The following is a 55,496-nucleotide window of genomic DNA, read 5'->3' on the forward strand; positions in this document are numbered from 1 at the left end:
AGAATCTCGAATTCCAGCGTGTTTGGCTTAATGTCAGCCAGCGGTTTGGGCATCATATGCGTACGTCTCCGAAGATTTTGTGCGTCCCTACAACACGAATGTGTCACTTCGACAAAGAGTATGCAGGTTTCGCGCCACAGGGGAAACCTGCGAGTTTCAAGGGCGGATTCCCCCTGCCCCCGCTCAGGACTGAGTCAGGAACCGGGCGATCCAGCTTCCCAAACGCTGATTGTCGAGCGGTTGTTCCAGCGACCCGATCGCCATGTCGACAGCGTTTGCGGCCAGCGGACGACCCTTTCGGATCGTGTAGAGCGCGGCCGAATAGTCAGCATCAAACTCCGGGTGGCACTGGAAGGATATCGCAGGCGTCTTGCCATACTCTATCGCCGCAAAAGGCGTGAAATCTGACCGCGCCAGCACGCTGGCACCCGGCGGCAATTCAACGACCTGATCCTGATGGCTGACCGGCACGGAAATCGTTGCCGGGCAATCGCCCCCCATCCAGTCGGGACATGCTTTCACATCATAGGAATGCCGACCGATCCCCCAACCCTTGGGAGATTTGATGACCTTTCCGCCCAATGCTTCTGCCATGATCTGATGACCGAAACAGATACCGACCTGTGGCACGCTGGCTGAGGCCGCATCCCGGATGAACTGCATCAGCGGCGCGATCCAGTCATAGTCATCATACACGCCCGCAGGAGAGCCTGTGATGAGGATCGCCTCCAGCCCGGCGATATCAGGTAAAGGCTCTCCCTGAATGACGGACACGGTTTCGTACTCGATATCCGGGTCTGCGGCAGATATCAGGTTCCGGAACATCTCCGGATAATCCGCAAAATCCGCCCGAATGGGTTCAGGCACGAGCCCGGTCTCGATAATGGTGAGTTTCATGAAGGCTCAGTTTGGCAAGACGTTGGGAGCCGAGGGACTGATTTGTTGGGTATCAATCCAGTCATCAATGCGCACATCCAGCACATCGAGGGGTACAGCGCCTTCTGCAAGCGCCGAATCATGAAATGCGCGTAGATCGAAATCCTCACCCAGTTCAAGTTCCGCCTTGGCCCGCAGCTCCCGGAATTTGAGCTCGCCCACCTTGTAGGCAACTGCCTGCCCCGGCCAGCCGATATAGCGTGTCACCTCCGTCTGGATGTTCAGCGGGGCGAGCGCGGAATTCTCAATGAAACACGCTTCGGCTTGTGACCGTGTCCAGCCATACCAGTGCAGGCCCGTATCCGCGACAAGCCGGCAAGCCCGCCACATCTCATAGGATAGAGCGCCAAAGCGCTCATAAGGTGTGCGATAAATGCCCGCTTCACCCGCAATCCGCTCAGCGTATAGCCCCCAGCCTTCACCGAAGGCTGTCGCATAATAGTTCTTCCGGAAGTCCGGCTGGTCCGACATTTCCTGGGCCAGCGCAATCTGAAGATGATGGCCGGGAACGGCCTCGTGCGCAGACAAGGCGGGCAATTCATAAAGGGGTCTTTGGTCGAGGGCATAGGTATTCACAAGGTAAATACCGAGGCGACCCTCCTCCGGATCGCCCGATACATAACGGCCGGTCGTATAGCCCGGCGCGATCGAATCTGGCACAGGCTGGACCTCAAATTCCAGCTCCGGAAGCGTCCCGAAATAGTCCGGCAAACTGGCGCGCAAGCGTGAGGAGATTTCTTCGGCAGCCTCCATCAACTCATCGGCAGACTGGGCATAGAATTGCGGATCAGTCCTCAGATAGGTCAGGAAGTCCTCAAAGCTGCCTTCAAAGCCGATTTCTGCGATGATTTGTTCCATCTCGGACCGGATCCGCGTGACTTCCGACTGGCCAAGAAGATGGATCTCCTCCGGACTGTAGCCCGCCCCGGCCGTGTAGTGTTCAACCGCCGCAGCATAAACCTCGCGTCCATTCTCGAGATCTGCGATTCCTGCACCCTGACGCAGATACGGCCGATACTCGATTTCAAGGAAGCGCAGGACATCCAGATAGGCGGAAATGGCACGAGCGGTCGCCTGAAGGCCTTCCGCCCTGAGACGCGCAGCGATTTCGGGGTCGATGCCTTCCGGCAGAGCCTTGAACGGCGCGTAAAGGCCGCTTTCAGACGCATCGTCCATGATCTGTTCCCGGATCTGGTCGATCACGGTTTCAAGGGGATCCCGGTTGGCGGTCCACCCGGTTTCGATCCCGCGCCTCATATTCTCGATATTCTCGGCGAAATAGCGTGGCACGTCGTTCAGGCGTGCAATCCAGGCCTCGGCGGATTCCACGCTGTCGATATCTGTCCGCATCGCGGCAAAGACAGGTTCGGCCTGAAAACCCCAGTCACCCGTGAACGGGATGCGGGCCGAATCAGTCTCCGCCCAGTTGATGTCCGATTTCAACAGGCGAATCAGGATCGCCTGATCGATGACATGTTCGGTTTCAGCTTTTTGCACATCTTTCAGAAGGGCCCGCGCGGCGTCCGTTTGGGCCGCAATAGAGGCCGGCCGAACATCCGCCCAGCGATCTGGCGCGCGATTCTCTTCCCGTGCTGCATCTTCAGGACTGACGGCGTCCACATAAGACTCATAGGCTGGAATCAGCGCGTCGAGCGGATCTGCAGCAGCTCCCTGTGCCAGCACAGCTGTGAGCGCCCCTGCGGCAAGTGCAAAAAGAAAAGGTTTCATATTGTCGCTCCCTAGCCCTGTGGCGTTGACAGGACCATAGAGAAACCTAGAACCCAAGCCAAAGCGTTCATTGCAGGCAAGCAAGGTCATCCCTCATGGCAAGCACTTCCCGGGCAGATCCTCGCCCATTGTCGCCACATCTCCAGATCTGGCGTTTCCACATTACGATGGCCGCGTCCATCACCCATCGAATTACCGGCACAGCCCTGTATTTCGGAAGCTTCCTTATCACCGCCTGGATCGTCGCGCTCGCAACCAATGCCGAATGGTATAGTGTGATCGAAAGCGTCATCTCAGTCTGGTATGGTCAGGTCATCCTGTTCCTGTGGGCTGTCGCGGTACTCTATCATTTCGCGAATGGCATCCGTCACCTGCTCTGGGATGGGCCGCATATCGGATTTGACCCCAAAACAGCCAGCACCGTGTCGGTGTTTATCTATCTTTTCGCCGTTATTGGCGCTGCGGCCATCTTCGCCGCAACGACTTGGCTTTAGGGGGCGACGGACATGTCTTCACACGATTTCATTACGCCAGCCAAAATGGCTCGTGGCCTCGGCTCGGCCAAGTCCGGCACCGAAACCCATATTCGTCAGCGCGTCTCCGCGATTGCGCTGATCTTCCTCGTACCGTGGTTCGTCTACTCCATCATCAACGCGATGAGCGGCAATATCGTTGACGCTCAGGCATGGGCCGCCAAGCCCTGGAACGCCATCCTGCTGATCCTGACTGCCGGCGCGGCGTTCTTTCACATGCGCATTGGTATGCAAGTGGTGATCGAGGACTATATCGCGAAGACAGGAACCAAATCGGCCCTGCTTATCCTGAACAGCTTTGCGTGCATCGCGCTTTTCGTGACGGTGGCCCTGTCGGTTCTCAAAATCTGGATTGGCGCGGGCGTCTAGCCTCGCGGGAGAAACATAAGATGAGCAATTATACCTGGACCGACCATACATATGATGTCGTGGTTGTTGGCGCCGGCGGCTCTGGCCTCCGCGCAGCTTTGGGCGCCGCACAGGCAGGCCTGAAAACGGCCTGTATCTCCAAAGTCTTCCCGACGCGCTCCCACACGGTGGCTGCACAAGGTGGCATTGCCGCCTCGCTTGGCAATATGGGCGAGGATGACTGGCGCTGGCATATGTACGACACGGTCAAAGGGTCAGACTGGCTCGGCGATCAGGACGCCATCGAATATCTTTGCCGTGAAGCGCCTGCTGCGGTTTACGAACTTGAGCATTGGGGCATGCCCTTCTCGCGAACAGAGGAAGGTAAGATCTACCAGCGCGCATTCGGCGGCATGACACGTGATTTTGGTCAGGGCCCTGTCCAGCGGACATGTGCTGCGGCTGACCGTACCGGTCACGCCATGCTGCACACACTGTATGGTCAGTGCGTCAAGGAAGAGACCGAATTCTTCATCGAATATTTCGCGCTCGACCTCATCATGGATGAGGAAGGCGCTTGCCGCGGTGTCACCGCGTGGAAACTCGATGACGGCACGCTGCACCGCTTCCGCGCGCAGAAAGTCGTGCTTGCGACCGGCGGGTATGGCCGCGCCTTCTTCTCCTGTACCTCGGCTCACACCTGTACGGGTGACGGCAATGCCATGGTGCTCCGCGCCGGCCTGCCATTGCAGGACATGGAATTCGTCCAGTTCCACCCGACCGGTATCTACGGCTCCGGCTGCCTGATCACTGAAGGTTCGCGCGGCGAAGGCGGTTACCTGACCAATTCCGAAGGTGAGCGCTTCATGGAGCGCTATGCTCCGTCAGCAAAAGACCTCGCGTCTCGCGACGTGGTCTCCCGTGCCATGACCATGGAAATCCGCGAGGGCCGCGGTGTCGGCGCGGAGAAGGATCATATCCACCTCCATCTCGAGCATCTCGGCGCAGAAGTCCTGGCGGCCCGCCTGCCGGGCATCTCCGAGACGGCGAAAATCTTTGCTGGCGTGGACGTCACGAAAGAGCCGATCCCGGTGCTTCCGACCGTTCATTACAATATGGGCGGCATCCCGACCAATTATCATGGCGAAGTACTGACCAAGAAGAATGGAGACCCGGATTCGGTCGTGCCCGGTCTGATGGCCGTCGGCGAAGCGGCCTGTGTCTCCGTACACGGCGCCAACCGTCTCGGCTCCAACTCGCTGATCGATCTTGTCGTCTTCGGTCGCGCAGCCGGCCAGCGCTGTGGCGCCACCACGGAAGCGGGCGCAACCCAGCCGGAATTGCCGAAGGGCGCCACCGACAGCCACCTCGCGCGGCTTGACCGCCTGCGCAACGCAACGGGCGACCAACCTGTCGCTGCCCTCCGCCTCGAAATGCAAAAGGGCATGCAGAACAATTGCGCCGTCTTCCGCACCGGCGATGTCCTGAAGGACGGCGTCGATGCCATCGAGGAAGTCTACAAGAAAGCGCCCGGGATCGATGTGAAAGACCGCGGCATGGTCTGGAATACAGATCTTGTTGAAGCCCTTGAGTTCGACAATCTGATCGCGCAGGCTGCTGTCACCGTGAACTCTGCGGCCAACCGTCAGGAAAGCCGCGGCGCGCACGCCCGCGAAGACTTCTCGGAGCGTAATGACGAAACGTGGATGAAACACACGCTCGCCTGGTGCGATGAGGCCGGCAAGGTCACGATCGACTATCGCGAAGTGCACAATTACACGCTTTCGAACGAAATCAGCTACATCGAGCCCAAGGCCCGGGTTTACTAGGATATCAAGGCGAGCACGACATGGTTCAACTTACTCTCCCCAAAGGCTCCGCGCCCAAAAAGGGCAAGACCTGGCCGAAGCCGCAAGGCGCGACCAATCTCCGCCAGTTCCGGATTTATCGCTACAGCCCGGAAGAGGGCGGTAATCCACGCTGGGACACCTATTGGGTGGACATGGATCGCGCCGGCACAATGATCTTGGACGTGTTGTTCTACATCAAGAACAATGTCGACCCGACGCTGGCATTCCGCCGCTCCTGCCGTGAAGGCGTCTGCGGCTCCTGCGCCATGAATATTGCCGGCCAGAACACGATTGCCTGCACCAAGGGCTTCGACGAACTGCCGGGCGGCGTCATCACGATTGCGCCCCTGCCCTCGCAGCCGGTGGTGAAAGACCTGATCCCGGACCTGACCAGCTTCTATGCCCAGCATGCCTATGTGCAGCCATACCTGAAGACGGTTACGCCAGACCCCGAAAAGGAATGGAAGCAATCCGAGGAAGACCGTGAAGAGCTGAACGGCCTTTACGAATGTATCCTCTGTGCCTCCTGCACGACCTCCTGCCCGTCCTACTGGTGGAATGGCGACAAGTATCTGGGGCCAGCGGCCCTGCTACAGGCCTATCGCTGGCTGATCGATAGCCGCGATGAAGCAACCGGCGAGCGCCTCGATGACCTTGAGGACCCGTTCAAGCTGTATCGTTGCCACACGATCATGAACTGTGCACAGGTCTGCCCGAAAGGCCTGAATCCGGCCAAGGCGATTGCCAAGATCAAGCACATGATGGTCGAACGGGTTTCCTGATCCGCGAATCCAAATTAGCCTCCATCCCGGGTTGATCCGGATGGGGGCTTTTTTATATGTCGACTTCACCTGACATTGATGTCTTTGGCGAGGCGCCGGAGGGTGAGCGCCCCCGAATTGACTTGGCAGCCGAGCACAAACCCCGCATCTGGGCTCGCTTCCTGGCCAAATGGATCGATTTCTACCTCTGCCTGATCCCCTCTTTCGCGATCATGATGGGGCTTATCTTCATCTACGGCTTTGTGGCGACCCTGCTGGCATGGCCGATGGATGAGGCTTTCTTCGACGGCTATATCTTCGTGGGCGTCTTTCTCGTGCTTCACGCACTGACCTTCACTGTGCTTGAGGCATTCTGCGTTTCCCAATTGGGAAATACGCCCGGCAAGGCCCTGATGGGCATCAGAATACGGAACATTATTGGAAGCCGGCTGTCCTTCCGGTCCAGCCTGAAGCGTTCAGCTCTGGCGATGCTTGCCGGCATGGGGCTCGGTATTCCATTGATCAGCCTGATCACCCATATCATATGCGCCCGAACGCTGAGCGAAGATGGTCATGTATTTTGGGACCGTGTCGACAGTCTTCAATACCTGACCCAAACAGTCGGTGCCTGGCGTTGGATTTTCGCCCTCGTCATCTACATCGTCTGCCGGGCCCTCGAACTTGCCATGAACTATCTGTGAGGCAAGCACTTACCCGTTTGTGCTGAAAACAGCTCGCAAGCCTTCCGGCTTTTCCATATGCTTGAGCTGGTCGATCAGGTCATCCACTTCGAACTCCCACACCGTCGTCGGCGGCAACGGTCGAATTACCTTGCCCCCGAGCGCCTTGAAGAGGCTGTTGGCCTTTCGATTTTCTGGCAGGGTTTCAGCCTCCAGCGTGGTGATGCCCTGCGCGCGGCAGGATAGCGCCACCGACGCAATCAATAGGCGGGACAGGCCATGCGCCTGGTACTGGTCCAGTACACCAAGCGCGAGTTCGGCACGCTTGCTGTCCGGCTCTGCGCGAATGGCATGGGCCGCTGCCATGAGTGGTGTGTCGTCTTCGCTGGCGTCGAGAATGCCCCATGCAATATGAGCCTTGCCATCCGCATTTGCGAGACTGTGGACAACCGCATCGGGCACAGGATTGGCGCCGCTGAAAAAGCGCAAATAGCGCGACTCCGGCGACATGGATCGGAATATTTGCTGGAAGCGTGGCTCGTCATCCAGGCCGACGGGCCTCAACAGGATTTCGTGTCCAGTGTCGAGCGACACGTGAAGGGGCGCATTGCACATGAAGCCTGCCAGCCTCCGCTTTGTTTCTCGTCGCGCAAGGCCCGCGAAGAGGCGCGCGCAATGGCAGAACCCGTCGACAAGAAGAACGTTCCTGACTCGTTGGATAACGGTAGTGTTCAGCAGGCGAAAGGCAAGCCATTGTATAAAAGCAAAAAAAGCGCGGCCGAACTGACCGCGCTTTTCAAACTTTTTGCTGGGACCCCAGCGATCAGGCCGGATTAGGCTCCGGATCGCCAAGGCCGCCATCGCCCTTGGGCTTGCGGCGTTTGCCAATCACCGGCACCGCCGAGCCCGGCGTCGTGTCATCATCGCCCAAATCAGGACGCGATGGTGGATTGCCTTTGAGCAAAGCCGAAATCTCGTCACCCGTCAGGGTTTCATACTCCAGAAGACCGGTTGCAATCGCCTCCCAATCCTTCCGGCACTCGGTCATGATCCGGCGAGCATCATCCATGCCGGTCTGGATCAGCGTACGTACTTCTTCCTCAATCTTCCGCGAGGTCTCTTCCGAGACATGCGAGGATTGCATCAGCTGCTGGCCGAGGAAAACGTCGCCCTGGTCATCGCCATAATCAACTGGGCCGACCGCGTCGGCAAAGCCCCAGCGGGTGACCATGGCGCGTGCAAGGCGTGTCGCCTGCTGAATGTCAGAGGCTGCACCAGCGGTGACATTGTCTTCGCCGAATTTCAGCTCTTCGGCCACGCGCCCGCCCATCATGATCGCGAGACGCGAAGTCATCTCGATCTTGGACATGGACAGCTTGTCGTCTTCCGGCAACTGCATGACCATGCCCAGCGCACGACCACGCGGAATGATCGTGGCTTTGTGGACGGGATCTGCAGCCGGCACTTTCAGCGCCACGACGGCATGACCAGCTTCGTGCCAGGCTGTCAGTTCTTTTTCCTTTTCGGACATCACCATGGAGCGACGCTCTGGTCCCATCAGGACCTTGTCCTTGGCATCCTCGAATTCCTGCATGGCGACAACGCGCTTGCCGCGACGGGCGGCCAGCAGGGCCGCCTCGTTCACGAGGTTGGCAAGGTCTGCCCCGGAAAAGCCCGGCGTGCCGCGCGCAATCGTCCGCGCCTCGACATCCTTGGCCAAGGGTACATTGCGCATATGAACGCGCAGGATTTTCTCACGACCGATGATGTCAGGATTGCCGACAGTGACCTGACGGTCGAAACGACCGGGACGCAGCAATGCCGGATCCAGCACGTCAGGACGGTTGGTCGCAGCAATCAGGATAATGCCCTCATTGGCTTCAAAACCGTCCATCTCAACCAGCAACTGGTTGAGCGTCTGCTCGCGCTCATCATTGCCGCCGCCGAGGCCAGCGCCGCGTGAACGGCCGACCGCGTCGATCTCGTCAATGAAGATGATGCAAGGCGCCGAGCGCTTGGCCTGCTCGAACATGTCGCGGACGCGGCTTGCGCCAACACCGACAAACATTTCGACAAAGTCCGAACCGGAAATTGTGAAGAACGGCACGCCTGCTTCGCCTGCCACGGCCCGTGCCAGCAAAGTCTTACCCGTACCCGGAGGGCCTACCAGCAGTGCGCCTTTCGGAATTTTACCGCCAAGACGTTGGAATTTGGACGGATCCTGCAAAAACTCGACGATCTCTTGCAGTTCTTCCTTGGCTTCATCCACGCCCGCAACATCGTCAAACGTCACGCGGCCATGCTTTTCTGTCAGGAGGCGTGCGCGGCTCTTGCCGAAGCTCATCGCGCCACGACCTCCACCAGACTGCATCTGGCGCATCATGAAGAAGACAAAGCCAACGATCAGCAGGATTGGCAGGATGGAAAAGATCAGAGACGCGAACGTATTCTGGCCGCTGTCAGCATCCACCGTGAAGGGAACCTGGTTCTCTTCGAGAAACTGCTGGGTCGTCATGTCGAGTGACCGCAATTCGCTGACCATGGTCCGGCCGTCGGTGGTGGTGACGATGATGCGCTGGTCACCGAGGGTCGCATCCGCGACTTTTCCATCCTCGACCAGTTCATAAATGACAGACAGTTTGGCCTTTTCAGCACGTGCTGCCTGAGGGTTTCCACCCATGGCCACGGCCATGCCGATGACCAGGAGGGCAATTGCGCCCCAGATAGCCAAGTTTCTGACGTTCATTTTTCGTCTCGCTCCAAATTCCGGTGTTCACCCCGTAAGATAGGGGGCTTATCGCATGAAAACGACTCAAAAGCTCTTAAAATGGCTGTTTTGTCACGTATCGCCGACATAGAGCGCTCGCATTGCGTCAAAACGGGCGCGCGCCAGTGCGGGATCGGCGGCCGTACCTGCTATTCCAGGCTCTGCCGACAGGACTACATCACCCCGCTTGCGGTAGATCAGGACGCCGCCCAGCGTGGCACCTTGAAACGCCTCGTTGCCTGAAAGTCGACCCGCCAGTTGCTGCACGGCATCCCGCCGTGGAGGTGTTTCCTTGCCGCCGACGATTTGAAGCATCAGGCCGAGGGCGCGCTCCAGACGCTCTCTCGGTAGCCTGGACAGATTCAGCCGTGCGCGACCTTTTCCATCCCACACAACACAATCGGCCATCCAGCGCCCAATCAGACGCTCTTCCAGCCGCCGCACGTCCTGCAGACGCGCCTGACAGGCAAGGATGCGCGCTTTCAGGTCAGCATGGCCGTCCAGCTGCGCCCGTACGCGCACCCGCTCATAGGCCAGGTTGCGATTGGATGGGTCATCGACCCAAAGGATTCCACGCGAAGTCAGGCATGTCCGCAATTCGCTGCGGCTGTGTGAGAGAACCGGCCGGGCAATCATCACCCCCTGCCCTTCGGGCCAAACCGGCGACACGGCGCGCGGTTGCATGCCAGCAAGGCCATACCAGGTCGAACCCTGCCGGGCCCGCATCAGGAATGTTTCGCACTGATCGTCAGACGTGTGGCCTAGCAGCAGGCGCGCCCCTCCGCGCGCCCGAAGTGCCGCGGCCATCAGGCCATGCCGCGCTCGCCGGGCCAGCGCCTGTTTTGATACAGGCGTTTCCCAGACCAATGTTTCATGAGCTATGCTGATCTGCCCACAAATACTGGCCACGTGGCGGGCCTCGTCGGCGGCCTCAGGCCGCAGGCGATGATCTACGGTAAACGCCATCAGATCACGACCAGACCGCGCGGCCCAGTCATGGGCCAGCACGAGCAGGGCAAGCGAGTCGCTGCCCCCGGACACCGCAATGCCGATCGGCCCTGAAGCGGTGCCACAGAGCCGATCAAACGCATCCATCATGTGTCAGGAAGTCGTCTAGTTGTCACAGCCGGACTTGGTTCGCTCAACCGCAGCCAGATCCCGCGTCACACCCGAAGCGTTCGGATAGCGGCTCGGCAGCGTACCAAGGGCCAGACAGGCCTTTTCCTTGTCACCGATCAGACGCATTGCCCGCGCCAACTTGACCAGCGCATCCGGCGCGCGGGGATTGTCGGGATAAGACCGGATCATCGTCGTATAGGCTGCGCCGCTGTCGGCATACGCTTTTTGCTGATAGAGCGACTCTCCCAGCCAGTAGTGTGCCTCACCAGCCTGCGGGTCATCGCCGAACCGCTCAAGGAAGGCGCGAAAGGCCTCTTCCGCACCAGCATAGTCGAACTGGATCAGCTTGGATTTCGCAAGGGCGAAGAGCGGTCCCGCTTCGCCTGGCAGGGCGCTGGCAGGAATCGTGCCCAGTGAACCTTCCGGCAGAGACTCGCCGGCAGCGGCTGCGCCGCCCATGGTCAGGCGGGTCGGGCCGGAGGTATTTGAAGTCGTTTCACCCATGGAGGCGGGTGCATCAAGACGGCGTGGGCCAGAATTGAAGCTCTGGTCAGTCGCTGCGCCCATTTCCGGCATCGTCCCGAACTCTCCGCCGACATTGCCCGGCATGGGGTCGGCCTCGGGCATGATGCCCGCCGCTGAAAGATAGGATTTCAGGGAGGCAATATCTGCAGACTGATTTTCCAGCTGCGTTCGCAAATCATCGGCCTCGTCGATGAGGGCTTCATTGTCGCGTGACAGGTTCTCGTTTTGCTCGCGCAGTTGCTGGAGCTGGAATTCAAGCGTTTCCACCCGCCCGGTCAGTTGCATCACGTCCCCGGTCAATCCATTGACCTCGACCTGAACCTGCGCGCTTTGCTGGCGGGCCTGCGCCACCTGTTGCGACAGGTCGGAGCTGGTGACCCCTTGCGTTATGGGTGCAGCGCGCTGAGCGGCGGCAGGACCAACAATCAGGCAAAAGCTGGCGAGGACAAGAGCGGGCGCTTTGAACATGGGGGAAGCCTCCGGAGGATTGTGGGCGAACATACAAAAACAGCCGGGGCCAAAATAAGGCACCCGGCTGCATCTTGTGAAGCTATTCGCGGCAGAAACCTAGCTGTTTGCGCCGGAAACGATTTGCGTGAAGCCGTTGCGGTTCAGGGCCCATGCCTGCTCGTCGGAACCAGCAGCGATTGGACGCTCTTTACCGTAGGAGATCGTGTCAACGCGGGACGGGTCGACGCCGAGGCTGACCAGATAGTCCTTCACGATAGAAGCACGACGCTCACCAAGGGCAAGGTTGTACTCGCGGGTGCCGCGCTCATCACAGTTACCTGCAACGATGATGCGAACGCCCGGATAGGACGACAGCCAAGCAGCCTGACGCTTCAGGATTTCCTGGTCGTCGACATCGAGGCGGTAGCCGTTGAGGTCAAAGTAGACGCGCTCACCAACGTTGACGCGGAAGTCTTCGAGCGAGCCTGCGAGCGGACCAACCGGTGCGGCTGGCGCTGCTTCAACTGGAGCCGGAGCCGGTGCTGGCTCAGCGACTTCAACTGGTGCCTGTTCCTCGACCTGCTCAACAGGCTCTGGTTGGGATGCACACGCGCTGATCGAAAGAACAACCGCGGCTGCGGCTGCGAGTTTAAAAGTGGTATTCATTGCTATTCAGACTCCCCTGGATGTCCTGAGTGCTAATTGACGCCTTAACGGCTGGCGTTTGTCAACGTTGTGCCGGGTGTAGCGGGTATCTGTCTCCATATTCTGACAGAATTCGGGCGACAATCGGGCGGAAGCAGAGCTAACGCCCAGATTCGATACTATTTTGACGTTTTGTCTCCAAAAAGCAACGCCCCCGGACGAAAACCGGGGGCGAAAGCCATGAATTTATTGCAACAATGGCGACCAGGCCGGATCGGAGGCGTCCGTCTGGGTCATCATTCTGCGCTCATTTCGGCCTGAAAGATCTACCGACCAGAGCTGTGGCCCAGCGCCGGGGCGACTTTCGCGGAAATACACGATCACGCGCCCGTTTGGTGACCAGTCCGGGCCCTCATCGAGGTATGATTCGGTCAGCAGGCGCTCGCCTTTGCCATCTGTCCCGATCACGCCGATGTAAAATCGACCGCCGAGTTGCTTGGTGAACGCGACCAGATCACCCCGTGGGCTCCAGACCGGTGTTGAATACTGGCCCTTGTTGAAGGTGATGCGGCAAGCAACATCCCGACCACCGGAGGGGCAGGTCCGCGGACTGCCATCGGTGTTCATGATGTAGAGCTGCGGGCTGCCGCCACGGTCAGACGTGAACACAATGGCGCGTCCGTCCGGTGACATGGAGGGCGAGGTGTCAATCGCCGGGTGGTCTGTCAGGCGACGCGATTGGCGTGTCTGCAGATTCATGAGGTAGATTTCAGAGTTGCCGCCCTGGGCCTGGGTCATCAACACACTCTCCCCATCCCGCGAGAAGCGCGGCGCGAAGGTCATGCCCGGAAAATTGCCCAGCAATTCCTGACGGCCCGTCTCAATATTGAAGAGGTAGACGCGCGGACGGCCGCCCTCATACGACATGTAGGTGATTTCCTGCGCTGACGGGCTGAAGCGCGGCGTCAGCACCGTGTTCGTCCCCGCAGTCAGATATTGTTGATTGGCACCATCAGCATCCATGATCGCCAGGCGCTTCACACGCTCGGTCTTTGGGCCGGTCTCGGCAATATAGACGATCCGCGTATCGAAATATGGGTCTTCACCGGTCAGGCGGTTATAGATGGAATCCGCAATCTTGTGCGCGATGCGGCGCCAATTGTCTGGCGTCGTGGTCAGGCGACGGCCGGGCTGGCCATTGATCCGCATGACTTCCCCACCATAAACATCCCACAGGCGGAACGAGACGGCGATCTTGCCATCCGGCAATTCTTCATACGCGCCGACGACAAGGCCCTCGGTCTGGATGATCCGCCAGTCCGGGAAGCGCGGCTGGACGTCGATCGACAGATCCTTCTGGATGAAGGACGCCGGGTTCTGGATGTCGAACAGGCCAGTCGATTCCAGATCGGCCCGGACGACATCGGCGATGTCTTCGGCCATTTCGGCATTCGCGCCACGGACTTCAAAGTCCGGAATGGCCAGCGGGGTCGGCTGGAAATTACCCTCGTCGACGCGGACCTGCAGCTGCGCAGCGGCAGGCATGGCGAGACCAAAGGCGAGAAGCCCGGCCATCAACCAGAGTTTTGCTAAGCGGATCATCTCTTTCTCCTTCAGGAAACCAGATTGTTCTTGGGAGGACCTATGGTGACCTCAACGTCTTCCCAAATATGATAGTGTTCTTTTGGCAGATTGTATGGCGCACAATTCAAGATCGCATCTGTAGCCCTGGAAATCGCCACTGCGGAAACCTCGTCAGCTTCCGGGGATACAAGCGTGACGTCGCCATCCAGTTCGCCACTCGGCGTCAGTTGGAATCTCAACACAACACTCACGCGCTCGGGCTGGGAAAGGTTTTCTGCTCCCCTCCAGCAAGATCCGATCTGGCGACGCAGCTTAGCCCCGAAATCAAAGCGAGCGGCATCTTCGTCCGCATGCATCGGCAGCACTGATGGTATGAGCATGATCGCCATCATGGCCGCCAACAACCGATAGGATGGAGCGTAATTCATCAATTCCCCTTTAGCGGCCCGATTGTGACCTCGATATCTTTCCACTCGTCATAATCGTCTTCAGGCAATTGGTAGTTCGCACACTGGCGCACGGCTGTCAGGGCCCGCTGCACCACAACGCCGCGGCGGCCAATCGGCATCGAGCGCGGCGTCACCAGGCTGGCATTGCCATCCAGCGAGCCGTCCAGGTTCAGCCTCACCCGGATCACCACATTGATCTGGTCATCCTTGGGCAGATCATCGACGCCATTCCAGCAATAGCCAATCTGTCGGCGCATCGCGGCTTGCAGGGAGGCCGTGTTGCCGCGCCGCTCCCCTGCCCCCTTGCGGGGCTGCTGGACGTCTTGAAGCACCGGTTTATTGATCGGAGGCGGGGCCTGTTCTTGCGCAGCCTTGCGCTGGGTCTGGGCCTTGTCCTTCAGGATATCCTCGAAATCATTCAGAAAGTCGAGTTCGTCAGACTCCGATTTCGGCTTCTGCTTCTCGATCAGCTTCGGCTCCTTCTTCGGAGGCTCTTCCTTCTTGGGCTCAGGCTCCTTCGGGGTTTCTTCCGGCTCGGCCTTGGTGTCTTCGACAACAGGCTCTTCTTCGGCTGTTTCGGTTTCGCGCGTCTCGTTCACTTCTTCCGGTTCTTCCGGCGGATCCTCGACGATTTCGGCGTCTTCATCGACAGGGTCAGGCTGCTCTTCCGGTTCGGTCTCTTCAGGCTCCTCTTCGGCAGGCTCCTGCACTTTCTGGATCGGCGCAACGTCCGTAACCAGACCAATATCGACAATGTCGATCGGCACATCAATCGTGCTGGCGCATTGCGGCAGGCGCAGCAGGATATCGACCGGTGAAAGGCCCGGCTCCTCACGTTCCAGTCGTTCGATCTGCTTGTCGCAATCGCTCTTCTTCATCGGCCACGTCATCACCGCCGCGGCAAGCACGGAGGCATGAAGAAGGGTCGAGATGGTAAAGCCGCGAAGCATGTGGGGCTGGTCGCTCCTACTTCTTTTGTTCGGTCACAAAGGACACACGTGTATAACCTGCTGCCCGGATTTCGGCCGTCACTTCCATGATCCGGCCATAGGGCGTGTTCTCGTCACCGCGAAGATAGATCGGCTGTTCGTAGCCTTCGCCAATAATTGCCTGCAATTGCGGACCGAGCGTGGCTATATCCTCAACAAGGGTGGTCTGAATAAAGACCTCGCCATTCTCGCGGATGGAAATCGCCAGCGGGTCGTCATTCGGTTCGGTCTTGATCGGGCCGGAACTCGTCTTCGGCAAATTCACTTCCTCGCCGCGCACCAATAGCGGCGCAGTGATCATGAACACGATCAGCAGGACCAGCATGACGTCCACAAAAGGCGTCACATTGATCTCGGCATTCAGCGCGCGACGGCCGCGCCGTCCGCCCTTGCCACCCGAACCAAGGATCAATCCCATCGCCTAGTCCCTCGCGGATTCAGAGGCACGGCGCGACAAACGCACCAGAACATCCTGCGAGAACGTGTCCAGCTGGTCGCCCAGCTTGGTCAGGTCACCGGTGAACTTGTTATAGAAGATAACCGCCGGGATGGCCGCAACGAGTCCCATGCCGGTCGCGAACAGCGCCTCGGCGATCGGGCCAGCCACGGTGCCCAGGCTGGTATCTTGTTGTTCAGCGATGTTGAGGAAGGCGTTCATGATGCCCCAGACAGTCCCGAACAGGCCAATAAAGGGTGACGCAGATCCGATGGTCGCAAGAATGCCGAGACCGTTTCCGGCGCGTCCAATCTCGCGATCCACCGCAGCGCGCATTGATCGCTCGGCGCGGCTGACAAGGGCCGCCGCCTCGCCGGAACCAGATTGCAAACGCTTGGCGTCAGACCATTCGCGCGCAGCCGCTGCAAACACGCGGCTGGCAGCGTCATTGGTTGCCTGACCGGGTCGCATGTCGAAATCCTCGGTGCGTCCGCTCCAGAAGGCTTCTTCGAACTGGCGTGATTTCTTGCGTACAGCGCCCAGCGAGAAAAGCTTTTCGCCAATCACCATCCAGGACCAGATAGATGCCAGCAGCAGGAACAGGAGCACCAGCTTAACAATTGGGTCAGCCGCCATAATGAGGCTGAAGAGCGAGAAGTCGGCATGACTCGCGGCGGTGCCTATCGCTTCTGATTCCATGGGGGCTAAAGCTCCTATCTACGCGTCATGGGTGATCAGCCGCATCCCAAACGGGACCGGCACACCCCTTCATCCACACCAAATTCGGCAGAAACACGGCAGGATGGCCAGTTTCCGCAGCACAGTTAACGGCTAAGGGAGTTTTCTTAACGAAACGTGGGCAATCGGCCGATATTTGGCACCGGGCCTACGATCAATTGGACAAGTCGGGCAGGAACCATCGCGTGCCGACATAGAAGTTGTAGGCGCGGTTGATGCCATCAATTCCGCCAAGGTTCGACGCGACGGCCTGATCCGAATACGAGACGTATTCACTGCCCAGCGACAAACGGAAATTGTCCGACAGATGATAGGTCGCGCCCGCAAACAGATTCCAGTAGGCGCTGGAATTGGTGTCCTTGCCGACCACGATGAAATCCGGATTGATGTCCGCGGGGCCAGAGAAGTTGAAATCGAGCACCCCTGCCCCGCCGCCCGCGCCCAGGAATGGGCGCAGCCGCTTGCCTTCCCGGAAATCATAGAAGGCATGAACCCCGATCGAGCGACTTGTGAAATCGCCACTTGCCGTGCTCGCACCGTTCAGTCCCGCGATATTGGCCCAGCGGAATCCGTATTCGGCCTCCAGACGAACTGAGTGGTTGACCCGGTAGCCCAGGGCCCCGGCGATCTCGCGGCTGTCATCGAAAATCAGATTGTTCTGATCCCCGATCGACCCGTATCCGCGCACAGCAACATAGAAGCCGCGCTCTGCGTCAAAGTCTGCTTCTGCCTGCGCAACCGCGGGATAGCTCAGGCACGCGCCCCACAGCGCCAAGTGCATCAATTTCAAGACTCGCCCTCCCAGCGATATGCTTCCAGTTGCTTCACCAATTCGCGGATCGGACGGCGCGGGCGGCCATCGACGTGAATCATGACAGCTGTGATCTCACCCTCTGCAATGATTTCTTCTCCCCTGAAACAGGTTTGGGAAAAAAGGATGCGGGGTCCGTCGGTACCGATGTAGCGCGTCCGGATATGCAGCAGGTCGTCTACCCGTGCCGCCCTGCGATAGTCCACTTCAATTCGCGTCAGCGTGAAAGCCGCCGGGTCTTCCCGTTCCAGCAAGGATTGATGGGAGACGCCAGCGTCGCGCAGATGGTCTGATCGACCCCGCTCGAAGAAGCGGAGATAATTGGCGTGATAGACCATGCCTGTGAAGTCGGTGTCTTCATAATAGACCCGCACGGTGATCCAGTGCTGGCGCTCGGCATCGAAATTGTTGGCATCAAGATTGGGAAGGCTCATTGGGTTCGCCTACCAAAGCTCGCGAGAATCGTCACCCCTGTTCCGATTGCAGGGTCATTTCGAGCGGAGCCGTTTCGTATCCAAGCTCTTCGGCACGCGTCTTCAGACGCTCCAGGGTTTTCCCATCAAGCTGCGCCGTGCGCGAGAGGATCCACAGATACTTGCCGTCCGGACTGCCGACGAGGGCGGCTGAATAATCCGGCTCCAGCGCCAGCACCCAATAGTCCCCTTCTGCGAACGGAACCCATGCAGGCGCAAACTTCACTTTCAGCTTGCTGTTGCCTGACCCCTCCACGATGCGGGCCTTGCCTTCAGCCACCGTTTTCTCTCCGTCGAGCGATCCCTTGAAACACGTATTGGTCACCGACACGGTGCCATCGGAGTTCAGGCCATACTCAGCCGTCACACCTGTGCAATTGCGTTCAAACCCATTCGGATAGCGGGCAATTTCGTACCAGAGGCCAGCATACCGATCGAGATCGACAGACGGCACGGTCGGCGGCGTTGAATCACTGGCGCGATAATCAGGTTGGCTCGTACAGGCTGCAAGCAGGGCTGCGGCAATGGCGGAAAGGGCGAGGCGCATATGGGTTTCTCCTATGCCCCTCCTACGCGTGAACCTGCTGACTGGTTTCCCGGAGACCTATTCGCCGTTTGGCTCAACCGCCTCAGGCTCTGCGGTTTCTTCGGAATAAATGGTGGCAAGAAACGCACGGAAGTCTTCTACCGAGGCAACAGGCTGCTCCTCCTGCGGGATATGTCCGGTCTCGGGATAGATGATGAGCTTCGACCCCGGGATGGCATCGGCAAACTTTTCCGCATGTGCCACGGGAATCAGATTGTCAGTATCCCCATGCAGGATCAGCGTCGGCACGGCGATTGCGCTCAGCCTCTCCTTGGACGCAGGCACCCGCAGTGTCGTGCCGCTCATGATCTTGAGCAGCGCCTCGCGATGGCACGGCGCACGAGACATGGCCGAATACCGCTCCACCATTTCATCCGTCACCAGTTCAGGATCCGCAAAGCTGTTTTCCAGCCCCGACCGGATCAAGGCTGACATGTCGAGATCCTTCATCACATTGCGGGCAAACCCATTGCGCAGCAATTTGAAGATCACCGGGTCCTTGTCGTCCTCGCCCGGCGCACTGAGCCAACCGGCCGCATCCACCAGGACCAATCCATCCAGCCTGTCCGGATGGGCGAGTGCATAGGCCCAGGCGGTGTGCCCGCCCATGGAACTGCCGACGAGGGTGAACTGGTCGACGTCCAGTGAATGCGTCACGCGGTCGATACTGGCAATGAATTGCTCGATGCCGATCTCATCATTGTCGACGCAGCGCGACAGGCCATGGCCCGGCAGGTCCAACCGGATGACCCGGTAATCCTTACGCAGATTGCGCACCCATGCGTCCCAGGTGTTCAGAGAGGCAGAATAGCCATGCACAAGCACAAGTATTGGCGCGTCGCGCGGACCGGTATCGGTAAAATGCAGCTCGATCTGACTACCGGATTTCAGGTACCGGCTGTTCGATTTCGAGTAGACCGACTCCAATGTATTGTAGGAAATGTCCGGACGGCGCAGCATCAACCAGCCCGCCGTGAGAATGATCGCAACCGTCACCAGCACGACTAGCAATCGTTTCATCTTGTTCCCGGCTCCCGCAGTTTCAAATCAGGTGATCGGCACTAAGCCCCCCTGACGGCGCCAAGTCAAATCGCACGCTCAGTGCCACAAACACTACAGGTTGCATCGCGCCGCAACCGGACTTTCCTGACGTCGGCCATCAAACCATCGATCAGAATAAGGCTTCCAATCATCGGTTCTCCGGCGCCTGTGACCAGCTTCACGACTTCAAGCGCCATGAGCGTTGAAACCATTCCGGTCACGGGCCCGACCACGCCAACTTCATCGCAAGCCGCCGCATTCGGCGGCGTTTCGGGCACCCAGCAGCGATAGCATGGCGCGCCGTCCCGGCAGCCGGACGCAAACACGCTGGCTTGCCCGGTCCACCCTGCGGCTGCGCCGTGCACCAACAAGCGTTCGCTCAGGTGGGCCGCTGCGTTGAGGGCGTAGCGGGTCGGGAAATTGTCCGTCGCATCGACCAGAATGCTGCCGGACAGCGGGTCGGAAGGCGACCATTTCTTTCGACGCGTGCTGATCCTTGTCCCGGGATGATCCGTCGCCAGGCGCTCAGCCAGGATATCCACCTTGGCCTTGCCGAGGTCGCGTTCTCCAAACTGGATTTGTCGCTGCAGATTCGACCGCTCAATGACATCATCATCCCAGATTTCGATCTGCCCGATGCCTGCAGCCGCCAGGAACATTGCGCATGGCCCGCCGAGCGCCCCTGCCCCGACAATGGATATCGACGCCGCGCGCAGCTTCTGGACGCCGGGTCCGCCTATTTCCTTCAGCATGATGTGGCGCTTGTGCCGGGCGAGGTCTTCCGGGCTGAGGCTCATTGTCCTGCTTTCTTCTGGCGAATAGCGGTCGAGGAGATCGGGTCCAGCGGCGCAGGCAGGTAGACCCATGCAGGCGGATCACGATCCGGCAGCGAGGCGGCAGTTGAAGCCGGGACACGACTACTGGCAAAGCGACGGGCGAACGGTGAGTTGCGAGCACCCGGCCCAATCCCCGGACGCGCCACGATGGCGATCGGCATCATCTGCGCAATCCCCTGCCACGCGCCCCAGAGATGGAAATTGACCATATTGTCAGCGCCCATCAACCAGACGAATTTCGCAGCGGGCGCTGCCGCTGTCAGCGTCGACAAGGTACGATAGGAATAAGTCAGGCCGAGCCGCGTCTCGATATCTGTCACCCGCATTCGTGGATGGTCTGCGACCGCCTCGGCTGACCGGAAGCGGCCCGAAAAATCTCCGTGTCCGGTCTTCAGGGGATTCCCGCGCGCCACGATCCACCAGACCCAATCTAGCTGTAGCCGTTTCATGGCTGTGGATGCCACATGGAAATGGCCGGAATGGGCCGGATTGAAACTGCCGCCGAACAGGCCGATGCGGAGGCCAGCCGATGGTCCCGGTAAAATTGCTCGGCTCAAGGACGAACCTGCCCGGTTCCTCGCACAATGTATTTGTACGTCGTCAGCTGTTCTGCCCCCACGGGTCCGCGCGCATGGATGCGACCCGTGGCGATACCAATCTCGGCGCCCATGCCGAACTCGCCGCCATCCGCAAATTGGGTAGAGGCATTGTGCAGCAAAATCGCGCTGTCGACCGTCGCAAAGAAGCGGTCTGCTGCATCAGAGTCTTCAGTGATGATACATTCTGTGTGACCGGACGACCAGGAGCCAATATGTGCCAGCGCTGCGCTCAGATCATCGACAACCGCAACGGCCAGGATCGGCGCAAGATATTCGGTGGACCAGTCGGCCTCGGTGGCTTCGATCATCTTTGGCACGATGGCGCGGGCGCGGTCATCTCCGCGCAATTCACAGCCCGCTTCCAACAGGCCGGCCGCGATCTTTGGCAATACATCGTCCGCCACAGCCGCATCGACCAGGAGTGTTTCCGCCGAGCCACAGATTCCTGTCCGGCGCATCTTGGCATTCACGACAATGGAAACTGCCTTCTCGGGATCAGCAGCCTTGTCGACGATGACATGGCAAAGCCCTTCGAGATGACCGATCACGGGAACGCGCGCATCCTTTTGCACGCGCTCGACCAGGCTGCGCCCACCGCGCGGGACGATCACGTCCACATTGCCTTCGAGGCCGGCCAGCATGTGGCCTACTGCGGCGCGGTCGGTGGTCATGACCAGTTGCACCGCGTCTTCCGGTAATCCTTCGGCCTTCAGCGCGCCGCGCATGGCGTCAATGATTGCGCGGGACGAGTGCGTGCTTTCAGACCCGCAGCGCAGGATCGCCGCATTGCCCGAGCGCAGACAGAGCGCGCCGGCATCGGCGGTGACATTCGGGCGGCTCTCATAGATGATGCCGATCACGCCCAGCGGCACGGCGATGCGCGCAATGTCCAGCCCATTCGGCCGCTCCCACCGGGCGAGTTCCTTGCCAATGGGGTCGGGCAAGCCGGCCACGGCTTCCACACTGGAGGCAATCCCTTCAAGGCGCGCGGCATCCAGGGCCAGCCGGTCCAGCATGGCCGCGTCGAGCCCCTTGGCTTCGGCAGCGTCCATATCCTGCGCATTGGCCGCCAGGACTTTGGAGGCAGACGCACGAATCGCGGCCGCGACCGCCTGCAAACCGCGTGTTCGGTCAGCGGGCGTCATCTGGCCCAGCTTGCGAGACGCGGCACGGGCGCGGCGGCCCATGTCGAGCATGGTTTCAGCGAGGTCTACGGTGTCGGCTATCATCGTATCAGTCATGTCATGGGATGTGCCGGAAAGCCGGGCCGACCGCAAGACGGCTAAACGTCGCCTACTTCAGCTATCCCAATAGTGATTGCAGGTGGGGACGGGCTGACTCTTCGGGATTTTGCCCTAGAATAGCTTGAAAGAAACAAGAATTTCATCGGAGGAACCCATGATCGATGTAGAGGCAATGCCTCATCTAGCCGATATCCCGCGCGTCCAGGCCAGCATCCGCCCGGATGAGGAGGCTTTCTGGTTCGAAGGCGAGACAACCAGCTTCGCCGAACTGGAGACACGTTCCACCCAGATTGCCAACGGCCTGATCGGCCTGGGCGTGAAACCGGATGACCGGGTCGGCTATCTCGCCAAGAACATGGCTGTCTATTACGAGATGCTGTTCGGCGCCGCCAAGGCCCGCGCAACGATGACCGCCGTCAACACCCGACTCGCCGCACCCGAAGTGAAATTCATCCTGTCGGATGCGCGGGTGAAAGTCCTGTTCGTCGGAAAAGATTTCTACGGCCTGATTGACCAGATCCGCGCCGAATTGCCAGACCTTGAACATATCATCGCGATTGATGGCGATCGGGAGGATTGGAAAGCCTACTCGGCATGGCGCGACAGCCAGCTGACCGATCCACCGGGCCTCACGACGCGCGACGACGATGATGTCATCCAGCTCTATACATCCGGCACTACCGGCATGCCCAAGGGCGTGCAGCTGACCAATGGCAACTACCGCGCCATCTTCGAGCAGGCCGGCATGCTGGAATGGGCGAGCTATGATGTCGGCGACGCGGTCATGAACGCGATGCCCCTCTTCCATGTGGCGGGCGTAAACATCGGTATCCTGACGGCCGCACAAGGTGCCAAAGCTGTCGTGCTGCGTGAAATCGATCCGGCAGCAATCTTGAAACTGATCCCCGAGCACAAGATCGCCCATGCGTTCTGGGTCCCCGCAGTCATCCTGATGCTGACCCAGATACCGAATGTGCGCGACATCAACTGGTCGAGCCTGAAGCAGGTTTTCTATGGCGCCTCTCCGATTGCCGAGAGTTTGCTGCTTGATGCGCAGGACATCATGGGTGCGCGTTTCACCCAGCTCTACGGACTGACCGAGACGGGCGGCTGCGGAACCTATTTGCCGCCTGAAGCCCATGACCCGGCCTGGGGAAAGCTGCGCTCATGCGGCGTACCCTATCCGGCCACAATCGTGCGATGCCTCGACGCAGAAGGGAATCCCGTCCCCACCGGCGAAGTTGGCGAGATCGCCATCAAGTCCGCCTTCGTCATGAAAGGATACTGGAACCGCCCGGATGCCACAAAGGAATCGGTCGACGCGTCCGGGTTCTTCCGGACAGGAGACGCGGGCTATTTCGACGAAGACGGATTTCTCTATATCCACGACCGCGTAAAGGACATGATCGTGTCCGGCGGCGAGAACATTTATCCCGCCGAAGTCGAGAATGCGATCTTTGGCCACCCTGGCGTGGCGGACGTGGCAGTTATTGGCGTGCCCGACGAAAAATGGGGCGAGGCCGTCAAGGCCATCATCGTCGTCAAGCCGGGCGAAGCGCCGACTCAGGACAGCATAATCGCTTGGGCGCGCGAACGCATTGCCGGCTATAAATGCCCAAAGACGGTAGAGTTCATCGAGGTGCTGCCCCGTAATCCGTCCGGCAAAGTCTTGCGCAAGGATTTGCGCGAAACTTACTGGAAGGACCAGGCACGTCGCATCAGCTGATCAGAAGGCGGATGGCATGGCGTCCCCCATGCCGTCCGCTATCAATCATATTGGACTAGTTGGCGAGGCTCAGCCAGTCGCGGGCTGACGACAGCGCCACTTTGACTTCTTCCGAGCTCAGCATATCAGCCATTTCCTGACGCTGCACGCGGGCCTCTTCATGTCCCTTGGACACAGCGAGGTTGAACCATTTGTGCGCAGAGATCAGATCCATCTCCGATCCGACACCAGCGGCACAAGCAAGGCCGGCCTGATAGAACTCATCTGCATTTGCGTCGGCGCCCAACAGGCCACCTGGCTGTATTTCAATATCCGAAAAGGGCATCTTGTTTCTCCTGTCACCCTGCCTTCGCCGCCACCCTGTTTCGGGCATGTCAGCCAAGACATCCATCCGTCACCAGAGCATTCCGGCGACAGGCAAAGAGTGCCTTCTCTCCTTTGCCGTATGGTTAACAGGAACCTGCCCAAACCCCGGCTATTTTAATATTCCGGGTCCGGTTGTTCATTTTTGATGCAATTTGAGGACTTCGGACATGAAAAACCCCCGCACGGCGAGGCGGCCGTACGGGGGTTCTGCATGATCGAAAGGAGTTGGAGGCTTAAGCAGCCACTTTCTTCTTTGCGAGAGATTCTGCGAGTTTTTCCATGGCGTCGCCCTTCTCGATATTCTCGACGGCGGCGAGTTCACGAGCCATGCGGTCCAGGGCGCTCTCATAAAGCTGGCGCTCGGAATAGGACTGTTCCGGCTGATCTTCGCCACGGTGCAGGTCGCGAACGACTTCCGCAATAGAGATCAGGTCACCGGAATTGATCTTCGCTTCATATTCCTGAGCCCGGCGCGACCACATGGTCCGCTTGATGCGCGCACGACCACCCAGGGTCTTCAGCGCATCTTCGACCAGCTTGGAACCCGCCAGAGCGCGCATGCCAGAGGCTTCGGCGCGATTGGTTGGGACGCGAAGGATCATTTTGTCCTGATCAAAGGACACCACATAGACCTCCAGGTCCATGCCGGCCACAGTCTGCTTCTCAACGCTCGTGATCTTGCCCACCCCGTGTGCGGGGTAAACGACGCTTTGACCCACTTCAAACGCCAGTTCCGCAGATGCTTTTTTAGCCATGTTGGATATCGCCCTTTTCTACGCATTTAGAGCCGACAAAATCCCCCCCAGTCCGACGCATTTGACGGTCTGAGTTGAAGTTTCCGGATCTTTTCAGTTATTACTCAAGTCTGAACGATAGCATAAATGTGCAGCTTTTTCAACAGACACGCCCAGATGCTAACCAAGAGTAAAGTTCCCAAGGTCGCTGATTTTGTTAACGTTTATTGAGAAACCCAGCAAAATCAGGGTTCGGACGACCCGATTCAGGCGTCGCCTTCACCCGGTTTGGGGCTGAAATATTTCTCCAGCTTACCGGTTTCTTGCGCAAATTCTTCCCGGTCTGCCGGCGGTTCCTTCATCCGGGTGATATTTGGCCAGGTCTGCGCATACTCGGTATTCAGCTTCAGCCATTTGGCGTCCGGGTCATCCTCGGTATCGGGCTTGATGGCCTCCACAGGGCATTCCGGCTCGCACACACCGCAATCGATGCACTCATCCGGGTGGATGACCAGCATGTTCTCGCCTTCATAGAAGCAGTCGACAGGGCAAACCTCGACGCAATCCATGTATTTGCAGCGGATACAGGCATCAACGACAATATAGGTCATGGGCAGGAGGGCCTTCTGGGGTTTGTGCACCGGCGAAATGGCGCGCGCAGGCGCTCATGTCAATGAGGTGTTCTGACAGGAGTCTTCAGGAAGCGTCGGCGATCCGCTTTTCCGCCGCCTGGCGAGCCTGTGCGCGAGAAATATCGTCAATATGCAGCAGCGAGGCGACATGGCGGATATAGGCATCCTCGATATCGCTTTTTTCGCCATCAGCCAGCGCAACCCGGTACAAGCCTTCAATGATGGAAATCCGCTCCGCAATCGGCAGCTTCTTCACATGCTTGGTAAACTGGTGGGAACCGACCGCCTCTTCAGCCAAGGCTTCGCCTTCGGCCAGCACAGCATCTGCCTTGTCTGCATCGAATTTGAACGCTTCCAACAGGATTTCAGCGATCATGTCGCTTTCAATGTTCACATAGACCCCATCGGACAGGGCAGCCTCGACAAGTAGCGCCGCGGCCGCGACTTGCGGGTCCATCGGTCTCTCGGCAGGCGTTTTCTGCCGGAACAGATTTTTCAGCGTGTTCATCATGTGTCGGTCTCCAGCGTCGTGTACATTGCCGCCGCCTCTTCTGCCGGCCCTCTCCGAGTGCCCAGATCCAGCACTTCGACGGTCCTGATATGCGCGCCTCGCGCCAGCGTGACAACATCTCCAACGCAAATAGCGGCGCCCGGCTTGTTGACGCGCCGGGTCTGGCCATTGCGGGTCAATCGGACGCCCCGCTTGCGGATATACGTTCCGGACAGGGCGCGAGTCTTGAAAAACCGTGTCCGCCACAGCCACACATCAAGGCGCAGCGTTGGCGTGTCCGTCATTGAAAGGGCTTGTACTCGAAGCTCGTATCAGCTGCGCTTTCAGCGGCGGCTTCCGGCTTGGGTTTTGGCTTGCGTTTCTTTTTCTTTGGTTTGTTAGCCGCCTGCTTGGGCTCCGGCAGCAGGGCTGCGAGCGCCGCGAACGGGCTGTCCGGGTCCGGCTGGCGCGACTGCGAGGCACTGCGGGAATTGGACCGCCCGCCCCCGCCTTGCTGTTTTGGTCCGCGTGGACCTTTCGGGCCTTTGCCACCGGCATTCTGATCTCGGCCGCGCTGGGGGGGGCGCCCGCCTTCAGACCGCCCCTCGGGACGGGCGCGGGACGCATAGCGCCACAAAGTAACGGCATCCGTTTCCTTGTCCTTTTCCGCAGGCGCAAGGCCAAAGCCTTTCAACACGGCGGGCCAGTCATCGGCAGGGCAAGAGACGACGGAAGCCAGGTCGATCTCGATGGGGAATGCGTTCTTCGAGGCTTCCTTGCGGCGCTTGGCGATCTCCCAGCCGAGACGTTCGGCAAGGTCTGCGCGCACAGCCCGGCGGCCGAAACGGAGATAGCCATTGGCGGCAAGCGCCTCTTCCGGCCATGTGCCATCAAGCGCAAATGACCCGGCCCCCTCGGGTGCCAGTGGGAAAGGCTGACCTTCAAACACAGCGCGCAGAATGGCGATCATGCGCTGGCCTGCAGGCTTTTGCGCATCCGGCACATGTGCCGCGACACGGCCTGCTCTCACCCCAATGCCTTTGAGGGCTTCACGCTGGTCGCCGGTCAGACGCAGACTTGGGTCATCCTGGCGAAGATCAACCGCAGCCCCGGTTTCAAGAAGACGGAAGGCAATCCCGCGCGCGAGACCTTCCAGCGCATCGCCCGCTTTTTCAACGGCCAGCTTTGTATGAGTTGGCAGGATCTTGGCGGTCTCGGCCGCGGCCCATTGCTCCAGCCGCTGGCGCGCAGCTTCACGCTCGGCCGGGTCGACTTCGGATGCGCCGACAATCTCGACGCGCGGCGCCATCCAGCTCGATCCCTTGGCCAGATGGGCCACGGGCGAATTGATGTGTTCGATCTGGCCTTCATCATTCAGTTTGAACGCATCATCCGGCGCCGCCACGATCAGCGACAGGCGTTCCAGGATCAGCGGGCGCACAGCGGCTTGGGCTGCGCTGCGCACCGCCTTGCCTTCGAGCGTACGGGCATCAAGAACAGGTTCGAAGGTCAGGCCTTTCAGGCGTCCAACGACATGGCCTTCCACACGGACATCACCTTCCGGGGTCAATTCGGTCACGAGGGCGTCTTCCTTCTTCAGGCTGGCAAGCAAAGCGGTGGTTCGCCGGTCCACGAACCGGGCAGTCAGCGCTTCGTGTAGCGCGTCTGACAGGGAGTCTTCAATCTCTCGTGTTCGATCCTGCCATTTTTCCGGGTTTTCCAGCCAGTCAGGCCGATGGGCGGCATAGGTCCAGGTCCGTATATTGGCAAGCCGCTGCTGCAGCTTCGCAATATCGCCCTGGGTCGATGAAAGATCATCCAGACGGCGCTCCAGCCCCTTGTCGGCAAGGCGCGCATCCGGATTGGCGAGCGTTTCAGCAAGGCCCAGCACGAGCCGCGCATGGCCTTCCGGCCCGGCTTTGCGGAAGTCTGGCAGGCGGGCCAGATCCCATAGCCGCCGCACTTCGCGCGCACCCGCCACATTCGGCCCGATGGCCGCATCTTCCGCCATTCGGCGCAGCACCCATTCATCCAGTGCATGCGGATTATGGATCAGGGATGGATGCCCGGATGGGGTCTCAAGGCTCAGGATCAGGCGGCGCAGGCTGGAGAAGTCGAGTGCAGAGTTGCGCCATTGCAGATGATCCACCGGATCGAACCGATGCGCCTCGATGGCCTGCCATGTCGCTTCATCGAATGGCGGACAGGTCGCTGTCTCCCCAAATTCACCATCGGTACGGAACCGCCCGGCCCGGCCCGCGATCTGTGCGCATTCTGCTGGTGTCAGCAGGCGATGGCGCCGCCCATCGAACTTCGAGCGTGAGGCGAACACGACCCGGTCGACATCAAGGTTCAGCCCCATGCCGATCGCATCAGTTGCAACAATGTAGTCGACTTCGCCGGACTGGTAGAGCTCAACTTGCGAATTCCGCGTGCGCGGGCTCAGCGCGCCCATCACAATCGCCGCTCCCCCCTTCTGGCGCCGCAGCAATTCGCCAATCGCATAGACCTCATCCGCGCTGAATGCGACAATGGCCGTGCGCTTCGGCAGTTTGGTGATCTTGCAATGCCCGGTATAGCGCAGCTCTGAAAACCGCTCGCGAGGCTCGGTCTCGGCGCCAAGGTCCAATTTGCGCAACACACTGCGCATCGTGTCGCTGCCCAGCAGCAATGTCTCGTGATTGCCGCGCAAATTCAGGATACGGTCGGTGAAAACATGGCCCCGATCCTGGTCTTCGGCCAGCTGAATCTCGTCAATCGCGACGAAATCCACTTTCAGATCCACCGGCATGGATTCCACTGTGCACACCCAGTATCGCGCCGTACGCGGAACAATGCGCTCCTCACCAGTAATCAGCGCGACATGGGCCGCGCCCTTGCGCTCGACCACGCGATCATAAACCTCGCGCGCCAACAGGCGCAGCGGCAGGCCGATCATGCCGGTGCCAAACCCCGTCATCCGCTCGATGGCATAGTGGGTCTTGCCGGTATTGGTGGGGCCGAGAATGGCCTTCAGGGTGGAACTCATCGACGTTGCGTGGCGGGGCCGCCATTGAAAGTCAAGTTGAGCCTGCAATCGGCCCACACCCCCTGCCCCCGAACCGGTCAATCTGACAGGAAACTGCCCTTGATCCTGTCGCCCGGAAAAAACCCGCCTGTCGATCCAATTAGAAGTTGTCCGCCTCTGCGCACTCCCCTAGAGCCCTCGGAAACAATGGGGACTTCGCGTGACAATGACCGCCATGAATCAGGCTCGCTCTTCGAGCCAGAGGTTCTATGTCCTCGACGGCATGCGCGGGATCGCGGCGATCATCGTGATGCTCTACCACTATATTGGAAGCGGACAGTCCAGGCTGCTCATGAACAGCTATATTGCCGTGGACCTGTTCTTCATCCTCAGCGGCTTTGTCATCTATCATGCCTATGCCAAGGCCCTGCGGGACGGCATGCCTGCGGGCGTCTATGCCAACAAACGGATTTCCCGGCTCGCCCCGACTGTCGCGGGCGGCGTGGTACTCGGCGCCATCGCGATGCTGATCGTGTTTGCCGAGACCGGGCGGGCCTTCAACCCCCTCCAGTTCACCCTGACCCATATCGGGCATTTCGCTTTCATCCCGGCGCTCAGCGATTACGAGATCCCTGCGAACGGCACGCTGGAACTCTTCCCGTCCAATCCGCCGCTCTGGTCGATCTTCTACGAATTTGTCGCCAGCATCGCCTTCATCTGGATTGCGCGCCTGCCGAAATGGCGACTGGTCGGCACCTGCCTTGCCGCCTTCTCGCTCTACCTGTTTTGCTGTCTCGCGCTGGCCCGCTTGTCCGGCAATGGCCTGACCGCCAATGTCGGCTGGAGCCATCAGACCTTCTTCTTCGGCTTTCCGCGCGTTTTCTCGGCCTTCCTCGCCGGGATCATCATCTACCGGCTGGTCCAGAATCCTGCCGGCCCGGCGGCCCGATACTTGCCACGCTTTACAGGCCTGATGCCCACGCTGATCGTATTCGCGGTGACGCTCGGCATCCTGATGTTTCCCGTCTACGCAAAAGGCGCCTATCAGTTTATCGCCATCGGCCTGCTCTGCCCGCTGCTCATCCTGATCGGCGCGCGCGTCCAGCCGGGCAGCCTCTGGCTTACCGGGGTCTGCGAGCGTCTCGGCCTGATCTCGTTTCCGCTCTATTGTGTGCACGAGCCCGTCCGCCACCTGACTGGCGTTCTGCTGCGCCGTACCGGTCTGACGGACATCCCGACCGAGTTGCGCGTCACCCTGACCGTGATCCTCGCCCTACTGGTCTCAATCGGCTTGCTCTGGCTCCTCGGCCAATTCCAGGCCCGCCGCCGCCTCAGCGCCAGTTTGAAACCGTTTTTGGGATAGGATGGATCAGGCCATCGCCTCGGCGCGGACCAGCTCTGCGACCGGCGCTTTTTCGTTCACCACATGCGGCTGGAAGTGGAGCAGTTCCCAGCGTCCGTCATGATGCTCGACGAGGGCCGTGCAGCTCTCTACCCAGTCGCCATCATTCATGTAGGTGATGCCGTCAATGTCGCGCATTTCGGCGACATGGATGTGACCACAGATCGCGCCGTCGAATTCCTTGCGACGACAATAATCCGCCACATGGCCCTCGAAATTATGGATATGGTTCAGCGCCCGCTTGGTGCGCTTTTTCAGGGCCTGTGACAGCGACCAGTACGGCATACCGAACCAGCGACGGATCGCGTTCAGCTTCGTATTGGTCCAGAGCAGGAAATTATAGGCATGATCGCCCAGATGCATGATCCATTTGCGGTCGGCCCGCATCATGCCGTCAAACATGTCGCCATGTACGACCAGATAGCGCTTGCCATCTTCGCCCTCATGCACGGCGCGGTTCTTCACCTTGATGTCGCCAAAGGCGAGCCGGAACTGCAGGAAGGCGCGCAGGAACTCGTCATGGTTCCCGATGATATAGGTCACGTCCGTGCCGCGCTTCGCAGCCGTCAGGATACGGCGGATGACGTTCGTGTGTGATTGCGGCCAGTACCATTTCTTGCGCATCCGCCAGCCATCAATGATGTCGCCCACCAGATAGAGCTGCTCGGATGTATGCGTCTTCATGAAGGCGCACAGCGCATCGGCCTGGCATCCGGCACTGCCGAGATGCACATCGGAGATGAAGATCGAACGATAATCAGGGCGAGGATCGGCACGGGTCATGATGCCCGCCCTTAAGTGCGTTCGGTATGAGTTTTATGACAGTTTACCCCCTATTTTCGTCACAAAAATGCAATAAAAACAGGGTTAACAAAAAGACTTGTCCTCCCCCTCCGCAGGCGGAGGTATAATCAGCGCATGGATGACGCCTTCGCTACTTTGCGAAACCTGCCGCCGCACCTGCGGCCGTACCGGTTCTGGATCTGGCTACAGGTCGTGATCCTCACCTTTCACGTGCGCCATATCCAGCGGGATATGCGCGCCATGATGGTGCGCATATTACCCCGCGGAGAGGTCGATATTGTCGCTGTCGGGGACGGGCAGGGAACGATCAAACCTGATCCGCTGGCCTTTGAGCCATCGAAGGGCTTCCGACTGGCGATGGGGGAGTTGGATTTGGCTGTGCCGATGGGCGAGCGGCTTCAGTCAGCCCCTGCCGTCACAATGCCACGTCGGCCCTGTGCGACCGGCACGCGCCTGCCGCGTCCCGATACCTGACGCGAAGTGTCCCGATGAAAATCCAACTGTCTTCCAAGCGCCTTCACGGGCGTCGCATGCGCAGGAACAGGCGGTCTAACCTTCCTTCACGCCCCCACCGCGCCGGGCGAGCCAGACACCACCCAGGATCAGGGCGAACGCGATCAGCGCCTGCCAGCTCTGCGTCTCTCGGAAGAATATCCAACCGAGCACGGCGCTGACCACTGGAATCGCATAACCCGTCAGGGACAAGAATGTCGCGCTCGTCCGCGCGATCAAGTACATGTACAGCGCCTGTGCAATTGCCGTCGGGATCACGCCAAGCCCCACCACGGCGGCCCAATGCGTCCAGTCGGCATTGACCTCGGACGGGTGCACCGTGAAGGCCAGCGGCCACGAAACCACCGCCGCCAGCGTGACGAAACCGGTCGCGAACGGAATGGCCTCGATCCGGGGTGCGCCGCGCGCCATCAGGCTTGCAAGGGCGTAATTCATCGTCGCGAGGATCAGCAGCAGCTGCGCCACAACACTCGCATCGCCGAGCCCCTTCATCGCATCCGGCCCGAACAACACAGCCACACCCGCAAAACCGGTCAGCACGCCAATCGCGGTTCCGCGATTCATCCGTTCATCCGCAAACAGAAAGGTTGCCCCACTCACCACGAAGATCGGTACAGCGGCGGTATAAAGTGCGGCAAGGCTGGAATTGACCGTCTCCTGAGCGGTCGTGATCAGGAAGAAGGGAAAGACGGAGCCTGCGAGCCCCATCCCGATGATCGCCACCCAGCGCTTGCGGTCTCTCAATGGCGGCAATTTCTGCCCCCGTGCCAACATCAGCACCCACAGTACCGCCGCGCCAATCGTCAACCGCCCCGGCAGCACCCAGGCCACCGGCAGGCCCATATCCGGATTGCCCTTGTCCACCGCCACCCGGGTCAGCGCATAAGCCCCGGCCCAGAACAGGGTCAACAGAGCAAACAGCCCCCAATCAGCGGCAGAGCGGCTTTGAAGCTGGGGCCCATTCATGGCATCGCCGCGCCGCGCGACGCCTCGATTATACTGTACCAGTCCGGACGGCTGAGCTGAATTTCCAGCGCGCGCGTCGCCGCCTTCAGGCGCGCCGGAGTCTGCGTGCCCAGCAGAACAATGGGCTGCGCCGGATGCATCAGGACGAAAGCCAGCGCCACTTCGCTGCGGCTCACGCCATGCCCGGCCGCGATCCTGTCGAGCGCCTGATGCACATCCGCCAACCTTTCAGGATCATCAGGCTGCGGTCTATATCCATCGGCCAGCCGACCGCCCGCCAGCGGCGACCAAACCAGCGCCGCCGCACCGACTTCCTGGCACCAGTCCAGTGTGCCGTCTTCCAGGGGCGCCAGATGCAGGGCGGAAAATTCCGGCTGCGTGCTGACAAGCTTCGGCCCCAGATGCGCCTGCAATGCGCGGGTTTGCGCCACGGAGAAATTGGAGACTCCTGCTGCCCCGATCTTGCCGTCTGCCAGAAGCATTTCCAGCGCATCGGCAACTTCCTCCCAAGGGGTCAACAGGTCCGGCCGGTGAATTTGGTAAAGGTCGATCTGCTCAACGCCAAGCCGCGCAAGCGACGCTTCGCAGGCCTCGATCAGGTATTTACGACTCGAATTGTAGGGCGCGGGGGGAATAATCCCGCCCTTGGTCGCCAATACCATTCTCGTGCGCCGCGCAGGATCAGCCTTCAACACCTTGCCCAGCAAGACCTCGGCCGCGCCAAATCCATCCCCGCCAAATCCGTAGATGTCAGCCGTGTCGATAAGAGTCATGCCCAGATCGAGCGCGGTCTCCACAAGATTCTCCGCATGGGACAATTCATGTCCCAAAAAGCGCCAGCAACCGAAGCCCAAGGCACCCGCGCGCAGTCCGCTCGTTCCGATCCCTACCTGACGCATGAAACCGCCTCCTCGTGACTTCAGGCCATAAGAGGCCGCTGAAGCCAAGTCCACGACTGATCTCTGTTAGCGAAAACAGGCAGTAAGCGGCGCGAGGCCGCATGGGCAGCGGGTGGACGAAATTGCGCGGGCGTCGTAAAGGGCCAGCAGATTTATAGCCTGCCGCTCCAAAGGAGATTTTTCATGGCCGTTCGCGTTGCAATCAATGGTTTTGGCCGCATTGGCCGTCTCGTCCTTCGTTCGATCATCGAGCATGACCGCAAGGACATCGAAGTCGTCTCGATCAACGACCTCGGTCCCGTGGCCACCAATGCCCACCTGCTCCAGTATGATTCCGTTCATGGCCGGTTGAACCAGACGGTCGAAGTGGACGGTGACACGATCATCGTCGGCGACCGCAAATTCCTCTGCACCGCCGTACGCGACCCCGCTGACCTGCCGCATGCCGAGTTGGATATCGACATCGCAATGGAATGTACCGGCATCTTCGCCGACAAGGAAAAAGCGTCTGCTCACCTCAAGGCGGGCGCCAAACGCGTGCTGGTCTCTGCTCCGGCGACAAATGCTGACAAGACCATCGTCTTCGGTGTGAACCACGACACGCTTACCAAAGATGATCTCGTCGTCTCCAACGCATCCTGCACCACCAACTGCCTGTCGCCCGTCGCCAAAGTGCTGAACGACACGGTCGGTATCAAGCGCGGCTACATGACGACGGTCCACTCCTATACGGGTGACCAGCCAACCCTCGACCGGATGCACAAGGACCTCTATCGCGGCCGCGCGGCTGCGATGTCCATGATCCCGACCTCGACCGGCGCAGCAAAAGCCGTTGGCCTGGTCCTGCCGGAACTGAAGGGCAAGCTCGACGGTTCCGCCATCCGCGTCCCAACGCCAAACGTCTCGATGATCGACCTCGTCTTCGATGCCGGCAAGCCAACCACGGTCGAAGAAGTGAACACGGCCATCAAGGCCGCCGCTGACGGTCCAATGAAAGGCGTGCTCGGCTATACTGACAAGCCGCTCGTCTCCGCAGACTTCAACCACGATCCGCACTCGTCCACCTTTGCGCTCGACCAAACGCAGGTCATCGAAGGCACCATGGTTCGGGTCCTGTCCTGGTACGACAATGAGTGGGGCTTCGCGACCCGCATGAGCGATACTGCCCTCGCCATGTCCAAACTCATCTAAAACCCTTCTCCAGAGCGCTTCCCAACCGGGAGGCGCTCTTTTTCCATGCCGCATCGCACCCGGTTGGCCGGGCATTCTGGAGGAAATACCATGTCCAGCTTCAAACGCCTTGCCGATGCCGGCGATCTGACCGGCAAGACCGCGCTTGTCCGAGTCGACTTCAACGTGCCCATGGAAAACGGCCTCGTCACCGATGACACGCGCCTGCGGGCCGCCATTGATACGGTGCAAACCCTGCGCACCCAGGGCGCCAAGGTCGCCCTGCTCGCACATTTCGGCCGCCCCAAGGGTGAGCGCGTTGCAGACATGAGCCTTGCGCCGATTGCAGGCGCCTTCGCCAAAGTGCTCGGCTCGAATGTCAGCTTTATCGCCGACTGCAAGGGCGAGCATGTGAAGCAGGCCATTGCTGATCTCGACCCTGCCGGCGTGATCCTTCTGGAGAACACCCGCTTCTATGCAGGCGAGGAAAAAGGCGACCCGGAACTGGCGAAAGAAATCGCCGCACTCGGCGACATCTACGTCAATGATGCCTTCTCGGCCGCCCACCGCAAGCATGTCTCTACGGCTGTACTCGCGACCCTCCTGCCCGCCTATGCAGGCGTGAACATGGAAGCTGAACTCGACGCGCTCGACAAGGCGCTCGGCACGCCGGAACGTCCCGTGCTGGCTGTGGTCGGCGGCGCGAAAGTCTCTTCCAAGATCGACCTTCTGAAGAACCTTGTTACCCAGGTCGACTCGCTGGCGATCGGCGGCGGCATGGCCAACACATTCCTGGCCGCGCAGGGGATCAGTGTCGGCAAGTCCCTCTGCGAGCATGATCTCGCTGAGACCGCCCGCGAGATCATGCAGGTCGCTAAAGAAAACAATTGCAATATCCTGCTTCCGGTCGATGTTGTTGTCGCGAAGGACTTCAAGGCTCACGCCGAGAACCGCACCTGCGCAACGGATGAGGTCGCAGACGATGAGATGATCCTCGACGCTGGCGTCAGGACGATCGCACAGCTGGTTGCCGCGATGGGCAACTCAAAGACACTGGTCTGGAACGGGCCGCTCGGCGCGTTCGAACTGACCCCTTTTGACAAGGCCACCGTTGCAGCAGCCCAAGCTGCGGGTATCCGCGCAAGTGACGGCAAGCTGATCGCCGTCGCCGGAGGCGGCGATACCGTTGCCGCGCTCAATCATGCCGAGGCCGCCGACGAGTTCACCTTCGTCTCAACCGCTGGCGGCGCCTTCCTTGAATGGATGGAAGGCAAGCCCCTGCCCGGTGTGGAAGCTCTCAAAGCCTGATCCCTTTTGAGACAGCCTGCGGCAAATCGCGCAGGCGGCTGCAAATGACAACGTTCTCATCGGTTTGCTGCGCGGCGTCAGAAAAAATTGATGTTCCAGATGAAATCGATTTCAGGCCCTGAATCCCACACGTCTCTGGCAGTCCTTTCCCCCGAAACTGCCCGTACTGCCTGAGATTCGGGCGGGTGCGAGCGCGCTCACATCAATCCTTGTCAGCCTGTTGACCCAGAAGACAGGCACGGTACTTGAATGCAAAGTTTGCAAATTCCACGCATGCAAGGGACGCCCCGTTAAAATCATGACCAATCCTCAAATGGCCCGGCAGATTGCCGACAAGAATGGCTTCATCGCAGCGCTTGACCAGTCGGGTGGCTCCACCCCCAAGGCTCTGCGCCTCTACGGCGTGAACGAAGACGCCTATTCCAATGACGAAGAAATGTTCGGCCTGATCCATGAGATGCGTGCCCGCATCATCAAGGCACCAGCCTTCAATGGCGAAAAGGTCATTGGCGCGATCCTGTTTGAACGCACCATGGATGGCGAAGTCGATGGCACGCCAACCGCCGAATACCTCTGGAACGCCCATCAGGTCGTTCCCTTCCTGAAAGTCGACAAAGGCCTCGCAGACGAAGCCAATGGCGTCCAGATGATGAAGCCGATGCCGGACCTCGATCACCTGCTCGAACGCGCGGTCGGCAAGGGTATCTTCGGCACCAAGATGCGCTCGGTTATCAATGCCGCCAATCAGGAAGGCATCGCTGCCATCGTTGCACAGCAGTTTGACGTTGGCCGCCAGATCCTGGGCCACGGCCTGATGCCGATCATCGAGCCTGAGGTCACGATCACGATTGCCGACAAGGCCGAGGCCGAGGATATTCTCCTGGCCGAGATCACCAAGCAGCTCGACGCGCTGGGCGAGGACAAGCGGGTAATGCTGAAACTGTCCCTGCCGACCAAAGCAAACCAGTACAAGTCGCTGGTCGATCATCCGCGCGTGATGCGCGTTGTCGCGCTTTCCGGTGGATATTCTCGCGAAGATGCCTGCGCCAAGCTTGCCAATAACTCCGGCATGATTGCCAGCTTCTCCCGCGCCCTGACCGAAGGCCTCTCGGCCCAGCAAAGCGACGAAGAGTTCAATTCCACGCTTGCCGCCACGATTGATCGCATTTGTGCGGCATCCAGCGCCGGATAGGCCGGGTTTGTCCTAGACTCGCGCCTGACGCGAAAGCAAAGTGCCGCCCATGTTAAACATGAGGCGGCATTTTTTGTTCGCCAATCGATTGGGGACTTAAAGGCATGATTAAACACACCGTAACAGGCGCGGTATCCGCGCTGACGCTCCTGGCGGCTGCTTCTTGCATGGCAACCGTCGAGCCGACAGCGTTGGAACAGGCAGAGGCAAACACGCCTAGCCTGCAGGACGAAGCCAGCGCGATGCTGGCCGAGCTCGTCGTCAATCCGGCCTCTGCGGAAGTGTTCGAATCCCGTTGCGAGAATGCGATGCTGCTCGCCGGAAAGTTCATCACCGATCTTGAAACCCGCGACACGCCGCCCGGTGTTCAGGACATTCAGGATTTTGACCTGCTGACAAATATCGCCTTTTCGGTTGGCTATGGAGAAGCGGCTATCGTGGCCGAAGCAAACCCGGACGAAGCGTTGAGGGAAGTCGGCAGCGCATGTCAGGAAGACACAGCCAGCATCATCTCGACGCTCTCCCTGTCCGGCCCCATCTACGAACGCATGGTCGCGATTGATGCCGACGCCCTCAATGATCGCTCCGCCCTCATGTTGTCCCGCATTCTGAGAGACTATCGGCGCAGCGGTGTCGACAAGGACGAAGCGACGCGAACGCGCGTAGAGGAACTGAACGCCGAACTGGCGGAGATCAGCACTGAGTTCAGCAAAAACCTCCGCGAAATTGTCGGACAGGTCGAAGTCGATTCAGTCGACGCGCTGGAGGGACTGCCACAGGATTATATCGACGCCCACACGCCCAATGAGGATGGCAAGATCGTCATCACGACCAACTATCCGGACCTGATGCCTGTCTTCAACTACTCCCCGAACGAAGACTTGAAGAAATCCCTCTTCATTGCCTCGGCCAACCGTGCGTATCCGGAGAATGTAGAGCCACTCCGGAAACTGCTCGAGAAGCGCTACGAACTTGCACAATTGCTGGGCTATGAAAATTACGCAGCCTATATCACCGAAGACAAGATGACGGGCTCGCCAGAGGTTGCCATCGACTTCCTCGACGGTGTCGAAGCCGCCGCCCGAAACGCCGCTGAAATCGAATACGAACGCCTGCTGGCTTTTCAACAAAACAGTAATCCCGACGCGACGCAGGTCAGCCAGTGGCACAGCGGCTATCTTTCGGAACAGATTCGCCAAACCGACTATGCGCTCGACGCCCAGGAAGTGCGCCAGTACTTCGCCTACAATGACGTTCGGTCAGGCATATTTTCGTTGGTACAGGACCTGTTCGAAGTCGAGATACGTGACTGGACCGATGCTCCGATTTGGCAGGAAACCGTAACCGCTCACGAAATCTACAAGGATGGCGAACTGGTCGGCCGTTTCTTCCTCGACATGCATCCCCGCGAGGGCAAGTTCAAACACGCGGCCGCCTTCCCCATTCGGTTCGGCCCAACATCTGAAGGCGTGCCAGTTGCCTCACTGATGTGCAACTTCCCTGCGGGCGATCATACGACCGGTCTGATGGAGCATAGACAGGTCGAAACCTTCCTCCATGAATTCGGCCACCTCATCCATGCGATGTTCTCTGGCCAACCAGACTACGCCGATCTCAGCATGAGCAGCCTTGAATGGGATTTCATTGAAGCCCCGTCACAGATGCTGGAAAACTGGGTGTGGGATTATGATACGCTGGCAAAGTTCGCCGTAAACTCCGACGGCGAAATCATTCCCGTCGAACTGGTCGAGAAGATGAACGCCGCGCGTGACTTCGGCACCGGCCTCGGCACGCTCCGTCAGCTGACCTATGCCGGCGTCTCGATGAATTACTATAATCGCCCACCCTCTGAGGTCGATTTCGAGAAGATCTGGCTTGAACAGGAAGCTGGCCTCAGCCCGTTCGAGACCCTGCCGGACCTCCATCGGTATGCCAGCTTTGGGCACCTCGATGGCTATTCTGCGATCTACTACACTTATCAATGGTCACTCGCGATCGCGACAGACATGTTCAAGCAGTTCGAAGCAAACGGCTTGCGCGACGAAGTCACCGCTGAACGCTATCGGGAACTGGTCCTGAGCGCCGGATCATCAAAACCGGCCGCCGAACTCGTGCATGATTTCCTTGGGCGCGATTGGTCGCCTAAAGCGTATGAGCAGCACTTGATCGACGCCGCGGCGTCCGCACCCAGTGTGGAAGCTGAAAAGGACTAGCAGTGATGTTGGAGATGCGTCCGAACTGTGAACGCTGCGATACCGATTTGCCGCCGGATGAAGCCGGAGCGTTTATCTGCTCGTTCGAATGCACGTTCTGCTCTGATTGCATGGACGGTCCTCTCGATGGTCGCTGCCCGAACTGCGGCGGCGACCTCGAGCCCCGGCCGATGCGGCGCGGCAAGCCACTCGACGCCTACCCCGCCAGCACGCAGCGGGTTTTGAAGACTTCCGGCTAGGCACGCCCTGCGCTATAGCGCGCGCCATGAGCAAGACCGAAGACTATGTCCGCCCGCGCACGCGGCTTTACCTGATAACTCCGCCCCGCATCGAAGATGTGGAGGGCTTTGCAGCCCTATTGGAAACGGCATTGTCAGCGGGCGATGTCGCCTGTCTCCAACTGCGCCTGAAGGCTGATACCGGCGAGATCGACGTCGACGCCACCCGCGCCGTTGGCGCAGCCGTTACAGAAATGGCCCAGGCCTACGGCGTTGCCGTGCTGGTCAATGACAGCGCCGAACTTGCCGTCGAGATAGGTGCAGATGGCGTTCATGTCGGGATGGATGACATGCCGGTCAAGAAAGCCCGGGAGATCGTCGGCCCGGACATGATTGTCGGCGCAACCGCCAAGAACTCACGTCATGCTGCCATGCAGGCATGCGAGGCTGGCGCAGATTATGTCGCCTTTGGTGCGTTCTTCCCGACCCGTACCAAGACCGGTACGGTCGAGGCGAATCCGGACCTTCTGGAAATATGGCAGGAAAGCATGGAAGTGCCCTGTGTCGCGATTGGTGGCATCACAGTCGAAAACGCCGAGCCGCTCGCTGTAGCTGGCGCTGATTTTCTCGCGGTCTCATCCGGGGTCTGGGATCATCCTGAAGGCGCGCCGGTAGCGATTGCCCACTTCAATGCGCTTCTTGACCGGCTCGATGCATCGAAGGCCTGACGCTGCAAGCTCGCTGTAAAACCCTGCATGAACCGGTCCCGCATTAACACTCCGCCCGCTTGACCGTTTCGGGCCAAAGGCTTACGCCCCCGCCAAACCTTCAAAAGGACACGCCCCAATGGTCAAGATCAATGGTAATGAAATCAAGCCCGGCAACGTCATCGAGCATGACGGCACGGTCTGGCGCGCCCTGAAGACGGCGTCGGTCAAGCCCGGCAAGGGCGGCGCGTTCAATCAGGTCGAATTGCGCAACCTGCTGAATGGATCGAAATCGAACGTGCGCTTCCGTTCTTCCGAGACCGTTGAGAAGGTCCGTCTGGAGCAGAAAGACCATCAATTCCTGTTTGCGGACGATGACGCTTTCACCTTCATGGACCAGGAAAGCTTTGAACAGATCGCGATCCAGCGAGACTTTATCGGCGACCAGGGCGCTTTCTTGCAGGACGGCATGACCGTCTCCATTGAGTTTTATGGCGAGACGCCGATTGGTGTTGATCTGCCGGAACAGGTGATCCTCGAAGTTCAGGAAACCGAGCCGGTTGTGAAAGGCCAGACGGCTGCCAACAGCTTCAAACCCGCAATCTGTGACGGCGGCGTCCGGGTCATGGTTCCGCCCTTTGTCGGCACCGGCGAACGCATTGTCGTCCAGACAGCCGATTCCACTTATCTCCGTCGCTCCGACTAGGAACTCCCATGTCCAAACCCTCCCCCGTTGGCACCGTCATGATCGCCGCTGCACGTGCAGCTGGCCGTTCGCTTGCCCGTGATTTCGGCGAAGTCGAAAATCTGCAAGTGTCCAAGAAGGGCCCGGCAGACTTTGTCTCCAACGCCGATCATCGCGCCGAAGAGATCATCTACTCAGCGCTCGCGAAGGCGCGGCCCGGCTATGGCTTTGTCATGGAAGAACGGGGCATTGTCGAAGGCACAGACAAGTCGAACAGATTCATCGTGGATCCTCTCGACGGTACGCTGAACTTCCTGCACGGCCAGCCGCACTATGCTGTCTCCATTGCGCTCGAGCGCGAAGGCAAGCTGTTGACCGGAGTGGTCTATGATGTCGCGAAGAACGAGATCTTCTGGGCTGAGACCGGACGCGGCGCATGGCTGGAGAACCGCAAGCTGCGTGTTGCCGCTCGCACCCGCCTCAATGAGGCTGTGGTGGCCACCGGAACGCCGTGGCACGGCAAAGCCGAAGAAATGCACGCGAATTTTGCCCGCGAAATGCTTGCGATGACGCCCGCATGCGCTGGCATTCGCCGCTATGGCTCCGCAGCTCTGGATCTCGCTTACGTCGCCGCGGGACGGTTTGACGGATTCTGGGAGCGCGACCTGAAACCCTGGGACATTGCTGCGGGCATCGTGCTGGTGCGCGAAGCGGGCGGAACCGTTGCCGAAATCGATGGCGGCGACTTCATGAAGACCGGCTCGGTTCTGGCTGCCAATGAAGAGCTCCATCCGTTGATCGAACAGCAGCTGCGCCATGCTGCGGCGTTCGCGCGGAAAGCGGACTAAACCCTTCCCTAGCGGCAAGGCCTCCTGACACCAGAAAGATCGTGACACCCGCGTCATTTTTTGGCCTTATAGGCTGAAAAATGGGCAGGAAGCAGTCATGATACATACCGATACCGACGTTCTCATCATCGGAGCGGGCCTTTCCGGCATCGGCGCCGCGGTTCATCTCGAAAAGAAGTGTCCAGGCCTCGGCTATCAGATATTCGAGCAGCGTGGCGCAATTGGCGGCACTTGGGACCTGTTTCGCTATCCGGGCATTCGATCTGACAGCGACATGCATACGCTCGGTTACAACTTCAAACCGTGGACCGAAGCGAAGGCCATTGCCGATGGGCCTTCGATCCGGAAATATGTCGCGGACACCGCCAACGAATATGGCGTCACACCCCACATCAAATTCAACACGGCCATCGTCGCCGCCAACTGGTCCACGCCCGACCAAGCCTGGCATGTGACGCACGAGGATGAATTTGGTGCGCGTTCAATCACGACGTGTCGTTTCCTGTTCATGTGCGGCGGCTACTACCGCTATGATGAGGGCTATCGGCCGGACTTCCCGGGCGAAGACGCCTTCAAGGGCCAATTCATTCATCCGCAGCATTGGCCGGAAGATCTCAACTATTCCGGCAAGAAAGTCGTCATCATCGGATCTGGCGCGACCGCCATGACACTGGTGCCTGCCATGACCGACAAGGCTGCGCACGTCACCATGCTCCAGCGCTCGCCAACCTATGTTGTTTCGCGCCCGTCGGTAGACAAGTTCGCCAATTTCCTGCGCAAGATACTGCCTGACAGCTGGGCCTACTCCTTCATCCGCTGGCGGAATGTCCTGCTGCAGCAATTTTTCTTCAAACAGACCCGTTCAAATCCCGACAAGGCCCGCGAGCGGCTAATCGGCATGGTGAAAGAAGAACTCGGCCCGGACTATCCAGTCGAGACCCATTTCAATCCGTCCTATAACCCGTGGGAACAGCGGTTATGCCTCGTGCCGGATTCCGATCTTTTCAATGCGCTGAAGTCTGGCAAGGCGAGCGTCGAGACCGATCACATCGAGACGTTCACCCCCAACGGGATAAAGCTGAAATCCGGCAAGGAGATCGAGGCCGACATCGTCGTCACCGCGACCGGTCTGCAATTGCAGTTCATGAATGGCGTGGACGTGTCCGTTGATGGCACCCGCACCGATGCTGGACGGCTCTTGAACTATAAGGGCGTGATGCTCTCCAACATGCCAAATCTGGCGGTCACCTTCGGCTACACCAACGCCTCATGGACCCTGAAGGCCGACCTGACATCTGAATATGTCTGCCGCCTTCTGAACTACATGGACCAGCATGGCTACACGTCGGCCATGCCGAAACTCGAACAATATCCCAACCAGACCGAACCGTTTGTGGACTTCTCATCCGGGTATTTCCAACGCGTCATGGACCAGTTCCCCCGCCAGCACACGGAAAAACCGTGGAAGCTGCACCAGAACTACAGCGCTGACGTCAAGAACCTGCGCCGCGGGCCAATCGCCGATGGCGTGATGGATTTCACAAAGGCCGAAGAGGCCGCCAGCAAGCCGCCCGTCTTGCAAGCCGCAGAATAGCGTTTTGCTATATTTCTTTTGTCGAGCTCCCTATATTGAAAATACAGGGTCTTGATGAAGGGAACAAAGATATGTGGCTATGGCTGTTATGGTGGTGCGTAGACGATCATCTCGCGGCGGCGCTGGATGCGCCGGGGCTGGGAGAACTGCCCATCTGGGTGCCGCTGGTTCTGTCACTTGCCTTCGCGTTCACGATTGATGGCAAGGTCAAGAAACTCCGCAAGAAATAGGTGGGTCAACCCTCTGCAAACTGCAATTCGGCAAGGCGGGCATACAGGCCGCCCCTGGACACGAGTTCCTCGTGACTACCTTCCTCGACGATGCGTCCATGTTCCATCACGATGATCCGGTCAGCCCGGCGCACCGTGGAGAGCCTGTGTGCGATCACCAGCGTGGTGCGGCCCTCGGCGGCGTTGGAAATGGCCCGGCGCACAGCCGCTTCGCTTTCGGAATCGAGCGCTGAGGTGGCTTCATCCAGCAGGAGCACCGGCGCATCGCGCACAAGCGCCCTGGCGAGCGCAATACGCTGACGCTGGCCGCCTGACAGACTCCTCCCCTTCTGGCCAAGATCCGTCGCAAGCCCGTCTTTTTCAGCCAGGAAGTCGAACGCTTCAGCCATGCGAGCAGCCTGCTCAAGCAGGGCCTCGTCAGGCGTGTCGGTACCAAAGCCGATATTCTGCGCTGCAGTGCCTGTGAACAACGCCGATTCCTGTGGCGCATAGGCAAATTGCTGACGCCAGTCACGCGGATCAGCCTGCATGGCAGATACGCCGTCAAGCGTGACCGTGCCTGATGGCACATCGAATAGGCGCAATGCCAGGCGAAAGACCGTAGTCTTGCCTGCGCCGCTCGGCCCGACAAGCGCCACAAACTCGCCCGGCTTTACCGACAGGGAGAAATGATCAAGCGCCGAGACAGCTTCATCGCCATAGCGGAAAGTAACATCCTCAAAGGCAAGCGCGCCGGTCACCTTGCCCGGCAGGGCAACAGGGTTTTCTGGTGCGGTGATTTCGGGTTCAGCGTTCAGCACTTCAGCGGCACGGTCGGCCGCGCCGGCCGCGCGCATGACTTCGCCATAGACTTCCGCCAGCATGCCAAAGCCCGATCCTGCATAAAGCGCGTAGAGCACCATGGAGGCGAGATCGCCAAAGCTCATGGACCCAGTTGCGACGGCCCGCGCACCCATCCAGAGCACACCCACAAAGCCGCCAAACAGCAGCACAGAGACCAAAACGATCATCAGCGACCGCGCCCCGATCCGGCGCATCGCCGCATCAAACGTCGCCTCGACCGCCTCGGTAAATGCTCCCAGCCGGCTTTGTTCCCGATTATAGGCCTGAACCAGTTCGATTGCGTCTAGCGCCTCGGCAGCTTCCGCACCCGCATCCGCCAATCGTGACTGCGCCCGGTTCGACATCTTCCGGATCACCCGGCCAATCGCCATGACGGGCAGAACGGCCACCGGCAACATGGCCAGCAAGGTGAGGCCGAGCTTCCAGTTCACGACCAGCATCATGGTCAGCGCGCCCGTGGTGGTCAGCAGCGTCCGTGCAGCCAATGACGCCGACGAGCCAAGAAAGGTTTCGATCAGCGTGATGTCTGCTGTCAGGCGCGACACCGCCTCGCCAGACCGCATCTGCGAATGATAGCGGGGCGACAGTTTCAGCAGGTGCGCATAAAGATCCTTGCGCAGGTCGGCCGCAATCCGTTCGCCAAAGCGTGACACGAAATAGAACCGGATCGCGCCAAGCACGCCTGACAGAATGGCCGCCAGCGCAACCCAGAGAAATGCGCGGTCGACCAGCGCCAACAATTCCTCGGCGCTGCCCTGCGCGGCCTGGCCCGCATCCGCGGCGCTGCCGAGCAGCAAAGGTATCGCGAGACTAACGGCCGCCGCCGCCACCAGGAATACGAGTGCGATGGACACGGTCACCCAATGACGGGCGACATAGGGCATCAGCAAGGCCAGTGGTTTCAACGACTTTGCCTTGGGCCGGTTGATCGCTTCGCCGCCTGCTGGTTCTGTTGCACGGCGGTCTTCTGTGAAGGAGCTGTCTGTATCGGTCATGCCCGTCTATAAGTCCTTTCAGATTCCCTGCCAGCAGCCTCTTGCAGAGGTCGCGTCTTTCAGTTACACGCGCCACTTCGAAAACAGGCTGAGACAAGCCCGCGCACCCAAGCGATGGCAGCGCGGTTGTCCTTAGAGTTCAAGAGAGGCGAAGGCCATGAAAAAAGAAGGTCATCCCGACTATCACTTCGTCACCGTAGTGATGACAGACGGAACCGAATATCAGACGCGCTCCACCTATGGCAGCGAAGGCGACCGCCTTGTTCTGGACATCGATTCCAAATCGCACCCGGCCTGGACCGGCGGCGACGGCAAGATGCTCGACCGTGGCGGCCGCGTCTCGCGCTTCAAAGACAAGTTCAAAGGCTTCATGTAAGCGTTCTTCGCTTCGCATGATGCGTATAGTGGAAAGCCCCGGCCTTTTGGCCGGGGTTTTTCCGTTTGGTCCCTATTTCCAAAACTGACCCCACATCTGACCGGTTAACCCTCGCTTAACCCGCCATCGCCAGCGTGCGCCTCACACTTTCAGGAGGCACGAACATGTTGCGCGGCATTCAAGTCAGATCTGTCCTGTATTCCGTGGCGATCCTTGCCGGCCTCGGCGGCGCAGCCGCGCTGGCAGCTCAAGCCGCTATCGAACAGGACGGCCTCGTCTATTGGTCCGACGGCGATTCCGGGCGCCTGCCAGACGGCACCAAATTCCGCCTGCATGGTGTCGACGCGCCTGAGACGCGCAGTCTGAAACAGCTTGGCGGGGCCGACTGCGAAGCCGAACGCGAACAAGGTTATATCGCCAAGGAAAGGGTGATCGAACTGACTCGTGGCAAGGAAATAGCTGTGACACGCGATTATGGTCTCGACCGATACAAGCGGCTCGTCGTTGATATCAGCATCGATGGTGAAGATCTCGCCACGCGCCTTGTGGCCGAAGGCAGCCACCAAGTCTGGGACTATGATGGCGGTGCTCCAAAGCCAGACTGGTGCAGCCCGCACCGTAGATCGACAACATCGGGCCAAGTCAGCCCGTAGTTCTGCAAACCAAGCCGCTGCATTGCCCCGTAGCGTTCCTGTCTCTAGGTTCTGCTGAGAACGTACGACAGGAGCCACGCCAAAAATGATTTCCCGGAAGACGGCCGCTGCCGCATCTGTCCTGCTTGGTAACGCGGCCCTGTCCGCTTGCAATGACCCGGCCCCGGCCCGCACGGCGGCACCGGAAACTGCACCACCAGAAAATTCACTGCAAATCGAAACGGACCGCGCCCTGACAGGCAATGAAGTCAGCACGTCGGTCGGCGTACGCATCCTGACGGCAGACAAGCGCGTCGCTGTACTCGCCGGTCATATCGAGGCGGGCTTGGCACTCTACCGCGCGGGCGCGCCAGACCTCGCAGCGGCGCAACTCAATCACGCGGTGTCGCTTGAAACCCAGTCGGAACGCGACGGATTTGGCGCATTTGGCTTCGACACCAGCGTCTATGAGACTGTCCACGCCGCCGCAACAGCCGGAACACCCGCAGAGGACATTGAAGACGCGCTCATCGCCGCCAAGGCCAACCTTGCAGAGACGCTGGAGGCAACAGGCCTCGAACAGCTGGATCTTGTTCTCTTCCTGCTGGAACTTTGCGGCGACGAATATGGGGTCGGCGTTATTGATGCCGCGATTGACCGCGCCCCGGCCTATCAAGCGGCATATGGCTATGCGGCGACCGCGCGCGACGTGGCCCGAAATATGGAAGGCGCGGATGACCTGGTGCTGGAACTGGAATTGCTGGTCCGCATGTGGCCCGGCGACGGTCCGGTCATGGTCGATGCGGTTGCGCCTGAACCGGCCATGGGAACCCAGATCGCCCGGGCCCGACTGGCAGCCTCAATTCTTTAGCAGCGCGTCGATGAATCCGACCGCTTCGATAGAACTCCAGTCGGCATCCCCGGCCAGACGCGCGATCTCCACGCCGCTCGCATCGTACAGGATCGTCGTGGGAAAGCCCTGAACGCCACTATCGTAAACGATCTCAAACTGTTCCGGCGTTGCGCTGTGGAACGTGATGTTGCTCGCACCCAGTTCACCGAGGCGCTGCGCGGCATAGGAAAGGTCTTCTTGGGCATCAACGCTGATCGCAACCACTTCAAACCGGTCCCCGCCCCGCGCGGTCTGAAGCGCTCCGAGCGACGGCATTTCCTTTTCGCAGGGCGCACACCATGTGGCCCAGAAATTCACCAGAACAACTTTCCCCATGAACGCATCCAGCGAAACGGCTGAGCCGTCTTCCAGATAGAAGGGCGCGTTTGAGGCGGATGTTCCAGCCTGAGAGAAATCAAGTTTCTCGATTTCGCCTCTTGCATAGGCTTCCAACCTGTTTTCTGAAGGTTTTCCACCCCCTGCGCTCATCAGCGCATAGACAATTGCGATCAGGCCGATCAAGAAGAGGGCGATATAGGCCAGACGGGTCATGGGGCGCGGTCTCCAATACGAGTTTGAAGGGATATGGCAGTGACGACAGGCAAAGGCCAGACAATGTGGGGCGGACGCTTTGCCGCGACCCCGACCGACATCATGGAAGAAATCAACGCATCCCTCGACATTGACCGCCGGATGGCCGCTGAAGATATCGCCGGCAGCCGCGCCCATGCCGACATGTTGGCTGAAATGGGCATCATCTCCGAGGCCGACAATGAAGCCATTCAGGGCGGCCTTGATACGGTTGCCGAGGAATTAAGGAACGGATCGTTCCCTTTCCGCCGGGAGCTCGAAGACATTCATATGAATGTCGAAGCGCGCCTGAAGGAGCTGATTGGCGAACCCGCAGGCCGACTGCACACGGCGCGATCGCGCAATGACCAGGTCGTCACCGATTTCCGCCTCTGGACCCGCGGCGCACTCGACGAGGCCATGCAATTGGTCGCTGGCCTGCAGAGCGCTCTGGTCAGTCGCGCCGGCGAGAATACAGAAACCGTGATGCCGGGCTTCACGCACCTCCAGACCGCACAGCCCGTCACACTGGGCCATCATTTGCTGGCCTATGCCGAAATGCTGGAACGCGACCGCTCGCGCCTGCTCGATTGTGCCGAGCGTTTGAATGAGTGCCCGCTGGGCTCTGCGGCGCTAGCTGGCACCGGATTCCCCATCGACCGAGACATGACCGCGGAAGCGTTGGGCTTTGCCCGCCCCATGGCCAATTCGCTGGATGCGGTGTCGGCGCGCGATTTTGCACTGGAAGCCCTGGCGGCCCTGTCCATCGCTGCGACGCATTTGTCCCGCCTTGCCGAAGAGATCGTGCTCTGGACCAGTGCTCAGTTTGGATTTGCGCAGCTCACCGACGCCTGGTCGACCGGTTCGTCCATCATGCCGCAAAAGCGCAATCCGGATGCTGCCGAACTGATCCGTGCCAAGGCGAGCCTGATTACCGGCCTCTACAGCTCCCTGCAGGGCGCGGTCAAAGCGCTACCGTTGGCCTATGCCAAGGACCTTCAGGACGACAAGCGCCTGACCTTTGAAGCCTTCGACACCTATAATCTTTGTGTTCGCGCCATGACCGGCATGATCGAGACGATCCGTTTCAAACCCGATAATATGCGCGCGGCAGCCGCGAAGGGATTTTCGACCGCCACCGACCTTGCTGATTGGCTGGTCCGTGAGCTGGGTCTTCCGTTCCGGGATGCCCACCATGTCACGGGCCAATTGGTCGCGAAGGCTGAGGAGAAAGCCTGCGATCTGTCAGATCTGACATTGGCCGACATGCAGAGCGTGAACGCCGAAATTACCGATGCGGTATTCGATGTGCTGACAGTTGAGGCGTCTGCCTCATCTCGGACATCTTATGGCGCTACAAGCCCTGTTCGCGTTGCCGAACAAGTGGCACAGTGGAAACAGAGACTTCGACTGGAGTAGTCATTGATGAAACGCCCTCTTCTTCTCGCTGCGGCGCTGCTCGCATCTGCCAATCTGGCCGCGTGTGGCCTGACCGGGGATTTGAAACGCCCAGACCCACTTTGGGGTGAGCGAACCGATGGTCTGGAACCCGCTGAATTGCCGGACCAGAATCAGAACAACCTGCCAAGCCTACCGGACCGTGAAGACGAAGGCAGCGATACCGGAGCCGATGATGAATTGCTCGGCGGCGCGTAGGAAGCATTCCATGAAATTACCCAAGCCAATCTCCGCCGCGCGATGGATCGCCGGCATTACGGCCTTGTGCCTCGCCGCCGCATGCCAGAGCCAGCCTACGACTCTGGTCGTCGAAGCCGTTGCACCCGTCGAAACGGTTGAACCGGTGGCGGTGGCAACGGAACTCGACACAACCGAACCAGACGGCCCGATCACCAATCAATGGGGCGGCGTTATCCCAGACGCCAAACCGACGACGCCCATAGACAATGGCGCGCTCGGCGAAATCGAGTAGTTCATGCACCACTTTACTTATCAGGATGGCAGCCTTCATTGCGAGGGCGTGAATCTCAACAAGATTGCAGATGAGGTCGGCACACCCTGTTATGTGTATTCGTCCGCAACCCTGGTGCGACATGCCCGCGTCATCGCGGCGGCGTTTGAGGGGCAGGATTGCCTGATCGCCTTTTCGGTAAAGTCGAATGGCAATATTGGCGTCCTGTCGACACTTGCCCGCGAAGGCTGCGGCGCAGACGTGGTCAGCGGCGGCGAGTTGCAGCGCGCCCTTAGGGCAGGCATCCCGGCCGAGCGGATAGTGTTCTCAGGTGTCGGCAAGACCGCCGAGGAAATGCAGCTGGCCCTGCGTGCAGGCATTCACCAGTTCAATGTCGAAAGTGCCGCAGAGCTTCGGCGCTTGTCAGAGGTTGCCAGCATGACCGGCGCAGAAGCGCCTGTGGCCATCCGGGTCAATCCGGATGTCGCGGCCGGCGGTCATCCGAATATCTCTACCGGCAAGAAAGGCGACAAGTTCGGCGTGCCGTGGAGCGATGCGGAAGACCTCTATGCTGAAGCCGCCACCCTGCCCGGCATCCGGATTGTTGGCGTTGATGTACATATCGGCAGCCAAATCGGCGATCTTGTCCCGATGCGCGCCGCGTTCGAAAAGGTCGTGGGCCTCACCAAACGCCTGCGTGAGGCCGGTCATGATATCGGCCGGATCGATCTCGGCGGTGGGTTGGGCATCCCCTACAAGGACAGCGACGCGCCAGCCCCGCCATCTGATTACGCGTCGATGATCGCCGAGGTGACACAGGATCTCGGCGTTCAGGTCATTCTAGAGCCCGGCCGCGTGATCACGGGTAATGCAGGAGTCATGCTCAGCACGGTTCTTTATGAAAAAGCCGCGCCGGAGACGGATTTCCTGATCATTGATGCAGGCATGAACGACCTCATGCGTCCGGCGCTTTATGATGCGCACCACGACATTCTGCCGCTTAATCAGGCTGGTGCAGGCGCAGAGCGCAAGACCTACGATGTGGTTGGCCCGATCTGCGAGTCGACCGACAAGTTTGCCAAGGGCCGCGAAATGACTGCTGTCCGCCCCGGTCAGCGGATCGCGTTCATGTCTGCAGGTGCCTATGGCGCTGTGCTGTCATCCTCTTACAATGCAAGACCGCTGGTTCCGGAAGTGCTGGTAAACGGGTCGTCATTTGACATCATCCGTCGCCGCCCGGACTTTGAAGAAATGATCGCCCTCGAAAAGGTTCCTGATTGGCTCACAAAGACGGCATGAAGGCGCTCAACGCCAAGGTTTCCGCCACGCGGCGGAAGCTGACGGTCTACGCCTTTTTCAAGGCGTTCTGGCCCTTCCTGACCTTTGTTGCGATCTTTCTCGCCATCGCCTTGGCGGGCGTCATTGATCGCATGGGCTCGGCCATGGCCGCTGTGGCGACGATCCTGTTTCTCGGCGGGTCTATCCTCTTCATCCTGCAAGGCGGACGGCGCTATACGCCTGTCAGCCGCGAGGATGCAGCTCGCCTGCTCGACCGACAGTCAGACCTGCGGCCTGTCTCGTCGCTAACCGACCGCCCGGCGAGCGCGAGCCGAGGATCCCAGAAGCTGTGGCAGAAGCATCGCCTGCGCCTTTTGAAAGAAGCCCAACGCTTGAAACTGCCGTCCCTGTCGCGCGAGTGGAGCCGCCTTGATCCATACTGGATGCGCGCGGTCCTTCCGGCGCTTCTGGTCCTGATGGGCGTTTTTGCGGGTACGGATGCGAGCGCGCGCCTGCATCGCGCCCTGTTTCCAGATTATGGCGCCCTGGTTGGTGCAGACGGCATGGTGGTCGAAGCGTGGATCACGCCCCCTGAACACACGGGCCGCGCACCCATTTTCCTCACTCCGGAATTGCAAAATGTCCGCGTGCCGGAGGGCTCGGAAGTCACCTTGCGCACCGAAGCGCATAGCGCGCCGAAATTGGTTCTGAAGGGCGAAGCGACACGTAAGCAGAAATTCGAACCCACCCCCGATGGCGCCTTTGAAGCGCGCGCCCGGATCATGGAAGACACGCGCCTGACGGTAAACTGGTGGGGCGAGCGTGCAAGCTGGCGCCTACTGACCTCGCCTGATGAGGCCCCTGAGGCCCGCTTCGTGAAAGCGCCTGAAATGGGCCGGCAAGACCGGACCGAAATTTCCTGGTCGATTTCTGATGACTATGGCGTCTCGGCCCTGGAATTGCGGATCACTCTGCAAACCCCAAATCCAGCCGCGCCAGATGAAGCAGACCATGTCGCCGTGCCGTTATCTGGTGCGGCGCCGACATCGGCCGAGGACATAACCCAACTGGACCTGACTCGTCATCGCTGGGCTGGTATGCCGGTGACGCTGCGCCTGGTCGCCACAGATGGGGCGGGACAGACCGGCCTGAGCGAACCGGTCGACTTCAAGCTGCCGGAAAAACTGTTTCTCGATCCGATCGCGCGCGTTGCTCAGGAAGTGCGTGTGACTGTGCTGCGCGAACCTCGCGACTATGCAGAGCTGGCAAAGAATGAAGACGCATTGCGCCAGGATGCACTGAATGTCACGGCGTCAAACCGCCTCGGGACCGCCCCGCCTGATATCCAGAAGGCCGCCCTGATGCTCGATGCCATGACCTATAAAGGCGAGCGTTACATTCGCGATCAGGGCGTGTACCTCACTTTCCGGACAGCCAAGGGTATTCTGGATGCAGCGGCCACGAAGGATGAGGCCGAACAGGTTGATCCCCTGCTCTGGGCACTAGCTCTGCGCGCGGAGTATGGCAGCGCCGCAGATGCCCTGAGACGGCTGGAAGCGGCGCGGCGTGCACTGGAGCAGGCCTTGCGGGACGGGGCCTCTGAAGACGAGATCAAGCAGCGGATGGAAGCCTTCCGTGATGCGGCCAATGAATACCTCGCTGCCAAGATGGCCGAGGCTATCGCGAATGGCGGCGAGCAGCCGCAAATGCAGATGGATCAGGAAGCGATGTCCGGTGGGCCCGATCTCGGCGGGCAGGATTTCGAAGACATGCTGAATGCGCTGCAGGACCTCACGGAGACCGGCGCAACGGATCAGGCCCGGCAGCTGCTTTCCGACATCACGAACATGCTGCAGAATCTCGAATTCCAGCAGGGTCAGTCCGGCTCGGGTGGCATGCCGGGCATGCCCGGTCAGCAAGCCGATGGCGAACAGGAAGACCTGCCGCCCGAAGAACAGGAACTGACCGATGCCATGCGGCGTCTGTCGGAAATCCTGCGGGAACAGCGCCAGCTGAATGATGACACGCTGGCCCAGGAACGTGGCGAGCGTCCCGGCCAGTCTGGACAGGAACAGGGCGGCCAACAGCCAGGCCAGCAGTCCGGGCAACAGTCTGGCACGCAGCAGGGACAGGATTCCGGTCAACCCGGTGGCGGAGAAGCCGGTAGCGGTCAGACTGAAGCCCCGCAAGGCGGCGGCGAGGAGAACGGCGAACGCCCCGGTAGCGGCGGCGGCGAATTTGCCGAAGGCAATGAGGGCGAAGGTACAGGGCCGGGACAATCGGAGTCACTTGCCGAGCGACAAGCCCGGCTGGGACGGCTGGTTGAGGAGTTCGCCCGCGAACAGGGTCTGGGCGCCGGAATCGAGGGCGAGAACGCCCTGGAAGGCCGGGTCGATCCGGACGCGTTGGAAGATATTCGGCGCGCCCAGAGACAGGCTGAAGATGCGCTTGAGCGTGGCAATGAGCGCAGGGCGGCACGTAATCAGGAAATGGCAACAAATGCCTTGTCTGAAATTTCGCGTGACCTTGCCGAACGGCTCGACACGCTGGAGCGAGAACGCAACGGACAGGACGCCCAGCAAAGCGACCCATTTGGGCGCCCATCGGGCGGGCCGGGAAACAGCGGTGAAGAGGTCAATATTCCGGACGCCACCGAACGCCAGCGCGCCAAGGACATCCTGGAAGAATTGCGCCAACGCTACAATGAATCCGATGATGAGGAAGAGCGCGAATACCTTCGCCGCCTGCTCGACCGGTTCTGACCTTGCCCTCCCGTCCATTCCCCGCCTTGATGCGGGCGAGGACGGGAGAACATGATGGCTGAACGCTGGACCTACACACATGGCCTGAAGGATCTGGGAAACGGGCTCTATGCCTGGCTGCAGCCGGATGGCGGATGGGGTTGGTCCAATGCTGGCCTGATCCGGGACGGTGACCAGTCTCTGCTCGTGGACACGCTGTTCGACATGCCGCTTACCCGCACCATGCTGGGTGCGATGCAGGATGCGACCGGTCTTGCGGCAGAGGACATTGGTGTCATCGTCAATACGCACGCAAATGGCGATCATTGCCATGGGAATGGCTGCTGTCCGCAGGCGGAGATAATTACGTCAGAGGCCAGCGCCAGGGAAATGATCGAAGTCCCGCCTGCCATGCTTGCCCAGTTCAAAAAGCTCGGCGGACAGCTCGGGCCTGCCGGCAGCTATTTTGCCGACATCTTTGCGCCGTTCGATTTCGATAGTGTGGAAGAGCGCGCGCCGACTCAGACATTTACAGGCCAAATGGACTTGAAAGTCGGTGACAAGGCGATTGAGTTGATTGAAGTCGGCCCGGCTCATACAGCTGGCGATGTGCTGGTGCATGTGCCGGATGACAAGACGGTCTTCACCGGCGACATCCTGTTCATTGAAGGCACTCCACTGATGTGGGCTGGCCCGGTCTCCAACTGGATCGGCGCTTGCAACCGAATTTGCGAGATGGATGTCGATGTTATCGTTCCTGGGCATGGTCCGGTGACGGACAAGGCGGGTGTGCGACGCGTTGCCGAATATCTGAAATTCGTCGACACAGAAGCGCGCAAGCGATTTGAAGCTGGTCTAAGTGCGCGCGACGCTGCGCTGGATATTGCCCTCGGGGACTATTCAAGCTGGGGCGACGCCGAACGCATCGCCGTCAATGTCGATACGCTCTACCGGGAGTATCGCGGGGACGGCGTGGTTACACCCGTGATCGAATTGTTCGGCCTGATGGCTGAAGTGCAAGAGACACAGCGCGCCTAGCGGTTGGCGCCCGGCACCCATTTCACATCATCTGCGCCATTATTGTTTGCGACACGGCCTGCGACGAAAATCCAGTCTGACAAGCGATTGATATAGGCAAGCGCCTCAGGGCTGACGATTTCGTCTTCCATCGCAAATACTTCCGCCACTTCCCGCTCGGCCCTGCGGCACAGCGTCCGCGCGACATGGAAGTGCGCGGCGAGATCACTGCCGCCCGGCAGGATGAAGCTGTCCAATGGGGCGAGATGCTCGTTCATCGCGTCGATTTCGGTTTCAAGCCGTTGCACCTGACTTTCAATGATGCGCAACGGAGTCCATTCCAGCGGCTTGCCCCGCTCTGGCGTGGCAAGGTCGGCGCCGAGATCAAAGAGGTCATTCTGGATACGGCGG

60 protein-coding genes (2 of these 60 only partly in view) are annotated in these 55,496 nt (G+C 59.7%); 28 read left to right on the forward strand and 32 right to left on the reverse strand.

Annotated elements, in window-relative coordinates; translation table 11 throughout:
• The 3 genes from B3527_RS12815 to B3527_RS12825 all read right to left on the reverse strand — a co-directional run.
• A protein-coding gene (locus B3527_RS12815) for a phosphomannomutase/phosphoglucomutase (RefSeq protein WP_349678100.1) crosses the window boundary here: on the reverse strand, nt 1-53 show its start. 1,462 nt of this gene lie to the left of the window's left edge; the window shows 53 of its 1,515 coding nt (coding positions 1-53); the start codon lies at nt 51-53; its stop codon lies off the left edge, out of view.
• A 130-nt stretch (nt 54-183) separates the two neighbouring features.
• Nucleotides 184-897 carry a type 1 glutamine amidotransferase gene (locus B3527_RS12820; protein WP_286852206.1) on the reverse strand — a complete coding sequence of 238 codons (714 nt, stop codon included), beginning with the start codon at nt 895-897 and terminating at the stop codon, nt 184-186.
• Between the two features lie 6 nt (nt 898-903).
• Complete coding sequence (locus tag B3527_RS12825) at nt 904-2,664, reverse strand: DUF885 domain-containing protein (protein ID WP_290480136.1); 1,761 nt, start codon at nt 2,662-2,664, stop codon at nt 904-906.
• 95 nt (nt 2,665-2,759) lie between these two features.
• Between B3527_RS12825 and sdhC the strand changes: the two genes are divergently transcribed.
• The 5 genes from sdhC to B3527_RS12850 are packed head-to-tail and all read left to right on the forward strand — an operon-like array spanning nt 2,760 to nt 6,857.
• Nucleotides 2,760-3,158, forward strand: a complete 399-nt coding sequence (gene sdhC / locus B3527_RS12830; protein ID WP_290480137.1) for a succinate dehydrogenase, cytochrome b556 subunit — start codon at nt 2,760-2,762, stop codon at nt 3,156-3,158.
• A 12-nt stretch (nt 3,159-3,170) separates the two neighbouring features.
• Nucleotides 3,171-3,566, forward strand: coding sequence for a succinate dehydrogenase, hydrophobic membrane anchor protein (gene sdhD, locus B3527_RS12835; RefSeq protein ID WP_206991537.1), 396 nt, complete (start codon nt 3,171-3,173; stop codon nt 3,564-3,566).
• A 20-nt stretch (nt 3,567-3,586) separates the two neighbouring features.
• Entirely contained in the window at nt 3,587-5,374 is a 1,788-nt protein-coding gene (gene sdhA, locus B3527_RS12840; RefSeq protein ID WP_034814806.1) for a succinate dehydrogenase flavoprotein subunit, read from the forward strand.
• 20 nt (nt 5,375-5,394) lie between these two features.
• The gene (locus tag B3527_RS12845; protein WP_034814804.1) at nt 5,395-6,177 is read left to right on the forward strand and encodes a succinate dehydrogenase iron-sulfur subunit; all 783 of its coding nucleotides are present in this window, start codon (nt 5,395-5,397) and stop codon (nt 6,175-6,177) included.
• Nucleotides 6,178-6,233: 56 nt separating this feature from the next.
• A complete protein-coding gene (locus B3527_RS12850; protein ID WP_290480138.1) occupies nt 6,234-6,857 on the forward strand; it encodes an RDD family protein in 624 nt (207 codons plus the stop codon).
• A gap of 9 nt (nt 6,858-6,866) precedes the next feature.
• Here the strand turns inward: B3527_RS12850 and B3527_RS12855 are convergent, their stop codons facing one another.
• Complete coding sequence (locus tag B3527_RS12855; protein ID WP_290480139.1) at nt 6,867-7,451, reverse strand: GNAT family N-acetyltransferase; 585 nt, start codon at nt 7,449-7,451, stop codon at nt 6,867-6,869.
• A 60-nt stretch (nt 7,452-7,511) separates the two neighbouring features.
• Between B3527_RS12855 and B3527_RS12860 the strand changes: the two genes are divergently transcribed.
• A complete protein-coding gene (locus tag B3527_RS12860; RefSeq protein WP_290480140.1) occupies nt 7,512-7,673 on the forward strand; it encodes a hypothetical protein in 162 nt (53 codons plus the stop codon).
• Here B3527_RS12860 and ftsH read toward each other — a convergent pair.
• The 16 genes from ftsH to B3527_RS12940 form a co-directional block, all read right to left on the reverse strand.
• Nucleotides 7,660-9,582, reverse strand: coding sequence for an ATP-dependent zinc metalloprotease FtsH (ftsH, locus tag B3527_RS12865; protein ID WP_034814802.1), 1,923 nt, complete (start codon nt 9,580-9,582; stop codon nt 7,660-7,662). The genes B3527_RS12860 and ftsH overlap by 14 nt on opposite strands.
• 93 nt (nt 9,583-9,675) lie before the next feature.
• Nucleotides 9,676-10,701, reverse strand: a complete 1,026-nt coding sequence (gene tilS, locus B3527_RS12870; protein WP_290480141.1) for a tRNA lysidine(34) synthetase TilS — start codon at nt 10,699-10,701, stop codon at nt 9,676-9,678.
• A gap of 15 nt (nt 10,702-10,716) precedes the next feature.
• On the reverse strand, nt 10,717-11,715 hold the full coding sequence (gene ybgF, locus B3527_RS12875; RefSeq protein WP_206991542.1) for a tol-pal system protein YbgF: 999 nt from the start codon (nt 11,713-11,715) through the stop codon (nt 10,717-10,719).
• Nucleotides 11,716-11,814: 99 nt separating this feature from the next.
• Nucleotides 11,815-12,363 (reverse strand): peptidoglycan-associated lipoprotein Pal, encoded by a 549-nt coding sequence (gene pal, locus B3527_RS12880; RefSeq protein WP_034814792.1) that lies wholly within the window; start codon nt 12,361-12,363, stop codon nt 11,815-11,817.
• 225 nt (nt 12,364-12,588) lie between these two features.
• Entirely contained in the window at nt 12,589-13,944 is a 1,356-nt protein-coding gene (tolB, locus tag B3527_RS12885) for a Tol-Pal system beta propeller repeat protein TolB (RefSeq protein WP_206991543.1), read from the reverse strand.
• Between the two features lie 11 nt (nt 13,945-13,955).
• On the reverse strand, nt 13,956-14,354 hold the full coding sequence (locus B3527_RS12890) for a hypothetical protein (RefSeq protein ID WP_290480142.1): 399 nt from the start codon (nt 14,352-14,354) through the stop codon (nt 13,956-13,958).
• Nucleotides 14,354-15,325, reverse strand: coding sequence for a hypothetical protein (locus B3527_RS12895; protein ID WP_290480143.1), 972 nt, complete (start codon nt 15,323-15,325; stop codon nt 14,354-14,356). The genes B3527_RS12890 and B3527_RS12895 overlap by 1 nt, the downstream gene beginning before the upstream one ends.
• Before the next feature lie 16 nt (nt 15,326-15,341).
• On the reverse strand, nt 15,342-15,782 hold the full coding sequence (locus tag B3527_RS12900) for an ExbD/TolR family protein (protein WP_034814786.1): 441 nt from the start codon (nt 15,780-15,782) through the stop codon (nt 15,342-15,344).
• A 3-nt stretch (nt 15,783-15,785) separates the two neighbouring features.
• Nucleotides 15,786-16,499, reverse strand: a complete 714-nt coding sequence (gene tolQ, locus B3527_RS12905; protein WP_034814783.1) for a protein TolQ — start codon at nt 16,497-16,499, stop codon at nt 15,786-15,788.
• Between the two features lie 193 nt (nt 16,500-16,692).
• Nucleotides 16,693-17,319: an outer membrane beta-barrel protein gene (locus B3527_RS12910; RefSeq protein WP_242517550.1), complete on the reverse strand. Its 627-nt coding sequence runs from the start codon at nt 17,317-17,319 to the stop codon at nt 16,693-16,695.
• 5 nt (nt 17,320-17,324) lie between these two features.
• A complete protein-coding gene (locus B3527_RS12915) occupies nt 17,325-17,783 on the reverse strand; it encodes a YbgC/FadM family acyl-CoA thioesterase (protein WP_290480144.1) in 459 nt (152 codons plus the stop codon).
• Between the two features lie 31 nt (nt 17,784-17,814).
• The gene (locus B3527_RS12920) at nt 17,815-18,369 is read right to left on the reverse strand and encodes a lipocalin family protein (protein WP_206991548.1); all 555 of its coding nucleotides are present in this window, start codon (nt 18,367-18,369) and stop codon (nt 17,815-17,817) included.
• Nucleotides 18,370-18,426: 57 nt separating this feature from the next.
• Complete coding sequence (locus B3527_RS12925) at nt 18,427-19,428, reverse strand: alpha/beta fold hydrolase (RefSeq protein WP_290480145.1); 1,002 nt, start codon at nt 19,426-19,428, stop codon at nt 18,427-18,429.
• 65 nt (nt 19,429-19,493) lie between these two features.
• On the reverse strand, nt 19,494-20,246 hold the full coding sequence (locus tag B3527_RS12930) for a HesA/MoeB/ThiF family protein (RefSeq protein WP_206991550.1): 753 nt from the start codon (nt 20,244-20,246) through the stop codon (nt 19,494-19,496).
• On the reverse strand, nt 20,243-20,842 hold the full coding sequence (locus tag B3527_RS12935) for a nicotinate-nucleotide adenylyltransferase (protein WP_290480146.1): 600 nt from the start codon (nt 20,840-20,842) through the stop codon (nt 20,243-20,245). Before B3527_RS12935 ends, B3527_RS12930 begins: the two co-directional genes overlap by 4 nt.
• Complete coding sequence (locus B3527_RS12940; RefSeq protein WP_290480147.1) at nt 20,839-22,125, reverse strand: glutamate-5-semialdehyde dehydrogenase; 1,287 nt, start codon at nt 22,123-22,125, stop codon at nt 20,839-20,841. Before B3527_RS12940 ends, B3527_RS12935 begins: the two co-directional genes overlap by 4 nt.
• A gap of 157 nt (nt 22,126-22,282) precedes the next feature.
• Between B3527_RS12940 and B3527_RS12945 the strand changes: the two genes are divergently transcribed.
• The gene (locus tag B3527_RS12945; RefSeq protein WP_206991553.1) at nt 22,283-23,854 is read left to right on the forward strand and encodes a long-chain-fatty-acid--CoA ligase; all 1,572 of its coding nucleotides are present in this window, start codon (nt 22,283-22,285) and stop codon (nt 23,852-23,854) included.
• Nucleotides 23,855-23,909: 55 nt separating this feature from the next.
• Here B3527_RS12945 and B3527_RS12950 read toward each other — a convergent pair whose 3' ends face one another.
• From B3527_RS12950 to B3527_RS12975, 6 genes are all read right to left on the reverse strand, one after another.
• Nucleotides 23,910-24,179 (reverse strand): hypothetical protein, encoded by a 270-nt coding sequence (locus B3527_RS12950; RefSeq protein WP_034814770.1) that lies wholly within the window; start codon nt 24,177-24,179, stop codon nt 23,910-23,912.
• Nucleotides 24,180-24,453: 274 nt separating this feature from the next.
• Nucleotides 24,454-24,975, reverse strand: coding sequence for a CarD family transcriptional regulator (locus B3527_RS12955; protein WP_034814768.1), 522 nt, complete (start codon nt 24,973-24,975; stop codon nt 24,454-24,456).
• 245 nt (nt 24,976-25,220) lie between these two features.
• Complete coding sequence (fdxA, locus tag B3527_RS12960; protein WP_034814766.1) at nt 25,221-25,565, reverse strand: ferredoxin FdxA; 345 nt, start codon at nt 25,563-25,565, stop codon at nt 25,221-25,223.
• A gap of 85 nt (nt 25,566-25,650) precedes the next feature.
• Entirely contained in the window at nt 25,651-26,097 is a 447-nt protein-coding gene (locus B3527_RS12965; RefSeq protein WP_051607791.1) for a TerB family tellurite resistance protein, read from the reverse strand.
• Complete coding sequence (locus B3527_RS12970) at nt 26,094-26,381, reverse strand: RNA-binding S4 domain-containing protein (protein ID WP_206991554.1); 288 nt, start codon at nt 26,379-26,381, stop codon at nt 26,094-26,096. The genes B3527_RS12965 and B3527_RS12970 overlap by 4 nt, the downstream gene beginning before the upstream one ends.
• A complete protein-coding gene (locus B3527_RS12975) occupies nt 26,378-29,104 on the reverse strand; it encodes a helicase-related protein (RefSeq protein ID WP_290480148.1) in 2,727 nt (908 codons plus the stop codon). Before B3527_RS12975 ends, B3527_RS12970 begins: the two co-directional genes overlap by 4 nt.
• A gap of 205 nt (nt 29,105-29,309) precedes the next feature.
• On the opposite strand from B3527_RS12975, the gene B3527_RS12980 reads away from it, so the two are divergent.
• A complete protein-coding gene (locus B3527_RS12980; protein WP_290480149.1) occupies nt 29,310-30,446 on the forward strand; it encodes an acyltransferase family protein in 1,137 nt (378 codons plus the stop codon).
• A 6-nt stretch (nt 30,447-30,452) separates the two neighbouring features.
• Here B3527_RS12980 and B3527_RS12985 read toward each other — a convergent pair whose 3' ends face one another.
• Nucleotides 30,453-31,268 carry a UDP-2,3-diacylglucosamine diphosphatase gene (locus B3527_RS12985; protein WP_206991557.1) on the reverse strand — a complete coding sequence of 272 codons (816 nt, stop codon included), beginning with the start codon at nt 31,266-31,268 and terminating at the stop codon, nt 30,453-30,455.
• Between the two features lie 135 nt (nt 31,269-31,403).
• On the opposite strand from B3527_RS12985, the gene B3527_RS12990 reads away from it, so the two are divergent.
• Nucleotides 31,404-31,763, forward strand: coding sequence for a hypothetical protein (locus B3527_RS12990; protein WP_290480150.1), 360 nt, complete (start codon nt 31,404-31,406; stop codon nt 31,761-31,763).
• A gap of 75 nt (nt 31,764-31,838) precedes the next feature.
• On the opposite strand, the gene B3527_RS12995 is transcribed toward B3527_RS12990, so the two are convergent.
• Both B3527_RS12995 and B3527_RS13000 read right to left on the reverse strand, forming a co-directional pair.
• Complete coding sequence (locus B3527_RS12995; protein WP_290480151.1) at nt 31,839-32,768, reverse strand: DMT family transporter; 930 nt, start codon at nt 32,766-32,768, stop codon at nt 31,839-31,841.
• Nucleotides 32,765-33,667, reverse strand: coding sequence for an aldo/keto reductase (locus B3527_RS13000; RefSeq protein ID WP_290480152.1), 903 nt, complete (start codon nt 33,665-33,667; stop codon nt 32,765-32,767). Before B3527_RS13000 ends, B3527_RS12995 begins: the two co-directional genes overlap by 4 nt.
• A gap of 183 nt (nt 33,668-33,850) precedes the next feature.
• On the opposite strand from B3527_RS13000, the gene gap reads away from it, so the two are divergent.
• The 10 genes from gap to B3527_RS13050 all read left to right on the forward strand — a co-directional run bounded on the left by gap (nt 33,851) and on the right by B3527_RS13050 (nt 43,832).
• Nucleotides 33,851-34,858 carry a type I glyceraldehyde-3-phosphate dehydrogenase gene (gene gap / locus B3527_RS13005; RefSeq protein WP_034814749.1) on the forward strand — a complete coding sequence of 336 codons (1,008 nt, stop codon included), beginning with the start codon at nt 33,851-33,853 and terminating at the stop codon, nt 34,856-34,858.
• Nucleotides 34,859-34,948: 90 nt separating this feature from the next.
• Nucleotides 34,949-36,145, forward strand: coding sequence for a phosphoglycerate kinase (locus B3527_RS13010; protein ID WP_290480153.1), 1,197 nt, complete (start codon nt 34,949-34,951; stop codon nt 36,143-36,145).
• Between the two features lie 298 nt (nt 36,146-36,443).
• Nucleotides 36,444-37,337, forward strand: a complete 894-nt coding sequence (locus tag B3527_RS13015) for a fructose bisphosphate aldolase (protein WP_290480154.1) — start codon at nt 36,444-36,446, stop codon at nt 37,335-37,337.
• 104 nt (nt 37,338-37,441) lie between these two features.
• Entirely contained in the window at nt 37,442-39,550 is a 2,109-nt protein-coding gene (locus tag B3527_RS13020; protein ID WP_290480155.1) for a M3 family metallopeptidase, read from the forward strand.
• A gap of 5 nt (nt 39,551-39,555) precedes the next feature.
• The gene (locus tag B3527_RS13025) at nt 39,556-39,789 is read left to right on the forward strand and encodes a DUF1272 domain-containing protein (protein WP_290480156.1); all 234 of its coding nucleotides are present in this window, start codon (nt 39,556-39,558) and stop codon (nt 39,787-39,789) included.
• 26 nt (nt 39,790-39,815) lie between these two features.
• The gene (thiE, locus tag B3527_RS13030; RefSeq protein ID WP_290480157.1) at nt 39,816-40,496 is read left to right on the forward strand and encodes a thiamine phosphate synthase; all 681 of its coding nucleotides are present in this window, start codon (nt 39,816-39,818) and stop codon (nt 40,494-40,496) included.
• Nucleotides 40,497-40,614: 118 nt separating this feature from the next.
• Nucleotides 40,615-41,181: an elongation factor P gene (gene efp / locus B3527_RS13035; protein ID WP_034814737.1), complete on the forward strand. Its 567-nt coding sequence runs from the start codon at nt 40,615-40,617 to the stop codon at nt 41,179-41,181.
• Nucleotides 41,182-41,189: 8 nt separating this feature from the next.
• Nucleotides 41,190-42,008, forward strand: a complete 819-nt coding sequence (locus B3527_RS13040) for an inositol monophosphatase family protein (RefSeq protein WP_034814734.1) — start codon at nt 41,190-41,192, stop codon at nt 42,006-42,008.
• Nucleotides 42,009-42,105: 97 nt separating this feature from the next.
• Nucleotides 42,106-43,602: a flavin-containing monooxygenase gene (locus B3527_RS13045; RefSeq protein ID WP_290480158.1), complete on the forward strand. Its 1,497-nt coding sequence runs from the start codon at nt 42,106-42,108 to the stop codon at nt 43,600-43,602.
• Nucleotides 43,603-43,673: 71 nt separating this feature from the next.
• A complete protein-coding gene (locus B3527_RS13050; RefSeq protein ID WP_198019785.1) occupies nt 43,674-43,832 on the forward strand; it encodes a hypothetical protein in 159 nt (52 codons plus the stop codon).
• Nucleotides 43,833-43,837: 5 nt separating this feature from the next.
• Here the strand turns inward: B3527_RS13050 and B3527_RS13055 are convergent, their stop codons facing one another.
• Nucleotides 43,838-45,670 (reverse strand): ABC transporter transmembrane domain-containing protein, encoded by a 1,833-nt coding sequence (locus B3527_RS13055; protein WP_290480159.1) that lies wholly within the window; start codon nt 45,668-45,670, stop codon nt 43,838-43,840.
• A 157-nt stretch (nt 45,671-45,827) separates the two neighbouring features.
• Here B3527_RS13055 and rpmE point away from each other — a divergent pair, with 157 nt between their 5' ends.
• The 3 genes from rpmE (at nt 45,828) to B3527_RS13070 (ending at nt 47,549) form a co-directional block, all read left to right on the forward strand.
• Nucleotides 45,828-46,046 carry a 50S ribosomal protein L31 gene (rpmE, locus tag B3527_RS13060; protein WP_034814727.1) on the forward strand — a complete coding sequence of 73 codons (219 nt, stop codon included), beginning with the start codon at nt 45,828-45,830 and terminating at the stop codon, nt 46,044-46,046.
• Between the two features lie 164 nt (nt 46,047-46,210).
• A complete protein-coding gene (locus B3527_RS13065) occupies nt 46,211-46,699 on the forward strand; it encodes a thermonuclease family protein (RefSeq protein WP_206991568.1) in 489 nt (162 codons plus the stop codon).
• Between the two features lie 85 nt (nt 46,700-46,784).
• Nucleotides 46,785-47,549 carry a hypothetical protein gene (locus B3527_RS13070; RefSeq protein ID WP_290480160.1) on the forward strand — a complete coding sequence of 255 codons (765 nt, stop codon included), beginning with the start codon at nt 46,785-46,787 and terminating at the stop codon, nt 47,547-47,549.
• On the opposite strand, the gene B3527_RS13075 is transcribed toward B3527_RS13070, so the two are convergent.
• The gene (locus B3527_RS13075) at nt 47,538-48,122 is read right to left on the reverse strand and encodes a TlpA family protein disulfide reductase (RefSeq protein ID WP_290480161.1); all 585 of its coding nucleotides are present in this window, start codon (nt 48,120-48,122) and stop codon (nt 47,538-47,540) included. The two genes, B3527_RS13070 and B3527_RS13075, sit on opposite strands and share 12 nt — an antisense overlap.
• Nucleotides 48,123-48,155: 33 nt before the next feature.
• Between B3527_RS13075 and argH the strand changes: the two genes are divergently transcribed.
• From argH to B3527_RS13105, 6 genes are read left to right on the forward strand one after another with little or no spacing between them, the layout of a single operon-like run.
• Nucleotides 48,156-49,559, forward strand: a complete 1,404-nt coding sequence (argH, locus tag B3527_RS13080; protein ID WP_242517418.1) for an argininosuccinate lyase — start codon at nt 48,156-48,158, stop codon at nt 49,557-49,559.
• Between the two features lie 6 nt (nt 49,560-49,565).
• Nucleotides 49,566-49,796 (forward strand): LPS translocon maturation chaperone LptM, encoded by a 231-nt coding sequence (lptM, locus tag B3527_RS13085; RefSeq protein WP_206991571.1) that lies wholly within the window; start codon nt 49,566-49,568, stop codon nt 49,794-49,796.
• Between the two features lie 10 nt (nt 49,797-49,806).
• Complete coding sequence (locus B3527_RS13090) at nt 49,807-50,070, forward strand: hypothetical protein (RefSeq protein ID WP_034814719.1); 264 nt, start codon at nt 49,807-49,809, stop codon at nt 50,068-50,070.
• A gap of 3 nt (nt 50,071-50,073) precedes the next feature.
• Complete coding sequence (lysA, locus tag B3527_RS13095) at nt 50,074-51,348, forward strand: diaminopimelate decarboxylase (protein ID WP_290480162.1); 1,275 nt, start codon at nt 50,074-50,076, stop codon at nt 51,346-51,348.
• On the forward strand, nt 51,327-54,089 hold the full coding sequence (locus B3527_RS13100; RefSeq protein ID WP_290480163.1) for a DUF4175 domain-containing protein: 2,763 nt from the start codon (nt 51,327-51,329) through the stop codon (nt 54,087-54,089). Before lysA ends, B3527_RS13100 begins: the two co-directional genes overlap by 22 nt.
• A gap of 54 nt (nt 54,090-54,143) precedes the next feature.
• Entirely contained in the window at nt 54,144-55,106 is a 963-nt protein-coding gene (locus tag B3527_RS13105) for an MBL fold metallo-hydrolase (protein ID WP_290481401.1), read from the forward strand.
• Here B3527_RS13105 and B3527_RS13110 read toward each other — a convergent pair.
• Nucleotides 55,103-55,496: the 3' portion of a cob(I)yrinic acid a,c-diamide adenosyltransferase gene (locus B3527_RS13110; RefSeq protein ID WP_206991574.1), read on the reverse strand. Its footprint extends 179 nt past the window's final position; 394 of the gene's 573 nt are visible here — the last part of the coding sequence; its start codon lies beyond the right edge, outside the window; it ends in the stop codon at nt 55,103-55,105. The two genes, B3527_RS13105 and B3527_RS13110, sit on opposite strands and share 4 nt — an antisense overlap.

Origin of the sequence: Hyphomonas sp. UBA4505 (assembly GCF_002388685.1) — a bacterium.
Taxonomy (GTDB): Bacteria; Pseudomonadota; Alphaproteobacteria; order Caulobacterales; family Hyphomonadaceae; genus Hyphomonas.

What these genes read in the sequence shown, in the direction of transcription:
- rpmE (WP_034814727.1), top strand. Translation starts at nt 45,828, where the DNA reads ATGAAAAAAGAAGGTCATCCCGACTATCACTTCGTCACCGTAGTGATG.
- B3527_RS12970 (WP_206991554.1), bottom strand. Translation starts at nt 26,381, where the DNA reads ATGACGGACACGCCAACGCTGCGCCTTGATGTGTGGCTGTGGCGGACA.
- tolQ (WP_034814783.1), bottom strand. Translation starts at nt 16,499, where the DNA reads ATGGAATCAGAAGCGATAGGCACCGCCGCGAGTCATGCCGACTTCTCG.
- fdxA (WP_034814766.1), bottom strand. Translation starts at nt 25,565, where the DNA reads ATGACCTATATTGTCGTTGATGCCTGTATCCGCTGCAAATACATGGAT.
- B3527_RS12930 (WP_206991550.1), bottom strand. Translation starts at nt 20,246, where the DNA reads ATGAGCCTCAGCCCGGAAGACCTCGCCCGGCACAAGCGCCACATCATG.
- B3527_RS12965 (WP_051607791.1), bottom strand. Translation starts at nt 26,097, where the DNA reads ATGATGAACACGCTGAAAAATCTGTTCCGGCAGAAAACGCCTGCCGAG.
- B3527_RS12990 (WP_290480150.1), top strand. Translation starts at nt 31,404, where the DNA reads ATGGATGACGCCTTCGCTACTTTGCGAAACCTGCCGCCGCACCTGCGG.
- tilS (WP_290480141.1), bottom strand. Translation starts at nt 10,701, where the DNA reads ATGATGGATGCGTTTGATCGGCTCTGTGGCACCGCTTCAGGGCCGATC.
- B3527_RS13075 (WP_290480161.1), bottom strand. Translation starts at nt 48,122, where the DNA reads ATGACCCGTCTGGCCTATATCGCCCTCTTCTTGATCGGCCTGATCGCA.
- ybgF (WP_206991542.1), bottom strand. Translation starts at nt 11,715, where the DNA reads ATGTTCAAAGCGCCCGCTCTTGTCCTCGCCAGCTTTTGCCTGATTGTT.
- B3527_RS13025 (WP_290480156.1), top strand. Translation starts at nt 39,556, where the DNA reads ATGTTGGAGATGCGTCCGAACTGTGAACGCTGCGATACCGATTTGCCG.
- B3527_RS12980 (WP_290480149.1), top strand. Translation starts at nt 29,310, where the DNA reads ATGACCGCCATGAATCAGGCTCGCTCTTCGAGCCAGAGGTTCTATGTC.
- B3527_RS12825 (WP_290480136.1), bottom strand. Translation starts at nt 2,664, where the DNA reads ATGAAACCTTTTCTTTTTGCACTTGCCGCAGGGGCGCTCACAGCTGTG.
- lysA (WP_290480162.1), top strand. Translation starts at nt 50,074, where the DNA reads ATGCACCACTTTACTTATCAGGATGGCAGCCTTCATTGCGAGGGCGTG.
- B3527_RS13050 (WP_198019785.1), top strand. Translation starts at nt 43,674, where the DNA reads ATGTGGCTATGGCTGTTATGGTGGTGCGTAGACGATCATCTCGCGGCG.
- sdhA (WP_034814806.1), top strand. Translation starts at nt 3,587, where the DNA reads ATGAGCAATTATACCTGGACCGACCATACATATGATGTCGTGGTTGTT.
- pal (WP_034814792.1), bottom strand. Translation starts at nt 12,363, where the DNA reads ATGAATACCACTTTTAAACTCGCAGCCGCAGCCGCGGTTGTTCTTTCG.
- B3527_RS12915 (WP_290480144.1), bottom strand. Translation starts at nt 17,783, where the DNA reads ATGAGCCTTCCCAATCTTGATGCCAACAATTTCGATGCCGAGCGCCAG.
- B3527_RS13020 (WP_290480155.1), top strand. Translation starts at nt 37,442, where the DNA reads ATGATTAAACACACCGTAACAGGCGCGGTATCCGCGCTGACGCTCCTG.
- B3527_RS12925 (WP_290480145.1), bottom strand. Translation starts at nt 19,428, where the DNA reads ATGAAACGATTGCTAGTCGTGCTGGTGACGGTTGCGATCATTCTCACG.
- B3527_RS12850 (WP_290480138.1), top strand. Translation starts at nt 6,234, where the DNA reads ATGTCGACTTCACCTGACATTGATGTCTTTGGCGAGGCGCCGGAGGGT.
- B3527_RS12895 (WP_290480143.1), bottom strand. Translation starts at nt 15,325, where the DNA reads ATGCTTCGCGGCTTTACCATCTCGACCCTTCTTCATGCCTCCGTGCTT.
- sdhC (WP_290480137.1), top strand. Translation starts at nt 2,760, where the DNA reads ATGGCAAGCACTTCCCGGGCAGATCCTCGCCCATTGTCGCCACATCTC.
- B3527_RS13015 (WP_290480154.1), top strand. Translation starts at nt 36,444, where the DNA reads ATGACCAATCCTCAAATGGCCCGGCAGATTGCCGACAAGAATGGCTTC.
- sdhD (WP_206991537.1), top strand. Translation starts at nt 3,171, where the DNA reads ATGTCTTCACACGATTTCATTACGCCAGCCAAAATGGCTCGTGGCCTC.
- B3527_RS13065 (WP_206991568.1), top strand. Translation starts at nt 46,211, where the DNA reads ATGTTGCGCGGCATTCAAGTCAGATCTGTCCTGTATTCCGTGGCGATC.
- B3527_RS13010 (WP_290480153.1), top strand. Translation starts at nt 34,949, where the DNA reads ATGTCCAGCTTCAAACGCCTTGCCGATGCCGGCGATCTGACCGGCAAG.
- B3527_RS13045 (WP_290480158.1), top strand. Translation starts at nt 42,106, where the DNA reads ATGATACATACCGATACCGACGTTCTCATCATCGGAGCGGGCCTTTCC.
- B3527_RS12920 (WP_206991548.1), bottom strand. Translation starts at nt 18,369, where the DNA reads ATGCGCCTCGCCCTTTCCGCCATTGCCGCAGCCCTGCTTGCAGCCTGT.
- B3527_RS13055 (WP_290480159.1), bottom strand. Translation starts at nt 45,670, where the DNA reads ATGACCGATACAGACAGCTCCTTCACAGAAGACCGCCGTGCAACAGAA.
- gap (WP_034814749.1), top strand. Translation starts at nt 33,851, where the DNA reads ATGGCCGTTCGCGTTGCAATCAATGGTTTTGGCCGCATTGGCCGTCTC.
- B3527_RS12995 (WP_290480151.1), bottom strand. Translation starts at nt 32,768, where the DNA reads ATGAATGGGCCCCAGCTTCAAAGCCGCTCTGCCGCTGATTGGGGGCTG.
- B3527_RS13000 (WP_290480152.1), bottom strand. Translation starts at nt 33,667, where the DNA reads ATGCGTCAGGTAGGGATCGGAACGAGCGGACTGCGCGCGGGTGCCTTG.
- B3527_RS12860 (WP_290480140.1), top strand. Translation starts at nt 7,512, where the DNA reads ATGGCAGAACCCGTCGACAAGAAGAACGTTCCTGACTCGTTGGATAAC.
- B3527_RS12985 (WP_206991557.1), bottom strand. Translation starts at nt 31,268, where the DNA reads ATGACCCGTGCCGATCCTCGCCCTGATTATCGTTCGATCTTCATCTCC.
- B3527_RS13070 (WP_290480160.1), top strand. Translation starts at nt 46,785, where the DNA reads ATGATTTCCCGGAAGACGGCCGCTGCCGCATCTGTCCTGCTTGGTAAC.
- B3527_RS12910 (WP_242517550.1), bottom strand. Translation starts at nt 17,319, where the DNA reads ATGCACTTGGCGCTGTGGGGCGCGTGCCTGAGCTATCCCGCGGTTGCG.
- B3527_RS12845 (WP_034814804.1), top strand. Translation starts at nt 5,395, where the DNA reads ATGGTTCAACTTACTCTCCCCAAAGGCTCCGCGCCCAAAAAGGGCAAG.
- B3527_RS12945 (WP_206991553.1), top strand. Translation starts at nt 22,283, where the DNA reads ATGATCGATGTAGAGGCAATGCCTCATCTAGCCGATATCCCGCGCGTC.
- B3527_RS12975 (WP_290480148.1), bottom strand. Translation starts at nt 29,104, where the DNA reads ATGAGTTCCACCCTGAAGGCCATTCTCGGCCCCACCAATACCGGCAAG.
- efp (WP_034814737.1), top strand. Translation starts at nt 40,615, where the DNA reads ATGGTCAAGATCAATGGTAATGAAATCAAGCCCGGCAACGTCATCGAG.
- B3527_RS13040 (WP_034814734.1), top strand. Translation starts at nt 41,190, where the DNA reads ATGTCCAAACCCTCCCCCGTTGGCACCGTCATGATCGCCGCTGCACGT.
- B3527_RS12855 (WP_290480139.1), bottom strand. Translation starts at nt 7,451, where the DNA reads ATGTGCAATGCGCCCCTTCACGTGTCGCTCGACACTGGACACGAAATC.
- B3527_RS12940 (WP_290480147.1), bottom strand. Translation starts at nt 22,125, where the DNA reads ATGACTGATACGATGATAGCCGACACCGTAGACCTCGCTGAAACCATG.
- B3527_RS12900 (WP_034814786.1), bottom strand. Translation starts at nt 15,782, where the DNA reads ATGGGATTGATCCTTGGTTCGGGTGGCAAGGGCGGACGGCGCGGCCGT.
- B3527_RS12820 (WP_286852206.1), bottom strand. Translation starts at nt 897, where the DNA reads ATGAAACTCACCATTATCGAGACCGGGCTCGTGCCTGAACCCATTCGG.
- B3527_RS12890 (WP_290480142.1), bottom strand. Translation starts at nt 14,354, where the DNA reads ATGAATTACGCTCCATCCTATCGGTTGTTGGCGGCCATGATGGCGATC.
- B3527_RS12950 (WP_034814770.1), bottom strand. Translation starts at nt 24,179, where the DNA reads ATGCCCTTTTCGGATATTGAAATACAGCCAGGTGGCCTGTTGGGCGCC.
- B3527_RS12955 (WP_034814768.1), bottom strand. Translation starts at nt 24,975, where the DNA reads ATGGCTAAAAAAGCATCTGCGGAACTGGCGTTTGAAGTGGGTCAAAGC.
- B3527_RS13105 (WP_290481401.1), top strand. Translation starts at nt 54,144, where the DNA reads ATGGCTGAACGCTGGACCTACACACATGGCCTGAAGGATCTGGGAAAC.
- tolB (WP_206991543.1), bottom strand. Translation starts at nt 13,944, where the DNA reads ATGATCCGCTTAGCAAAACTCTGGTTGATGGCCGGGCTTCTCGCCTTT.
- B3527_RS13090 (WP_034814719.1), top strand. Translation starts at nt 49,807, where the DNA reads ATGAAATTACCCAAGCCAATCTCCGCCGCGCGATGGATCGCCGGCATT.
- thiE (WP_290480157.1), top strand. Translation starts at nt 39,816, where the DNA reads ATGAGCAAGACCGAAGACTATGTCCGCCCGCGCACGCGGCTTTACCTG.
- argH (WP_242517418.1), top strand. Translation starts at nt 48,156, where the DNA reads ATGGCAGTGACGACAGGCAAAGGCCAGACAATGTGGGGCGGACGCTTT.
- lptM (WP_206991571.1), top strand. Translation starts at nt 49,566, where the DNA reads ATGAAACGCCCTCTTCTTCTCGCTGCGGCGCTGCTCGCATCTGCCAAT.
- ftsH (WP_034814802.1), bottom strand. Translation starts at nt 9,582, where the DNA reads ATGAACGTCAGAAACTTGGCTATCTGGGGCGCAATTGCCCTCCTGGTC.